Raw genomic sequence first — 56,220 nt, 5'->3', positions numbered from 1 at the left:
CACGTGCCGGATAACCCGGCTGTCCGCGCTGCAACGGTCGCGGCCCGGTGTCGCTTTTGGCATTGGAAGACGCAGGCGGCTGACTCACCGGTTTGGTCAGTGGCTGATTACTGGTCACCGGCGTCTGGACTGTCTGGGTCGGTCTTTCTACCGGACGTTCAACCGGCTTCACCTTCGGTTTCACCACCGGCTTTTTCACCGGTTTCGGCTTAGGCTTCGGCGGTTCCGGAATGACCACGGCTTCCGGCGGCGGTGGCGGCTCAGGCACCACTTCCGGCTCAGGCTCAGGTTGTGGCGGCGTCGGTTCAGGCTGAGGCGGCGGTGGGGGCGCAAAATCCGCCGGATTGACCATCGTCACACTCATCACTTTCTGATCCTGGCTCGGTAATTTTATTGACTCGCCGACCGTCATATACAACACGCCAGCGATAACAGCGACATGTAAACTGACAGCCAGCGCGACAGGCACCGTCACCTTGCGGATAAATCTAAACTTTTTTAGCGGCATAATGATTCATTTTCCCCGTGAAGCCGCAAGTTTAAATGTAAATAGCAATCATATTCAACACCGAGATGACAACTATTCTCAAATAACCTTTGCTTTGATCCCACGCAAAGCGCTTTCCCCCGGCTTCAGGTTTAGCTATGTTAATTCTGTAAAATCGTCAGGCGGCCACAGGCTGCCGCACAGGACTTCATAAACCCATTGATAGGTGACTCATGCTTTACGTGATTTATTCTGAAGATGTATCAGATTCACTGGAAAAACGCGCTGCTGCCCGCCCTGCTCATATCGAACGCCTGAAAAACCTGCACGAGCAAGGCCGCGTGCTGATTGCCGGGCCGACGCCCGCCATCGACAGCGAAGATCCGGGCGCGGCAGGAATGACAGGTTCCCTGCTGGTGGTTGAGTTTGAAACGCTGGAAGACGCCAAAATCTGGGCTGATGCGGATCCTTACGTCGCGGCAGGCGTGTACAAATCCGTCACCGTGAAGCCATTCAAACGCGTATTCTGATGTTTTGCGGGCAGTTTTCCGAACTGCCCGATGCCCTGCTTCCCCCGCCGTGCCACTCTTTAATCAACTTTACTTTTGCTTACGTCAGTTGATTGTCTAAATATCCGGTTACTCACACACTTACCTGCGCCCTATTTCTTTAACCGTTGAGCGGAGAACCTGATATGCAATGTCCGGTATGCAAAGAAAGTCAGCTGGTGATGTCCGAACGTCAGGGCATTGAAATCGATTATTGTCCTGACTGTCGCGGAGTGTGGCTGGATCGCGGTGAGCTGGATAAAATCATCGAGAAATCGGCTGCATCGCAGTCCGCAGAGCGGCCAGCAACGCCGCGCTACGAGGAACGCGACCGCCGGGACGATCACCGCCCGCAAGGCAATTACGACAATCGCGGGCATTATTCCTCGCAAAAACCCTATAAAAAGAAGAGTTTCCTTTCAGAGCTTTTCGACTGATTTCTGCCATCCCGCGCCATAGCATAATACCCATGGCGCGATTTCCCCGAATGCCGTCACATTGCTTTCATCGCTTGTGTGCTAGGATGCTTACCCCTGCCCATGAGGTAAGCAATATGTCATTCTTCGACGGATTGAAGTTTCTAACCAGTACGACCACCAAGGTCACCTGCCCGGAATGCGGTTATGTTGCCGAACAGATGAGTGCAAAAGTGCGCAAAAACTCAACGCTGGTCTGCAAAAAATGTGGCGCGCTGTTTCAGCCTAAATCCCGGTAATCAGGCATTCCATTCGTAGTTAACGGCATACAAAGACAGGCGCTGATGCTGCTGATGGTGGATCTGGCGAATACGATAGATGTGACGATAGCGTCTTGACTGACCTTCCAGCCAGCGGCTTCTCCGGCGCTGGGTCTGGCGTAACATCCGCCACCGGCCAACTTCATTTCTACTGCGTTTCATTCACTTATGTCCCGTGATGCCGTCGCTGCTTCTTTAACGGAAGAATGTCTTTAAGTGTCTTTTAGCGGAAAAAACTGCGGGGACATTATAGGCCGATGGCGGTGTGATCCAAGTCTTGTTTTTGTCCTTTCTCCCCGTTATCAGCTAACCTTGAAGTCAGGGCAGTGGCAATTTACTGAGCGGATAGCGATTTAAGAGGTAGCCGATTGATTGGCCGGATAAAGTTAGTTAAAAGGTTGCCCCTTTCACGTACACTCACGCCAATGGCTTGCGAACAGGACTTTTCGCCTTTATGACAACATTTTATACAGTAATCAGCGGACTTCTGGTTTTCGGTTACTGGTTACTGATTGCCGGCGTCACCCTGCGTATTCTGATGAAACGCCGGGCGGTCCCTTCCGCGATGGCATGGTTGCTGATCATCTACATCATTCCGCTGGTCGGTATTATTGCCTATCTGTCGTTTGGTGAACTGCACTTAGGCAAACGCCGTGCTGAACGGGCGAAAGCCATGTGGCCTTCAACCGCCCGCTGGCTGAATGATCTCAAAGACTGCAAGCGTATTTTTGCCACCGAAAACAGTGAAATTGCCGCCTCACTTTTCCAGCTGTGCGAACGCCGTCAGGGCATTGCTGGCGTAAAAGGTAATCAGTTGCAACTGCTGACCACCAGCGATGATGTGCTTCATGCCATGATGCGCGATATCGAACTGGCCCGCAGCAATATCGAGATGGTGTTCTATATCTGGCAGCCGGGCGGTCTGGTTGATCAGGTCGCCGAATCGCTGATGGCCGCCTCGCGCCGTGGTATTCATTGCCGCCTGATGCTGGATTCCGCAGGCAGCGTCGCCTTTTTCCGCAGCCCTTATCCGGCAATGATGCGCAACGCCGGTATTGAAGTGGTCGAAGCCTTGCAGGTTAATTTGTTCCGTGTGTTCCTGCGCCGCATGGATTTGCGTCAGCACCGTAAAGTGGTGCTGATCGACAACTATGTCGCCTATACCGGCAGCATGAACATGGTCGACCCGCGTTTCTTCAAGCAGGATGCTGGCGTCGGTCAGTGGATCGATCTGATGGCCCGTATGGAAGGCCCCGTCGCGACCACCATGGGCATTGTCTATTCCTGTGACTGGGAAATTGAAACCGGCGTGCGTATTCTGCCGCCGGAACCTGACAGCAATCAGATGCCCTTCGAACAGGAGAGCGGCCATACCATTCAGGTTATCGCCTCCGGTCCCGGCTTCCCGGAAGATATGATCCACCAGGCACTGCTGACCGCCACCTACTCGGCCCGCGAGCGACTGGTGATGACCACGCCGTATCTGGTCCCCAGCGATGATTTGTTACATGCGATTTGTACTGCGGCACAGCGCGGGGTTGATGTCAGTATCATCCTGCCGATGAAAAACGATTCGATGATGGTGGGCTGGGCCAGTAAATCATTCTTTGGCGAGTTGCTGGAAGCCGGGGTCAAAATTTACCAGTTTGAAGATGGCTTACTGCATACCAAAAGTATGCTGGTTGATGGTCAGCTCAGTCTGGTGGGCACCGTGAATCTGGATATGCGCAGCCTGTGGCTCAATTTTGAGATAACACTGGTGATTGACGATGCCGGTTTTGGGGATGATCTCGGGCGCGTGCAGGACGATTACATTGCCCGCTCACATCTGCTGGATGTTGAAGCCTGGATTAAACGCCCGTTCTGGCACCGCATCGTCGAACGTTTGTTCTACTTTTTCAGTCCGCTGCTGTAAATGCCGCGTCGGGCATGATGTAATACCCCCAGTACCGGCTTGCAAGAGCCAGAATACACTCATCTGTAAACGAGAATGATATGGACCTGAATAATCGCCTGACCGAAGACGAAACGCTTGAACAAGCCTATGACATCTTTCTGGAGTTGGCCGGAGATAACCTTGATCCGGCAGATATCCTGATCTTCAATCTGCAATTTGAAGAACGCGGCGGCGCTGAATTATATGACCCGGCAGAAGACTGGGTCGAGCATGTGGATTTCGACCTGAACCCGGACTTCTTTGCTGAAGTGGTGATCGGTCTGGCTGACGCGGAAGATCAGCCAATCAATGATATTTTCGCGCGTGTTCTTTTGTGTCGCGAGAAAGACCATAAGCTTTGCCATATCCTCTGGAAAGAATAACCGTCTCCGTCGTCCTTCAGACTGGCGCTGTGTTGGCGGCTTTCATTCACCCCGGTCACTGACATAAGTCAGCTTCCGGGGATTCATTCAATTGCAGCTTTAATCCCATCTGAATGACGTAGCAGAACGATACGTAAAGAAAACGAAGACGAAAAAAAACCTGCCACTGGCAGGTTTTTTTATGCATTGCGTCTGAGGAAAACAATCAGAGCGGATCGACTTTCAGGCAGGACACCGCGTGGCGGAAGCTGCCTTCCAGCAACGGACGGGTCACCGCACATTCAGGTCCGGCAATCGGGCAACGGGTACGGAACACGCAGCCTGATGGCGGGTTGATCGGCGAAGGTAACTCCCCTTCCAGTAACTGAATCACTTTATTGCGCTCTTTATCCGGATCCGGCACCGGCACCGCAGACATCAGCGCACGGGTATACGGATGCTGAGGATTGTTATACACCTCATCATACGTCCCCAGCTCGACGGCATGCCCGAGGTACATCACCAGAACGCGATCAGAAATGTGTTTAACCACCGCCAGATCGTGCGCGATGAAGATCAGGGATAATCCCATCTCGCGTTGCAGTTGTTGCAGCAGGTTGACGACCTGCGCCTGAATGGACACATCCAGCGCAGAAACCGGCTCATCACAGATAATCAGTTTCGGCTCAAGGATCAGGGCGCGCGCGATACCAATACGCTGACACTGACCGCCGGAAAATTCGTGCGGGTAACGGTTAATCAGGTTAGGCAGCAGCCCGACCTTTAACATCATTGCCTTCACTTTTTCCTTCACCTCAAGACGAGGCATTTTCGGATTATAGGTTTTCAGCGGCTCGGCAATGATTTCACCGATGGTCATACGCGGATTAAGGGACGCCAGCGGATCCTGGAAAATCATCTGGATATCGCTGCGCGTGTGGCGCCATTCGTTATCCGACATGTTCAGCAGATCTTTGCCCAGCCAGGCCACACGACCGTCGGTGGCTTTCACCAGCCCAATCAGCGCACGGGCAAAGGTGGATTTACCGCAACCGGATTCACCGACCACGCCCAGCGTTTCACCTTCATAAAGACGCAGGGTGACACCATCCACCGCTTTCAGGGTTTTCGAAGGCTGCCAGAACCATTGTTTTCCGTCTTTGATGTCGAAATGAACCTTCAGATCGGCCACTTCGAGCAGCACTTTTTTCTCAGGGGCGTGAGTGTTCATCGCCGCGCTGTTCATGATTGTGTTGTCTGTCATACCAGTTCCTCCAGCGGCTTGTAGCAGGCACGCAGGCGACCATCACCGAAACGCTCCAGCGGTGGCGCTGAGGCGCAAATATCCATCGCATACGGGCAGCGGGGCTGGAACGGACAGCCTTTTGGCAGACGCAGCAGGTTTGGCGGGTTGCCCGGAATGGTCAGCATCGCGCCGCCTTCAGCATCCAGACGAGGAACCGCATTGAGCAGACCGATAGAATACGGATGGCACGGCTCATAAAAAACATCGCGGGCACGGCCATATTCCATCGTACGCCCCGCGTACATCACCAGCACCTTGTCGCAGATCCCGGCGACGACACCCAGATCGTGGGTAATCATGATAATGGCGGTATTGAACTCAGACTTCAGTTCATTAAGCAAGGTCATGATCTGCGCCTGAACGGTCACGTCCAGGGCGGTCGTTGGCTCATCGGCAATAAGCAATTTTGGACGGCACAGCAATGCCATCGCAATCATCACACGCTGGCGCATACCACCGGAGAATTCATGCGGGAACATCTTCATACGCTTGCGGGCTTCCGGCATTTTCACCGCATCCAGCATGCGTACGGATTCCTCAAACGCTTCGCGTTTGCTCATCTTTTTGTGCAGGATCAGGACTTCCATCAGTTGCTCGCCGACCCGCATGTACGGGTTGAGAGAGGTCATCGGATCCTGGAAAATCATCGAAATCTGTTCTGCGCGCAGCTTGTTCAGCTCGTTTTGCGGCAGGTTGAGGATTTCACGACCATTAAATTTCGCCGAACCTCCGATGCGACCATTGCTGGCCAGCAGGCCCATCAGGGCAAACGCGGTCTGGGATTTACCGGAACCGGATTCGCCGACGATGCCTAAGGTTTCACCGGCACGCAGGTCGAAATTCAGATCGTTAACCGCCGTGACATCGCCGTCAGGCGTTTCAAAGGTGACACGTAAATCTTTGACATCCAGAAGCGTCTGGCTGCCCTTCGCATTCTGCAGTGCAGAAGCGGGCATATGTTCAATCGTGCTCATGGTTGCACTCCTTAACGATCTTTCGGGTCGAGGGCATCACGCAGGCCATCGCCGATAAAATTGAAACAGAACAGAGTTACAACCAGGAAGCCTGCCGGGAACAGCAGTAACCAAGGTGAAACTTCCATCGAGTTGGCACCATCGCTTAATAACGCGCCCCAGCTGCTCAGTGGCTCCTGTGTCCCTAATCCTAAGAAGCTCAGGAAGGATTCAAACAGGATCATGCTCGGTACCAGCAGTGAGGCATACACCACCACGACACCCAGCACGTTTGGCACAATGTGGCGCAACACGATATTTCGCGTGCTCACACCGCTGACCAGCGCCGCTTCGATGAATTCTTTACGTTTCAGGCTCAGGGTCTGACCGCGCACGATACGTGCCATGTCGAGCCAGGACACCATCCCGATCGCCACGAAAATCAGCAGGATATTTTGCCCGAAGAAGGTCACCAGCAGGATCACGAAGAACATGAACGGGAAGGAGTTGAGAATTTCCAGCAGACGCATCATCGCGGAGTCAATTTTACCGCCCAGATAGCCGGACAGGGATCCGTACAGTGTACCGAGGATCACCGCCACCAGCGCAGCCGCCACACCAACCATCAGGGAAATACGTCCACCAATCGCCACGCGTACCAGCAAATCACGGCCTGAGGAGTCAGTCCCGAAATAGTGGTGAGAGGCGAAATCCGGTGCCGCTGACATCATATTCCAGTCAGTATCGTCGTAGGCAAACTGCGATAACATCGGGGCAAATGCCACGAATAACGCAATAAACGCCAGTACGATCAGGCTGGTGACCGCAGCACGGTTGTGCATGAAACGGCGTCGGGCATCCTGCCACAAACTGCGGCCTTCAACTTCCAGTTTTTCGCTGAAGTTTTCCACGACGTCGCTATTTTTCTTACTTAACATCATTGACGTACTCCGGCATTAATAACGGATTTTCGGGTCGATGACGGCATACAGCACGTCGACGATCGCATTGAACAAAATGGTTAATGCGCCCACTAAAATGGTCAGGCTCAGTACCAGGGAGTAGTCACGGTTTAATGCCCCGTTAACAAACAACTGGCCGATACCTGGCAATCCGAAAATGCTCTCGATGACCATCGAACCGGTGATAATCCCTACGAAGGCCGGTCCCATGTATGACAATACCGGCAGCAAGGCAGGTTTCAGTGCGTGACGCAAAATAATGCGGCGCAGCGGCAACCCTTTGGCACGTGCTGTACGGATGAAGTTGGAGTGCAGGATTTCAATCATCGAACCCCGGGTGATACGCGCGATACTGGCGATATAAGCCAGTGAAAGTGCCACCATCGGCAGGATCATATATTTCGTGCCACCGCCGTTCCAGCCGCCACCAGGCAACCATTTAAGCGTAATGGCAAATATCAGCACCAGTAACGGCGCGACCACGAAACTGGGGATAACCACCCCGGTCATCGCAATGCCCATCACCGTGTAATCCCATTTGGTGTTTTGATTCAGTGCTGCAATCACCCCTGCACTCACACCAAACACAATCGCCATGATGAATGCCGCCAGACCCAGTTTTGCTGAAACCGGGAACGACGCCGCCACCAGGTCATTCACTGTGTAGTCTTTATATTTGAACGACGGGCCGAAATCGCCTTTTGCCAGTTGTTCTAAATAGTGGAAATACTGCTTATACATTGGGTCATTGAGGTGATATTTCGCCTCAATGTTCGCCATGACTTCTGGCGGAAGATTACGCTCACCCGTAAAAGGGCTGCCCGGTGCGAGACGCATCATAAAAAACGAAATGGTGATCAGAATGAATAGCGTCGGAATCGCTTCCAGACAGCGGCGTAAAATAAACTTTAACATTGCCCGTACCTGTTTCTAAGCCTGTCACTACAGCTTGATAGTTTTTGGCTTGGTCACGATGCCCCTGAACAAAGGACATCGTGGTGGCTCTTTGTTTCAGCGCCGAAAGCCGGTGCTGAAATCATTACCTTCATCAAAATAGAACGAGCAAGGCAGCTCGGGGATGCCTTGCCCGGACACTGATGGATTAGTGTTTGATGATATACAGATCTTTCACGTAGACGTTGTCCTGTGGATCTTTACCGGTGTAACCGCCGACGTAAGGTTTCACCAGACGCGCGTTCACGTAGTAATAGACAGGGACAATGGCAGAGTCTTTATCAAGCTGGGTTTCAGCTTTCTGATACAGCGCCGCGCGTTCGTCATCGGTTTTCACTGTCAGAGTGTCAGCGATGTCTTTATCAAACGCCGGGCTCTTATAGTGGGCAGTGTTGTTGCTGCTGTCAGACAGCATGGTGTTCAGGAAGGAAGAAGGCTCGTTATAGTCGGAGCACCAGCCTGCACGGGCGATATCGAAGTTACCCTGATGACGGCTGTCCAGGAAGGTTTTCCATTCCTGGTTAACCAGTTTCACGTCAACACCCAGGTTTTTCTTCCAGATAGCGGCAGCGGCGATAGCCAGTTTTTTGTGCAGATCAGAGGTGTTATACAGCAGTTCGAAAGTCAGAGGCTTGGCAGACGTGTAACCTGCTTCGGCCAGCAATTTTTTAGCCTGCTCGTTGCGTTGTGCCTGAGTTTCTTTGAACCAGGCCGGAGGCGTCAGTTTTGCACCGTCAGTGTAAGGCGGGGTATAGCCATACGCTGGCAGGTCGCCCTGTGCTTTCACTTTATTGACGATGATGTCGCGATCCAGACCCAGTTTCAGAGCTTCACGCACGCGTGAGTCAGTGAACGGGGCTTTCTGGTTGTTGATTTCGTAGTAGTAAGTACACAGATACGGGTCAACGTGAACTTCAGTTGGGATTTCTTTTTTCAGCTTCTGGAACAGTTCGATCGGCATGTTGTTGTAGGTCATGTCGATTTCGCCGCTGCGGTAGCGGTTAACGTCAGTCACTTCTGAAGAGATTGGCAGGTAAGTGACCTGGTTGATCACGGTTTTCGCGTTATCCCAGTAAGTCGGGCTGCGTTCAAGAACGATACGTTCGTTGACGGTCCAGGCTTTCAGTTTGTAAGCGCCGTTGCTCACGTAGTTTTCTGGTTGGGTCCATTTGTCGCCAAATTTCTCCACAACACTTTTGTTTACCGGTTTCATCGCGGTGTGAGACAGCATTTTTACGAAATAAGGAACAGGTTCGGTCAGGGTCACCTGCAGGGTATGGTCGTCAATCGCTTTCACACCCAGAGTATCAGGGCTTTTCTTACCGCTGATGATGTCATCGATGTTTTCGATGTGACCGTATTGCAGGTAGCTTTCATACGGAGAGGCTGTTTTTGGATCAGCCAGACGCTGCCAGCTGTACACGAAATCCGCCGCAGTGACAGGGTCGCCGTTTGACCATTTTGCATCCGGACGCAGGTGGAAGGTCCAGACTTTAAAATCTTTGTTGTCCCAGGTGGTAGCGACGCCCGGGATCACACTGCCGTCTTTGCTGTCGGTATTCACCAGACCTTCCAGCAGATCACGGATCACGTTGGATTCCGGTACGCCTTCGACTTTATGTGGGTCCAGGGACTGAACTTCAGAACCGTTGTTACGCACCAGCTCCTGTTTAGCCGCCAGTGTCACGCCTGCAGGCACATTCGCCGCGAATGCGTTATTGATGGAAACTGAGCTCACTGCAGCAAGAATGCAGGCAGCCAGCAGATTTTTTTTTGTGATGTTGGTCATTGTATTTCAACTCCAGTTTTTATTATGAACTTGCACGCCGGGGTGCAAGATAAACCCTTGCTGGGTCAATGGGTTTCAAAAGCAGGAACGAATTGCTCAAGAAAGGCCCCCCATGTTGTTGCCACCCGCAGATGGCTGTCCCCTATTACTGCATGTATTACCTGATAATGCGCTTGAAACGTCTGGCTGTTGTTCGCCATGCGGTTTCCGGGGTCGTTAAGGATGACCCCACTCCATTAGATCCACCCCGTGCGCAATAAAACTGCATTTCACCGCGCACCAGGTAATCACATACTGTTATTCCGAACCTTAACAATATTATTTTCTTATTCGCCCGACTTAGGGCAACAGAAAGTCCTTCGCGGTTAAGCGCCCGAAATCAATTAATCAGAAGATAAGCTGAAGAGTTGTTTTGCTGAACAGACAGAGTTAACAGCAGGCCGTGCAATGTCGTCAGCGCAATACCCGGCTTTCTTTTCGCAAAAAGCAGGTGAGGATAATTTTGTGGCAGGCAATGCGACACGACACTCTCCAAAAACAAATGAAATGGCTTCTATCTTTCTGTCTCTAGCAAGATTCATTCTCACTTAGAGCATTCCGCTTAACAAAATTCCATTTTTGAAGGCGATTTGAAAATTATCAGAAGCCTGATACCGGCGCCAATAAATTTTGCAAATTTGTTACGCAATTCTCTTTTACCGGTTACAGACCGTAAAGCACCCCGGTTGAGCAATACTCAAAACGCTATCCCAACCCGTTGTATTACATCATCTTTATGTCAGGTTTTGGCGCGAAATTCAGGTTGCGGGCTGCTCAGGAAGCATCCTGATACAATCAGTTAACATTCAGAGGTTTTCAAGGATAAACACCTGTTAACTGCTGTATTAACACTAATAACATCTCGATACGGCATGCACAAGCCTTACAGAATGATGTGGATAAATTAGCGCCAAAGCGGGCAATAAAGAGGGGGGTTTAGCGAAATATTCGCTAAGTTTATTAGAAGAAATGAAGACTTGGATTAAAAAGAAGAATGAGACAGGGCTTTACGCCACATTTGGGTGCAATCGCTCTTAATTACGTCATTAGCTGCACTATATTAATGCATTGCATTATAAGGAAGGGTAATAATTATCACGGAAATCCATAAGTGTTTCCGTGATAATTCGGGGACGAAGGGATTAAAGCAGGCCCGGGAAAATCGCTTTAATGCCTGTCACAATAAATTCAATGCCCAGAGACATCAGTAACAGTCCCATGATACGGGTAATAACGTTAATCCCGGTTTGACCCAACAGGCGAACCAGTAAAGGTGCCGCCCGGAACAACAGCCAGCAACAAAACGCAAAGAAAATAATGGCCAGCGTCAGCCCCAGCAGATTTGGCCAGCTGTGATAGCGCGAACTCCAGACAATCGTCGAGCTGATCGCACCGGGTCCGGCCATCAGCGGCAGCGCAAGAGGCACGACACCGACATTTTCACGGATCGCGGTTTCTGATTTTTCCTGCTTGTTCTGTTTATCTTCACCGAGTTTACCGCTGATCATCGACATCGCGATCGTCACCACCAGAATGCCGCCCGCAATGCGGAACGAATCAATGGAGATGCCGAACAGATGTAAAATCGCGTCGCCCAGGAAAAGTGCGGTCGACAATATAATGGCTACCGACAGGTTTGCCGTCATATTGGTTTTATTGCGCCCTGCTGCCGCCTGATAACTGGTCATGCTGATGAACACGGGCAAAATCCCCACAGGGTTGACCAACGCAAACAGCCCGACAAAGAATTTGATATACCCTGAAAAATCTAATAAAGATTGGCTCACGCAGAACTCCGCACAATTATGCCAGCAGATGAAGGTTTTGATGGGCGCTAATGTACTGGAATTGCAGTAAAGGCGCCACGCCGATTCACAACTTTTATCACCAGAATTTGATTAAAAAGCAGTGAATACCACTTTTGTTAAAACAGCGTAATTTTAACGACACAAATCACAGATAAATTGTATTCAATTTGAGCAAATTTGATAATCGATCGCACCTACCCCCTGCTGAAAGGTGTCAGCATTATGGTTTAGTGATCCAGATCAAATTAACCCTGCCCACAAATAGGTAATCTCAGTGCATAGTCACTCAGCGGTACTTGTAGAACAAATGTTCATTTATGTCGCCGGATGACAACTTTTTGACTACACAGGTGCTTCATTACTGAAAGCTCTTTGAGCAAATAAAGAGACAAAGACAACACATTGAGAAATCTAGCTTTAATTAGTTTCTCACGGTGACTGATAGCAGGTCTATACTAGTCTTTGGCAAGTTATTTACTAAAAGAGTTTAACTTTATCAGGAGAGCATTATGGCTGTAACAAATGTCGCTGAACTGAACGCACTCGTCGCTCGGGTCAAAAAAGCACAGCGCGAATATGCCAACTTCAGTCAAGAGCAAGTCGATAAGATTTTCGCTGCCGCCGCCCTGGCTGCTGCCGATTCTCGAATTCTGCTGGCGAAACTGGCTGTTGAAGAATCCGGAATGGGTATCGTCGAAGACAAAGTGATTAAAAACCACTTCGCCTCTGAATATATCTACAATGCCTACAAAGATGAAAAAACCTGTGGCATCCTGGGTCAGGATGACACTTTCGGTACCATCACCATTGCAGAGCCAATTGGTCTGATTTGCGGTATCGTTCCGACTACTAACCCAACTTCTACTGCGATTTTCAAAGCGCTTATCAGCCTGAAAACCCGTAACGGCATCATCTTCTCCCCACACCCACGTGCTAAAAATGCAACGAACAAAGCTGCGGATATTGTCCTGCAAGCTGCCATCGCTGCGGGTGCGCCAAAAGACATCATCGGCTGGATTGATGAACCAAGTGTAGAACTGTCTAACCAGTTAATGCATCACCCTGACCTGAACCTGATTCTGGCAACAGGCGGCCCGGGCATGGTGAAAGCAGCTTACAGCTCTGGTAAACCAGCCATCGGCGTTGGCGCGGGTAACACCCCGGTTGTCGTTGATGAAACTGCAGATATCAAACGTGTCGTGGCTTCCGTTCTGATGTCCAAAACCTTCGATAACGGCGTTATCTGTGCGTCTGAACAGTCCATTATCGTGGTTGAATCTGCTTACAACGCAGTTCGCGAACGTTTCGCTTCCCACGGTGGCTACATGCTGCAAGGGAAAGAACTGAAAGCGGTTTCAGACATCATCCTGAAAAACGGCGGCCTGAATGCGGCAATCGTGGGTCAGCCAGCGGTGAAAATTGCTGAAATGGCCGGCATCAAAGTGCCAGCAAATACCAAAGTGCTTATCGGTGAAGTCAGTGTTGTTGACGAATCTGAACCCTTCGCACATGAAAAACTGTCCCCTACCCTCGCGATGTACCGCGCGAAGAATTTTGAAGATGCGGTCTCTAAAGCAGAGAAACTGGTAGAAATGGGCGGTATCGGTCACACCTCTTGTCTGTACACTGACCAGGACAACCAACCAGAACGTGTTAACTATTTTGGCAACAAAATGAAGACAGCACGTATTCTGATTAACACCCCGGCTTCTCAGGGTGGTATCGGTGACCTGTACAACTTCAAACTTGCTCCTTCTCTGACGCTGGGTTGCGGTTCATGGGGTGGTAACTCCATCTCTGAAAACGTCGGTCCTAAACACTTGATCAACAAGAAAACTGTAGCGAAGCGAGCAGAAAACATGTTGTGGCATAAACTTCCGAAATCTATCTACTTCCGTCGTGGCTCTCTGCCAATCGCACTGGAAGAAGTGGCGACCGATGGAGCAAAACGCGCCTTCATCGTGACTGACCGCTACCTGTTCAATAACGGTTACGCTGACCAGATCACCAGTGTTCTGAAAGGCCACGGTATTGAAACTGAAGTCTTCTTCGAAGTGGAAGCGGATCCAACACTGAGCATTGTTCGTAAAGGTGCTGAGCAGATGAACTCCTTCAAACCAGACGTCATCATTGCGCTGGGTGGTGGTTCACCGATGGATGCGGCCAAAATCATGTGGGTTCTGTACGAACATCCGGACACTCAGTTTGAAGATCTGGCTCTGCGCTTTATGGATATCCGTAAACGTATCTACAAGTTCCCGAAAATGGGCGTGAAAGCGAAAATGATCGCTGTCACTACCACTTCAGGTACTGGTTCAGAAGTCACACCGTTCGCTGTGGTGACTGACGATGCGACAGGTCAGAAATACCCACTGGCTGACTATGCGCTGACCCCGGACATGGCTATCGTTGATGCCAACCTGGTCATGAACATGCCGAAATCACTTTGTGCTTTCGGTGGTCTGGATGCGGTGACTCACGCACTGGAAGCGTACGTTTCTGTACTGGCAAACGAATATTCAGATGGTCAGGCTCTGCAGGCGCTTAAACTGCTGAAAGAAAACCTGCCAGCCAGCTACAAAGATGGCGCTAAAAATCCGGTTGCCCGTGAACGTGTTCACAACGCGGCGACTATCGCAGGTATCGCGTTTGCTAACGCCTTCCTTGGGGTTTGTCACTCAATGGCCCACAAACTGGGTTCTGAGTTCCACATTCCACACGGCCTGGCTAACGCCATGTTGATTTCCAACGTTATCCGTTATAACGCCAACGATAACCCAACTAAACAGACTGCTTTCAGTCAGTATGACCGCCCTCAGGCGCGTCGTCGTTACGCAGAAGTTGCCGACCATTTAGGTCTGGGCGCACCTGGTGACCGTACTGCACAGAAAATCCAGAAACTGCTGGCATGGTTGGATGAAATCAAAGCGGAACTGGGTATCCCAACCTCAATCCGCGAAGCAGGCGTTCAGGAAGCTGACTTCCTGGCTAAAGTAGACAAACTGTCTGAAGATGCTTTCGATGACCAGTGTACCGGTGCTAACCCACGTTACCCACTGATTGCTGAGCTGAAACAGATCCTGATGGATACTTACTACGGCCGTGAATTCAGCGAAGATGTGGCAGAAGAAGTGGTTATTCCTGCGCCAAAAGCTGAAAAGAAAACCAGCAAAAAATAATCTGCTGAGATTCTGATAGTAAAAAACCCGCTGAAAAGGCGGGTTTTTTTATGCGTCATACTGACAATGCTGACAGGGGATTTTAAAAGCCTCAGAGAAGCGGGTCATTATCCTTTATGTCTAACGCGGCCATCGCTTCCTTGTAGTGTCTGCGACACACAGACACATAGCTTTCATCCCCCCCGATAACGACCTGTGCACCATCGTGCAGAGCATTGCCCTTTTCATCGAGTCTCAGGTTGCGGTTTGCCTTACGGCCACAATGGCAGATGGTTTTAAGCTCCACCAGCTTATCCGCCCACGCCAGCAAATATTCGCTGCCTTCGAAAAGCTCCCCACGAAAATCTGTGCGTAAGCCATAACAGAGCACCGGCACGTCTAAATCATCCACCACATCCGTGAGCTGTGAAACCTGAGTCTTAGTAAGGAACTGACACTCATCAATCAGGACGCAACTCAGACGCTGTGAACGGTTCTCCTGAGCGACCAGGTTAAAGAGTTCAGTCTCTTTATTGTAGAGTTCTGCAGGCGATGACAGGCCGATGCGTGAACTGACTTTGCCCACACCAAAGCGGTGGTCTAATTCGGCAGTGAGTACCAGCGTGCGCATACCACGTTCTTGATAATTATATGAAGATTGCAACAACGAGGTGGATTTACCGGCATTCATCGCCGAGTAATAGAAATAAAGCTGAGCCATGAAGGAGTGACCCCATAAAGTAATGGATGGCGTAAATTTTCGGTGTGCATTGTACCACATGCCCGGCAGTCGATAACAACGCGCGTCATCTGGGTAATCCGCAACGGATACAACCGTCTCATTTAAAAAAATCACAGAAACTTACAATCAAAAATTATAATGGCATGGAACAATATCTTGTTATCACCTCGCCTCAATACCCGTAAAGACCGCATTTCTTATATGCAAATACCGCAGGGTTATTGGTTTGTCTATACATTCATCCTGATGAATAGAATGCTTTATCACAGAGAGGCTTTTGTGGCAGCGCGGCCTTAGTGCCCTGTTTTTCCATATCCTTACATAACATAACTTCACTTTGCGTTTAAATTTGTGAACAATCGCAGGCTTATAAAACAGCATACGTAACGCAACAATTACCCCCGACTGAGTATTGAAAATAGGGTAATCCCCCTCAGATAAATAGCGTGAATGGACCTGGCTATATTTACCCTTCCGGAAACGTTATTTGCTTTAAATGCGTAAATTAAGGTCAGGTAAACAAATTGGCTATTGCAGAATACAGAAGAGCATTCTATTATTAGCCAAACGCCCCCCACCAATATAATTTGAGACTAGTATAATGAGCGAAGCATTAAAGATTCTGAACAACATCCGTACTCTGCGCGCGCAAGCGAGAGAATGCACTCTGGAAACTCTGGAAGAGATGCTGGAAAAATTAGAAGTTGTTGTGAACGAGCGTCGCGAAGAAGATTCTCAGGCAGCTGCTGAGATTGAAGAGCGTACCCGTAAACTGCAACAATACCGCGAAATGCTGATTGCTGACGGCATCGATCCAAATGAATTGCTGCAAACTATGGCAGCGACTAAAGCAACCGGTAAAGCTAAACGTGCTGCACGTCCGGCTAAATACAAATACGTTGATGAAAACGGCGAAAACAAAACCTGGACCGGCCAGGGCCGTACTCCAGCCGTGATCAAAAAAGCAATCGAAGAGCAAGGCAAATCACTGGACGATTTCCTGCTGTAATTGCCCGTATTAACCCTCGAGTTAATACTAAAAAGCCCATCTTTATGATGGGCTTTTTGTTTTTAATAGGCTGTCATATTCTTCTGACAAATACAAAAAATGCAGATAAAACACCCGCTACCGTCATGGAATAAATATCCATAAGATTTAACTGATTCCATAAAAAAAGGCCGCATCAGCGACCTTTCAGTAAGCAAAACATCCCGACTTACACCTGATAAAAGTCCCGATACCAGTCAACAAAACGCTGTACGCCCTGCTCTACCGGCGTCTCAGGCTTAAAGTTAATGGCTTTGGATAATGGCGCAGTATCCGCACTGGTTTCGTGTACATCGCCGGGTTGCATTGGCAGCATATTCTTCGCTGCTTCAATTCCTAACGCTTTTTCCAGCGCACTGATATACGTCATCAGCTTCACCGGATTGCTATTCCCAATGTTATACACGCAATACGGTGCTGAACTGCTGGCCGGGGAACCGTTCTCCACCGTCCAGTCAGGATCAGCCTGCGGAATAACGTTTTGCAAACGAACAATGGCTTCGGCGATATCGTCGATATAAGTGAAGTCGCGACGCATTTCACCGTGGTTATAAACATCAATGCTCTGACCCGCCAGTATTGCTTTGGTGAACTTAAACAAAGCCATATCAGGGCGTCCCCACGGACCGTATACGGTAAAGAAACGTAATCCGGTGGTAGGTAAGCTATAAAGATGTGAATAGGTGTGAGCCATTAATTCATTGGCTTTTTTGGTCGCCGCATACAACGAAACAGGATGGTCTACAGAATCATCCGTCGAAAAAGGCTGTTTTTTGTTCAGACCATAAACTGAACTGGATGAGGCATAAAGCAAATGCCCCACCTTATTATGGCGACAGCCCTCGAGAACGTTAACAAATCCTGTCAGGTTTGAATCAGCATAAGCCAGAGGATTTTCGATTGAATATCGGACACCCGCCTGCGCCGCTAAATGGATAACACGTTCAAAACGCTGTTCAGCAAACAATGCCGCCATACCCTCGCGATCAGCCAAATCCAGCTTAATAAACTCAAAGCCGTCTTTATTTTCCAGCTGCGCCAGGCGGGCAAGTTTCAGATTGACGTCATAATAGTCGTTCAGGTTATCAATGCCGATAACAGAATGACCGGCCGCCAACAAACGTTGTGACACATAGAAGCCAATAAAGCCCGCCGCGCCGGTGACCAGATATTTCATGAAAACTCCTTACAAAACGGGATTGATTGATGCGCCACGGCCGATGCCGTAGTAAGTAAATCCGCGTTTTTCCAAACGTTCAGGATCGAATAAATTGCGACCGTCGAAGATAACCGGTTCTTTTAAAGCTTTTTTGATCACATCGAAATCCGGGGCGCGGAAACTCTGCCACTCAGTACAAATAATCAGCGCATCAGCATTCTGTAACGCGGATTCTTTGGTGCCCATCAATTCCAGATCATCACGGTGACCGTAAATACGCTGGGTTTCATTCATGGCTTCCGGATCGTAAGCTTTTACTTTTGCGCCTGCAGCCCAGAGCTGTTCCATTAATACACGGCTGGATGCTTCACGCATGTCGTCGGTATTAGGTTTAAAGGAAAGGCCCCACAGAGCGAACGTTTTGCCTTTCAGATCCTCGCCAAAATGGCGCTGAATGAACGCGGGCAGTTTATATTTTTGCTGATAATTCACCTGCTCCACAGCCTGCAGCAGTTTTGGCTGATAGCCAATATGCTCAGCAGTGCGGATCAGCGCCTGCACATCTTTAGGGAAGCAGGAGCCGCCATAGCCACAGCCAGGGTAAATGAAGTGGTAGCCAATGCGGGAGTCTGAACCGATGCCCTGACGCACTTTCTCAATATCCGCGCCCAGCATCTCTGCCAGATTGGACATTTCGTTCATGAAGCTGATTTTGGTTGCCAGCATGCAGTTCGCCGCATATTTGGTCAGCTCAGCACTGCGGATATCCATCAGAATCATGCGATCGTGATTACGGTTAAAGGGTTCGTAGAGTTCACGGATCGGGTCGATGGCATCCGGGTTATCCGTACCGATGACGATACGCTCAGGTCGCATACAGTCAGCAACTGCGGCACCTTCTTTCAGGAATTCCGGGTTGGAGACCACATCGAAACTGATATCAACGCCGCGTTCTTTCAGTTTTTCTGCCATGACCGCGCGCACTTTATCCGCAGTACCGACAGGAACGGTTGACTTATCAATCACGACTTTAGGTTCAGTCATATGTTCAGCAATGGTACGCGCCACCGCAGTCACATATTTCAGGTCAGCAGAACCGTCTTCATCCGGCGGAGTTCCCACGGCGATAAACTGGACCGTTGCATGCGCCACGCCTTCAGCCGCATTGGTGCTGAACAGCAGACGCCCTGCTTCATAGTTGCGCTGAACCAGTGGAGTCAGGCCTGGTTCGAAAATTGGAATCTGCCCGTTTTTCAGGTTTTCTACTTTCTTTGCATCCACATCGATGCACAATACTTCATGCCCGACTTCTGCAAGAACCGCAGCCTGAACAAGTCCTACGTAACCGATACCAAAAACTGTTACTTTCATCAGCGAATTCCTATTTGTTTTGTCCAAACAACATAAATTACCGTTCTAGAATTTTCCGCACGCATTATACCAGTTTCACACAGGAGTGCGCCTGCAAAGGCATATTTTGCATTAAGATAGGTCTTAGAAGATTGAAATGGAAAATGCAGGCCTAATAACGTGCAGAAAAAATACTCAATATTATTAACGTATTATTATCAACAACAATAAATCCGCTCATTCTACAGACAGCATTAATCTCAGACGCCCACCCGATCCCCAGACCTGACACTGCCAGGCATCACATTTCTGACTGATTTGATTGGAGTATGTCGCGCCGGTCGTTCCCAGCGGGACACCGTTACTGAGCTGGATCATATTGCTGCCGGTAATGACGTTGGCATGTAAACCCGCAGAAACCAGAATGAGATTTTTGAAACCGGCGTGATAATAACCCAGCAGCAAAGGAAATTGCCCTTCCAGATTCGCCTGCTTGAATAAATGATTGACCTGTTTGAGCAGCGTAGACATCTGCGGCAATCGCTGATTCTGATTGCTTAAATGCTCACGTAATAAGCTGTTAAAGATTGCGCGTAACAATAAAGCGGCAAGCACACCATTTTCACTGGCGCGGGTGACGTCCAGACAATAGAAGCCCAGATCTTTGGAAGACAGCGCGGCAATATCCAGCACCAGCCCCGGATTTTCCGCACTGGTCAGCTGACGGTAATTAATGCGGCAATGCGCCAGCGTCTGCTGAACCGGCGGCTGCAATTCCTGTAACAGGCGTTGTGCTTCGTTGGGATTACGGCACAGCGCCTCCCAGTCCTGCACCAGCGAACTCTCCTCCATCGCCTGGGATGAAAACAGCTTTGGGTATAAAGAAGAAAGTAAGGCTTCACGCAACCGGTTGAGATCGTTAATCGGTTTAAGCAGGACATCTTCTACACCGAGACGTAGCATAGAGGCGACATCGGTCATTTTGTCGGTGGCGGAGATCACCAGAACAGGAATTTTAATCCCCTGCAAGCGCAGATTTTCGACGAACTCCATGCCCCCCATTTCAGGCATGGCTAAATCACAGAGGATCAGATCAGGCGGGTAGTCTTCGACCAGAGACAAAGCCTCAAGACCATTTTCAGCTTCGGTAAAGGTGGCACCCAGTGAACTTACATAGCCAGCAAGTATGGATCGGAAAACGGCTTCGTCTTCAACGATGAGAATATGCTTGCTTGTAAGTGGCTTGTCCATCAGGGTCCCCCAGAATTTCTTATTCTAATAGTGGCTCATAAAGCCCGTTTTTGCTTGGCAGAATTGTCAGATTCATCCAAACACATTTTAAGCCGTTCAGAACTGTCTATTTTTTATCAGGGGCAGCAATTGCTCTCTTTGTTTTTCAACGGCAAGACGCCCCGCTTCGATGGCTTCTTCTGCCCGGTGGAAATCCAGCGTAGAAATTTGCGGACAATAGGGCTGAAGCAGCACATCAGGCGGATCGCCTGCCATGCGGTTACGCTTGAGCCGGTTTTCCAGCACCTGAATGGAGGTCGACATGATTTCCATCGCTGACGGACTGACATTCGGCTTGCGGGCATTTGGCCGGGTCAGACGCTGGCGGATCCGGTCACGCCAGCTCACTTCTTTGTCAGTATTCAGTGCTTCGCCGGTCGGCTGCACGGTCAGCAAATCCTGCTGCATCAGATGCGCATCATGCTGGAGATCGACCGCAATCACGATATCCGCGCCTAATGCCCGGGTCAGCGAGACCGGCACCGGGTTCACCACCGCGCCGTCCACCAGCCAGTAACCGTTGTGCCACACCGGTGCCAGCAACCCCGGCATACTGCACGAGGCGCGGATAGCCTCATGCAAATCCCCTTTGGTCAGCCACAACTCGCGTCCTGTACTCAGGTTGGTGGCGACGGCACCAAACTTCTTCGAACACTTCTCGAATTCATCGATGCGGATCAACTGCCCGACGGCGTTAAACACGCGCTCGCCGCGCAACAATCCTCCACGTTTCCAGGAGAAATCCATCAGCCGCAACACATCCCAGTAGCTGAAAGACCGCACCCAGCTTTCAATGGCCGGTAACCTGTTGCTGACATACGCCGCGCCGACCAGTGCGCCGACCGAACAACCGGCCACCACATCTATCTCTATATCCATTTCTTTCAGGGCATTGATCACCCCGATGTGCGCCCACCCTTTCGCCGCTCCCGAACCGAGGGCAAGACCAATGGTGACTTTTCTGCTCATCTGATGACCTTATATTGCACATAGCGTTAGAATCAGCGGGGAAGCGCGTTGTCACCCGGCGAGGTTGTTAGGTAACATATCGCTTTGGTGCATTCAATAGCGCAACCTGCGCTATTGAATGTGTAAGCCCTGCGAATCAGGAGTTTCCGTGTCAGAACTTTGCCCATGTTGCAGCCATCTTCCTTACGAAGAATGTTGCCAGCCATACATTTCTGAGACCCGCGTGGCGCCGACACCGTCCGCGCTGATGCGATCACGCTACACTGCTTACGTCCTGAAAAATGCGAGTTATCTGATCGCCACCTGGCACCCGGATTGTCAACCCGAACAATGGCGTGACAGTTTACAGGAAGGCTTTGCCAGCACGCACTGGCAGGGTTTGCAGGTGATCAGCCAGTCGGAAGGACGCGATGCGAATGAAGGATTCGTTGAGTTTGCGGCGCGATTTACCGAAACCGGCAGCGACTCCCTTCATTTGATCCACGAGCGTTCGCGATTTCTTCGTTTGAAAGATCGCTGGTACTATATCGACGGAATTAAACCGCAGACAGGCCGCAACGACGCCTGCCCGTGCGGGTCGGGTAAAAAATATAAGAAGTGCTGCGGTAAATAATTCAACCGTATTATTTTAAGTCTTGGACAGGATCCACTCCCTCATGCCGCAACAGAACGTACAAACCAAGGTATTACGCACCATTTGCCCTGATGCAAAAGGTCTGATCGCCAAAATTACCAACATTTGCTACAAGCACGAACTGAACATCGTGCAGAACAACGAATTCGTGGATCACCGCACCGGACGTTTCTTTATGCGTACCGAGCTGGAAGGGATCTTCAACGACACCACCCTGCTCGCCGATCTCGACAGCGCGCTGCCTGCGGGTTCCGTGCGTGAACTGAACAGCACCGGTCGTCGCCGTATCGTGATCCTGGTGACCAAAGAAGCCCATTGTCTGGGTGATCTGCTGATGAAAGCTGCGTATGGCGGACTGGATGTGGAAATTGCGGCGGTGATCGGCAACCACGATACCCTGCAAACGTTGGTGGAACGCTTTGATATTCCGTTCCATCTGGTGAGCCACGACGGTCTGACCCGCGAACAGCACGACAGCGCGATGATTGCGCAAATCGACCAGTATCAGCCTGATTATGTGGTTCTCGCGAAATACATGCGTGTGCTGACACCGGGCTTTGTGCAGCATTATCCGCATCAGGTGATCAACATTCACCACTCGTTCCTGCCTGCCTTTATTGGCGCACGTCCGTACCATCAGGCGTATGAGCGGGGTGTGAAGCTGATTGGTGCCACGGCGCATTACGTTAATGACAATCTGGATGAAGGCCCGATCATCATGCAGGACGTGATTAACGTCGATCACACCTATACCGCCGAAGATATGATGCGTGCCGGGCGTGACGTTGAGAAAAACGTGCTCAGCCGCGCGTTATACCGTGTGCTGGCACAACGCGTGTTTGTTTACGGAAACCGTACCGTCATTCTGTAATCCGCGTCCTGACGGTGTTTTTCGCTCAGAGAAACACCGTTAAGGGCAAAAAAACCGCAAACAAACTTTATTATCGCTTTCAGCGCTTTACACCTTCGGCTTATTTGGTATTATGCGCCCCGTTCGCAGCTAACCGCTGCAGCGACAAAAATCATCCATGTAGCACATGATGATTTAGGCCAGAAGTAAGTAGTAAATGCCACAAAAGTTGTGGTGGGGTTCCCGAGCGGCCAAAGGGAGCAGACTGTAAATCTGCCGTCATCGACTTCGAAGGTTCGAATCCTTCCCCCACCACCATCTTCCAGATATTCCCGCCTCTTTCGAAAACTCCAAACCAAAATAAAAATACAAATCGGGAAGGATAGAGAACCTTCGACCCGAAGGTTTGAGCCGAGCGAAGCGAGACAGCGTTGCGCAGCAACGACCCGCAGGGCGAGGCCAAAGGCCGGGTCATCCTTCCCCCACCACCATCTTCCAGATTCATCCTCGAGTTTCTCTGTAGAAAAACCTTCCTGTTATATTAAATCTGAACAAAATGTCCTGCTGACACTTCCTGATACTGCCTTTGCGGTGGAATATAGCCGTTGTCGCGTACCGGACTTTTCAGTTCATCCACCTGCATTTGTCGTTTCAGCATTCTGCGCGACGGATCCGGCACCGGCACTGACGCCATCAGTTTGCGTGTGTACGGATGCTGCGGATTATCGAATATCGCCGCACGCGGGCCGATCTCCACAATCTCCCCGAGATACATCACCGCCACGCGATGACTCACCCTTTCGACCACCGCCATATCGTGCGAAATAAACAGATAAGACAGATTCATGCTTTCCTGCAAATCGAGCAGCAGATTCACCACCTGCGCTTTCACGGAGACATCCAGCGCAGAGACGGATTCATCGGCGACAATCACTTTCGGATCCAGTGTCAGGGCGCGCGCGATGCAAATCCGCTGGCGCTGACCGCCGGAAAACTCATGCGGAAAACGGCGCAGCATGTCCGGTGACAGCCCGACTTTTTGCAGCAGTGAAGCGGCTTTCTCTCTGGCATCACGGCGGTTGTGCAGTTTGTGTTGCAGCATCGGTTCGATCAGTGCGTCGCCAACGCGCATACGCGGGTTCAGGCTGGCAAACGGATCCTGAAAAATCATCTGGATACGCTGGCGCATCTGCAAAACGTCACGTTTTCCCAGATTCATCACATCAAAGCCATCAAAATCGATCGCCCCGCTGTGCGGTTTCAGCAGACGGGTTACCGCGCGGCCGGTGGTCGATTTCCCGCAACCTGATTCGCCGACCAGTGACAGCGTTTCGCCCTGAAATAAATCAAAGCTGATGTTTTCCACCGCATGCACCGCACCGACCTGGCGGCTGAAAATACCGCCATAAACCGGAAAACGGGCGCTGAGATTTTTCACCGACAGCAAAGGCGTCAGCCCTGTATCGACTGTTCCCGCCACTTCCTCCGGCACGCTCGCTTCACCGGTTTGCAGATTGATTTGCGGGAACCGTAACGGCCAGCCACGCCCCTGCATTGAGCCGAGTGTCGGTACGGCGGCCAGCAACGCGCGGGTATAAGGATGTTGCGGACGATGGAAAATATCCTCCGTCGCCCCGCTTTCCACGGCTTCACCGCGATACATCACCAGCGTGCGGTCAGCGATTTCCGCCACCACGCCCATATCGTGCGTGATAAACAGCACCGCCATGCCTTCTTCTTCCTGCAACGTTTTAATCAGATCCAGAATCTGTCCCTGAATGGTCACATCCAGCGCCGTGGTGGGTTCGTCGGCAATCAGTAATTTAGGTTTCAGCGCCAGCGCCATCGCAATCATCACGCGCTGGCGCATACCGCCGGAAAACTGATGGGGATATTCATCAAATCTTTTGGCCGCATTGGGAATGCGCACCTTTTCCAGCAACCGCAGTGTTTCCGCCCGCGCCTGCGCCGACGACATCCCGCGGTGCCGCTTCAGGCTCTCGGCAATCTGCCTGCCGATACTGAAAGTCGGGTTCAGCGAGGTCATTGGCTCCTGAAAAATCATCGCCATCTCGTTGCCGCGAATATCGCGCATCTGCTTATCCGAAAGGGTCAGCAAATTGCGCTGATTCAGCCAGACTTCGCCCTCAATCCGGCTGCTTTGCGCTTTCAGCAAACGCATCACTGACAGCGACGTCACGCTTTTCCCTGAGCCGGATTCCCCGACGATCGCCAGCGTTTCACCGGGATACACCTCAAAAGACACATCACGCACCACCGGCAGCCAGTCGTCATCGCCGCGAAACGAGGTGGTGAGATGCTTCACGCTCAGCACGGGCTGACGGTTTACAGGCTGTCCGGTGGTCTGGTTCATCTTATTTGCTCCTGGAGGAAAGTTGCACCTGCGGCACATAGCTGAAATCACGATCAAACGGGAAAGTTTTGCGCGGCTTGCGGTTGCGTGGCAGACGTTCGACAAACTGATCGACCACGCCGTTCGACAGCGCCATCAGGTTCGGGCTGGCAATCGGTGCCAGTTCCGGCGAAAGGTAACCGGATTTCACCACCACGATGTCTGCGTTATGCGGATCCAGTTCCAGCGCGGTGAAATCGCTGATGTTGTGATACGGACGGCGGCGCGCCGAGACCACCACATCAATTCCGCCGATGCGAAGCACGGCCTGACGGTCAGCCGGTGTCAGTGCGTCGAGCAGGAAAACCACGTCGAACTCGCCTTTCACCTGCGGGCTGGAATGATCAAGCGACGCGCCGAGTGTCAGCGTCAGTGTGGATCCCACACCGGCATTGAAGGCGGCATCCGTCGCCGGTGCATCGGCAATCCCGGCCACCAGGGTATTTTGTGCATACTGTTTGATCAGTTCCTGCAACACATCCGCGCGGTCACCTACGCCGCCACCGGTCGGATTATCGCCGGAATCCGCCAGCACCACCGGCCGCGTTTCACTGGCAATCGCCTTCTTCACACAGGCTTCCACCGTGTCAGTCTCACAACCAAACACAAAATCTTCCCGCGCGTCCCAGTAAGCCTGCGCGAGTTGAGTCGCCTGCTGTTCCAGCACAGCGCGGTCAGTGCCGGTCATGATCACCGCCGCCGTTGCCCGTGGCTCATCCGCCCAGACATAACCGACCATCAGCGAACTGTCCCACACGCCGTCAACTTCATCCATTTCAGGCAGACGGGCGTACAAACTTTTCGCCGGTTCATCTTCCGTGCTGGTGCGCTCGCCCGGTAACACCACCGGTACCGGCACCCACAGCAACGTCGGTTTCACGCCGGTTTGCAGATGCTTAACCAGCATGGCGACAGAACGACGCATGGTTTCTTCCACGTCGATATGCGGCGCGGTGCGGTAGGTCGAAAACATATCGATGGCATCAATAATGCGCTGCGAGACATTGCCGTGCAGATCGTAACTGACGCTGATCGGGCAATCCGGCCCGACGGCCTTACGGGCGGCGGCAATCCAGTCACCTTCGGCATCTTCCAGCCCTTCAACATACATCGCGCCGTGCATCGCCAGATACACGCCGTCAAACGGCTTTTGCGCCTCTAATCCTGCCAGCATTTCCGCTTTGAATTTATCGTAAGTCGCCCGCGCGACCGGGCCACCGGCAATGGCGCGGGCGTGGATTGTCGGTAAAAACGTCGCCGGATAATCCTGCAAAAAACGAAAACGCGGCGATGCCAGTAACTGCGCATCGCGCACGACGGTAAAATCCTTTTCCTCATTAAGCACCGGATTGTAAGTGCTGCATTCAATATGGATACCGCTGACCGCTATACGCATGTTGCTCATTCCTCAGACAGGCTTCAGACCGACCAGAAAGCGGTGTGCGGCAATACTCGCCGCCGCGCGCGCCCAGGTGTCGTCGTTTAGGGTAAAAGTGCGAACCGGCGTTTTACCGGCATTGCCCGGCAGCACGTTGGCCTCCACAGACTGATGGACAACCGTGCCAAACAGCCCGGAAAAATCGGCGTCCTGATGGGCAATCAGGATCAGGTCCGGGTCATTGATTTGAATCAGATGCGATATGGCTAAACCCAGCGCAGAACCCGCGCGGTGCAGAATGCGGATGGCCGCCGTCTGGCCCTGCATGGCCAGCTGTTCCAGCCCGCCGATCGTCGTGGCCTCCAGCCCCTCCGTTTTCGCCATTTCGGCAATCGCATTGAGTGACGCCAGCGTGTCGAGGCAGCCGCGCTTGCCGCAGCGACACGGCGAGCCGTTCAGCTCCAGCGTACAGTGGGCGATTTCCCCCGCACCGCCATGCAAACCGCGATGCAACTGCCCGGCAATAAAATGCGCACTGCCAATCCCCGCGCCGTGGCTGACCAGCGTAAAGCTGCTGAGATCCCGCGCCTGACCGAAACTTTTCTCGCTCACCGCCAGTGCCTTGGCATCATTTTCAATGGCCACTTCCATGCCGGTGGCCTGCGAAATCAGCTTCGCCAGCGGCACATCCCGCCAGCCCAGCAGCGCCGACTGCACGCAGGTCGACTGATGTTCATCGATAAGACCAGAGAGCGTCACGCCCAACCCGACCAGCTTTTTTGCCGCCTCGGGATGAGGCTCAAGTAATGCCGGTAAGGCGCTGGCGATATTCGCTGCCAGCTGTTGCGGATCGGCATCGGCCGCAAAAGACACCCGCGAAAGGATTTCGCCGTGCAAATTGATCAGCGCCATCTGCGCCGGATTTTGCAGCAAAGAAACGCCGGCAAACCACGCCCCGTCGGGATGCACCACCAGCCTGACCGACGGTCTGCCCTGCCCGCTGCCCGGCACCGTTTCCGCTTCATGCAGAAAACCGGCCTCAATCATCTCGCGCACCACACCGCCGATCGCCGCCTTGCTCATTCCTGAGATTTGCGCCAGTTCGGTGCGGCTCAAATGGCCGGAGGCATTCACTGCGCCTAAAATCTGACGTTGCAAAGTTGTTAGCATATTCGTTTTGGCGCTCTCAGTTTTCGCTCATCTGCATTGACATTAAACGGTAGAAATGGATATATCAATGCTAATTAGTTCACAAAATAAACTAAATGTTGCGATATAAGTATTTCATATGAACTATTAATGAAATCTCTTTGTTAAAACAAACTGTGATTAAAACCGGCGTTTTAGCGAACCGGCAGACTGAGCCAGAGCCACTTCATCCGATTTTTACCCAGAGGGCAGAACATGAAGATTACCCGTTACATCCGGCGTCCCGTGCAGTTATCGCTGCTGAGCAGCGCACTTCTCGCCGTCTTTTCGCTGCCGGTGTTTGCCGCCACGCTGAACGTGATGCAAAACGAAGCGCCGCGCAGCATGGATCCGGGCAACCAGACCGCGACTTTTACCGGCACGGTGCTGGATCCGATGTATGAAGGCCTGCTGCGCATGTCACCACAACTGAAGCCGGAAGCGGCGCTGGCGACCTCCTGGAGCAGCGATGAAAGTGGTCTGGTGTGGACATTCAAACTGCGCAGCGGCGTGACTTTTCACGACGGCACGCCGTTTAACGCCGACGCGGTGGTCGCCAACTTTGCCCGCCATCTCGACACCAAACGCGGTCTGGCCGCCAGCGGACGTCTGCGCACCTTCCTCGACAGCGTGACCAAAACCGACGAGTCCACCGTCGTGTTCAAACTGAAAAAACCGTATCCGGCCTTCCTGAATTTACTGACCACCGGCGCCTGTCTGATGGTCAGTCCGGCGGCAGATAAAACCGGCACGCTGGACAGCAAAGCTGTCGGCACCGGCCCGTACAAAATGGTGCAATACAAAACCGGCGAATTCGTGCTGGAAGAAAAATATCCGGGCTACTGGGGCGATAAAGCCGCCGGGCCGGACGACATCAAATGGACCTGGAGCGCCGAGCCGTCCGTCATGAACATGGCCCTGCAGGCCGGTGAAGCCGACGTCATCAACCCTGTCCCTCCGCAATTTGCCCGTGTACTGAAAAACAATCCGAAATTCAGTCTGCATGAAAGCCCGGGAGCGGCCGTGTTCTGGGTCGCGCTGAATACCGACCTCAAACCGCTGAGCGATGTCCGCGTGCGCCAGGCACTGAACTACGCCACGGACCGCGACGGACTGGTGCGCGCCATTATGTCGGGCTTCGCACAACCGGCGAATTCCCCGCTGGCACCGGTCACCGCCGGTTATGACAAAACCCTGAACCCGTATCCGCTGGATCTGGCGAAAGCCAAAGCGTTGCTGAAAGAAGCAGGCGTTGCCGACGGCTTTACGATGTCAATTGCCGTGCAGGGTCAGGACGCGCGTATCGGTCAGGTGCTGCAAAGCATGTGGGCGAAAATCGGGGTGAAACTGGACGTGAAAATCATGGAAAGCGGCGTGTGGACGAAAGCCGCGTTTGCCGATCAGGCGGGTAAAAAGGCCGATAACACCGGCGCGGTGCTGGCGTCATGGTCTTCCGGCGCGAATGGCGCCGATCTGCAACTTCGTCCGCTTTACTACAGCAAAAGCTTCGCACCGGGCGGCGCGAATCTGGGCTTCTTCAGTGATGCAAAACTCGATGAAATGTTAGACAACGCGGCCTCGACACTGGATGAAAATACCCGCAATGCCATTTACGTCGATGCGCAGAAGGAGATTAACCAGCAGGCGCCGCAGGTTCTGTTGTATTACCAGAACGATTTGTATGCCACCGGCACCGGGGTATCGGGCGTCACCATGATCCCCGGCGGACAAATTGTGGTGAAAGATGCACAGAAAAAATAACCGCAGCATTTACAGTGGAAAATAGCCATGAAAGCCTATCTTGCCAAAAAACTCATCGCCTTCCCGGTCATCCTGATCGGCGTGTCGATGCTGATTTTTGTGTCGATCCGCGCGCTTCCGGGGGATCCGGCGCGTCTGATGGCCGGGCCTGAAGCCACGCAGGAAGCCGTTGATGCCATGCGCGTTCGCCTCGGGTTAGATCAACCGCTGGTGACGCAATATCTGCATTTCGCCGGTAACGTGTTGCAGGGCAATCTCGGCGTCTCGTTGCAGTCGCAACAGCCGGTGACGCAGGAAATCGGCGAGCGGATGCCGTATACGCTGGCGCTGGCCATTCTGTCTTATTTTCTGGCGGTGGCGGTTGGCGTTCCGGCGGGCATGATAGGCGCGGTGTATCGCAACCGCTGGCCGGATTTTGGCGTGATGTTACTGGCGATTGCCGGGGCGTCGATCGCTAACTTCTGGCTGGGTCTGATGGCGATGAACACCTTCTCGGTAAATCTCGGCTGGCTGCCGTTACTCGGTGCGACATCGTGGAAAAGCTACATTCTGCCTTCCGTCACGCTGGCGGTTTTACCGATGGCGGTGATGGCGCGCATGACGCGATCGAGCATGCTCGACGTGCTGTCGGAAGATTATATCCGCACCGCGCGCGCCAAAGGGTTATCCGCCACCACCGTCTATTGCAGCCATGCGTTCCGCAATGCGCTGATCCCGATTGTCACCATTGTGGCGCTCAATTTCGGCAGCCTGATCGGTGGCGCGGTGGTCACCGAATCCGTCTTTAACTGGCCGGGTATCGGCCGCCTGCTGGTGGATTCCGTGCGCTATCGTGATTACCCGGTGATTCAGGGCGTGGCGCTGGTTGCCGTCTGCGGCGTGGTGGTAATGAACCTGCTCGGTGAATTACTGATTGCTTTCCTGAATCCAAAAATAAGGTTCGATTAATGTCTGCCATTATCACGCAATTACCCCGTCGCAAACCGCGCACGCTGCGGTTGTTCCGCTGGTTATGGCGTCATCCTGCCGTCACGACGGGCGGGTTTATCGTCAGCCTGATCGTGCTGTTGGGTTTGTTTGCACCGCTGATCGCCCGTCATGATCCCTACGCACAGGATCTGATTGATACCCTGCTTGCGCCGGGTGCCGACCACTGGTTTGGTACCGACGATTATGGCCGCGATATCTTTGCCCGCGTTATTTACGGTGCACGGATTTCGATTATCGAAGTGGTGCTGAGCGTCGGGCTGGCGATGATCATCGGCATTCCTTTGGGCATTATCGCCGGGATGGCGGGCCGTTATACCGACATGATCATCATGTGGTTTATGGACATGCTGTTTGCCTTTCCGGGCATCGTACTGGCCATTCTGGTGGTCAGTATTCTCGGCGGCGGACTGGTGAATTTACTGATCGCCATTTCACTGTTTGCCATACCGGTGTATGCCCGTCTGAGCCGTAACCTGACGCTGGGTTTAAAGCAGATGGAATACGTGGAAGCCGCGCAGGCGCTGGGCTTGTCGAATTACCGCATCATCGTGCATTACATTCTGCGCAATGCTATCGGGCCGATTATCGTGCAATCCACCCTGACCGCCGGCACGGTGATCCTCGCGGCGGCCAGCCTGTCATTTCTGGGGCTTGGCGTACAGCCGCCGATGCCGGAATGGGGTACCATGATGAGCGATGGCCGGAACTTCCTCGGCATAAATATTTACCTTTCGCTGTTCCCGGGTCTGGCCATTATGCTGACCGTGCTTGGTTTTAACGTACTGGGCGACGGGCTGCGAGATTTACTGGACACACGCTCATGAACTCTGCGGTTTTTTGCGCCGATATCGGCGGTTCTTTTATTAAATTTGGTGTTTCACGCCGTTCCGGCGAAGTGGAAGAATGCGGCAAAGTCCCGACACCCGTTGCCTCATGGCAGGAATTTGTCGGCGCAATGCAATATCTGATTGATACCTACGGCGCGGATTTACCGGCGGGGACTCCGCTGGCGATTTCCACCGCCGGTCTGGTGTCGCCGCAAACCGGTGAAATGCTGGCAACCAATATCCCCGCGTTTACCGGCCATTCGCTGGCGAATGATCTGAGCGTAGCCCTTGAGCGCCCGGTCACTGCCGCCAATGACGCTGACTGTTTCGCTCTCGCCGAAGCGCATGCGGGTAATGCGCAACATCATTCCGTGGTCGCGGCGATTATTTTAGGCACCGGCGTCGGCGGCGGTCTGGTGATCAACGGCCAGCTGGTGCGCGGCCACGGTGGCGTCACCGGTGAATGGGGACACGGTGCGATCACCCGCACGGAGCTGACCCTGGCCGGCAAACATTATGCCGTGCCACGCCTCAGATGCGGCTGCGGCCAGACCGGTTGCCTCGACATGCTCGGCGGCGCACGCGGCATGGAACGCCTGCATCAGCATTTCCACCATCAGGAAAATACCAGTCTGGACATTGTGACCGGCTGGCTGAAGGGGCATCCCGACTGTGCGCTGACCGTGAATGCCTGGCTGGAACTGGTCGCCGAACCGCTGGCGCTGCTGATCAACATCCTCGGCCCTTCGCGGATCGTGGCAGGTGGCGGTCTGGCCTCGGCGAAAGAACTTATCGCGGCGCTGGATGAGAAAGTACGCGGCGGTGTGCTGCACACTTATACAGAACCGTTGCTGATACCGGGGAAATTTCTGACCGACGGCGGATTAGTAGGGGCATCGGTACTGGGGAGGATGCAGAGTTAGTTGTTTGCTCCTCCCCTGCAATAGCCGTACGGTTTTGGTTTCAACTCCTCCCCTTCGCAGGGGAGGGAGTCAGACCCGTTTTAGCCGATACAAGCAATGTTCCCGTAACCCGTGCCCCTCCTCCAGCGCCGGATGCATGAAGTTCTCTTTTGGATCACATGCCATACCGAGTTTTTTCATCACCGCCTGAGAACGGACATTCGGCAGCGCGGTAAAGGCCACAATTTCGTTTAGCCCCAGTTGGTTAAACCCGGCATCCAGCGCGGCGCGGGCGGCTTCAGTGCAATAACCTTGCCCCCATGTATCCGCCCTCAGGCGCCAGCCGATTTCGATACATGGCGTAAACGGCAAATCGTAACCCGGCGTATGTAACCCAACGAAACCGATGAACTCACCGGTTTCACGCAGCTCAACCGCCCAGATACCCCATCCGCGTTCCGTGATCAAATCCCGACAGCGGATCGCCATTTCATCGCTTTTTTCACGGGTCAGAACTGACGGGAAAAATTCCATCACTTGCTGATCTGCATTCATTGCAGCAAAAGGCCCGAAATCACTGTTTTGCCACTGACGAAGTATCAGACGCGGCGTGATGATATTCAGCGGCGGAACGGCCAGTGGAACACTAAATATGTCCATCAATAAGTCCTTGTTAATGGCGGGCTATCACGAACATCAGCTAAGCAGTTCGCACAGATAATTTTGAATTTACGTGCCGCTATTGAAACAGGCAAGATTTCCTATTAAAGCTATTCACATCAATTATAAATATTTGGGAAATACCACTATGATTTTTCACCGCTATCATGGACTGGGTAATGATTATCTGGTCTGCCATCACAGCGTCGCCGCCCTGCTCAGCAATCAGCAAATTCAGCGCGTCTGCGACCGCCATTACGGCATCGGTTCCGACGGTCTGCTGATCGACGATGACGGTGCTGACATTCCCTCCCTGCGCATTATTAATCCCGACGGTTCAGAAGCCGAGAAAAGCGGCAACGGTCTGCGTATTTACGCCCGCTATCTGTTTGATATCGGACGCGTCACGCATGAACCCTTTCTGGTGAACACGGCGGGCGGACAGGTGCGCTGCGAAGTCACCGAAGGTGCGCATCAGGTGATTGTGGATATGGGGCAGGCAAAATTCTCGCCAGCCGCGTTACCCGCAACGGTTGAAGGCGATGAAGCCCTCGCGTTACCGCTGGTGGCTGGCGGGCACAATCTCAGCGCAACGCTGGTGTCGATGGGCAATCCGCACTGTGTGATCCGGGTGGAAAAGCTGGATCTGGATCTGGTCAGGCAGCTCGGTGCTGAAATTGAAACGCTGGCGATTTTCCCGAAACGTACCAACGTGCAGTTCGCGCAAGTCATTGATCGCAATACTATCCGCATCGGCATCTGGGAACGGGGCGCGGGGTATACGCTGGCTTCCGGCAGCAGCAGTTGTGCGGCGGCCAGCGCCATGCGCAAGCTCGGGCTGGTGGACGACACCGTTACCGTGCAGATGCCCGGCGGTGAACTCGCCATCCGTTTCAGCGGCGATTTTCAGGTCAACATGCGCGGGCCGGTGCAGAAAATCGCCACCCTTACCCTCGATAACGACTGTTTCCGGGATATGCCCGCGTAGTCATTTCATTGTTTTATCCCCGCGAACGGATCTCCTCCTGCTAAACCTCTTCCCTGCGGCAGTCCCGCTGCCGCACTTTTCGAACAGTCCGTCATAAATAAAACTCATACCCGCATAATGATTTTATGGCAGACAGCGCGCTTTACAGCCCCTAAGTTGGTTATCAGGAAGCACAACAATGATTAACCAACTCATTGTTTAATAAATAAAATAATCTTAATAAAAACCCATCACTGCCGTGTTTCGTGCTGCTCCGGTCAGTGAAATTTTCTTCAAAGTTTTAATCCGATCACATATTAATAAAAAAAACAGAGAGCGTACCCTATGAGCAACAACACCATCGTGGATGTCAAAACGTGGATAGACGAACGCCCGATATCGAAATATCAATGGGTGGTTCTGTCCCTGTGTTTCATCATCATCATGTTCGACGGATACGACGCCGCCGTCATGGGCTTTATCGCCCCGGCGCTGATCGAAGACTGGGGCATCAGCCGCGCGGAAATGGGGCCGATATTAGGCGCGGCGATGTTTGGTGTGGCGATCGGCGCACTGATTGCCGGGCCGAATGCGGACCGCTTTGGCCGTAAACGGGTGCTGATGTGGTCGATTTTGTGTTTCGCCCTGTTCAGCCTGCTGAGCACCTTTGCCCGCACGCCGATGGAAATGGCAATTCTGCGTTTTCTCACCGGCCTCGGCTTAGGCGCGGTGATGCCCAATACCGTCACGCTGGTGTCGGAATATATGCCCGAACGCCGCCGCAGCCTGATGATCACCGTGATGTACAGCGGCTTTAACGTGGGTTCCGGTGCGGGCGGTTTTGTCGCCGCCGGTCTGCTGCCGCATTTCGGCTGGAAAGCGGTGATTTTTGCCGGCGGGATTGTGCCGTTACTGATGTTGCCGTTGCTGCTGTGGATCCTGCCGGAGTCGGCGATGTACATGGTGGTGCGCGATGTGGCGAAAGAGAAAATCGCCAAAGTGCTGACGCGCGCCGGTGGCGTGTTCAGTGAAGGCACCAAATTCGTGCTCAAGGCACCGGTGATTCAGAAGAAAGCCAAAGTCTTCCAGTTATTCACCAACGGCTACGCCAAAGGCACGATTGTGCTGTGGGTCACTTACTTTATGGGGCTGTTCGTGATTTACCTGCTGAACGGCTGGCTGCCGACCATCATGCGCAACGGCGGTTTCTCGCTGGAGCGTGCGGCCATCGTCGCCGGTTTGTTCCAGTTAGGCGGCACGTTCGGCGGCCTGATGGTTGGCGGGCTGATGGACCGATTCACCGCCAAACGGGTGATTGCCGGTTTCTACATGATGGGCATGGTCAGCCTGCTGTCACAGGGCATCGGCAACTTCGGCCCGGATGTTCTTGCCCTGCTGGTGTTCATCAGCGGCGTCTGCATTAACGGCGCGCAAACCGGTTTGCAGGCATTTTCCCCGGCCTTTTACCCGACAGAAATGCGTGCCACCGGCGTGTGCTGGATGCACGGCATCGGGCGCAGCGGTGCCATCATCAGCTCGTCCATGGGCGGGATCCTGCTGGGCATTTTCTCCGGCGAAAACATGATCTTTATTATTCTGGCCCTGCCTGCGTTGCTGGCTGGCCTGAGCATCCTTTTACACCGTGCGGCACACCCGGCCGAGATGATCAAAGGCGTTGATATTACTGACATCCCGGAGTTGTCGCGCACCATGAATATCCGCTAATCTCCGGATTAGCCTCCTAATAATTAGAAACCTGTTCATCAACATAAAAATCATGACGCGGTGACAGCACCGCGATTACCCTACAAAAGTATTGAGGATTTAAGATGGCGAAAATCATTGGCGGTTTAGCGGTTTCACATACCCCGACTATCGGTTTTGCGGTTGACCATAACAAGCAGGAAGAAAGCGCCTGGGCACCGATTTTCGAGAGTTTCGCACCGATGCAAAAATGGCTCGAGGAAAAGAAACCCGACGCGCTGGTCTACATTTTTAACGACCATGTGACCTCGTTCTTTTTCGACCACTATTCGGCGTTTACCTTAGGGATCGACGAGCAGTATGAAGTGGCTGACGAAGGCGGTGGTCCGCGCGATCTGCCTGCGGTCAAAGGCCATGCGGCGCTGTCTCAGCATATCGGTGCCAGCCTGATGGCGGACGAATTCGATATGTCCTTCTTCCAGGATAAGCCGCTGGATCACGGTTTGTTCTCCCCGCTTTCCGCCCTGTTACCGCACGAAGGCGGCTGGCCGACGCAGATCGTCCCGCTGCAAATCGGCGTGTTGCAGTTCCCTATTCCGACCGCCCGTCGTTGCTACAAACTCGGGCAGGCATTGCGCCGGGCGATTGAAAGTTTTCCGGAAGATCTGAACGTGGCGATTGTCGCGACCGGCGGTGTGTCGCATCAGGTTCACGGCGAACGCTGCGGCTTTAACAACCCGGACTGGGATGAGCAGTTTGTCGATATGATCGTCAACGACCCGGAACGTCTCACAGAAATGACGCTGGCAGAATTTGCCACATCAGGCGGTATGGAAGGCGCGGAAGTGATCATGTGGCTGGTGATGCGCGGGGCGCTGTCGGCCAATGTGAAGAAACTGCATCAGGCGTATTACCTGCCGTCGATGACCGGCATTGCCACGCTGATCCTCGAGAACCAGTCACGCGAAGCGCCGTATGACGTGCAGCAGCGCCAGCGTGACAAAATCGCGCAACAGATGGCGGGCGTCGAAAAGCTGCCGGGCACCTATCCGTTCACGCAGGCACGCAGCCTGAAAGCACTGCGCATTAACCGTTTCCTGCACCGCCTGATCCAGCCTGCGTGGCGCGCGCGTTTCCTTACCGATCAGCACGCGTTGTTTGCCGAAAACAAGCTGACCGAAGAGGAACAACAACTTCTGCGCGAACTCGACTGGCGCGGCATGATCCATTACGGCGTCAGCTTCTTCCTGCTGGAAAAACTGGGCGCGGTGGTCGGTGTCTCCAACTTACATATTTATTCCGCGATGCGCGGCGAAACGCTGGAAGAATTCCAGAAAACCCGCAATCAACAAGTTCTCTATTCAGTAGCAGGTAAAGCGAAAGCATGACGATTTTTGAGCAACCCAAGATCGACACACATCATCACGTGTTTGATCCGGCGCGCTTCCCGTACCTTCCGGACACGCCTTATCGTCCGGAAGGGCACGAGATTGGCACCACCGATTATTACCGCGCCGTAATGCAGGCATACAACATCCGCCATTCGCTGATTGTCGGCCCGACGTCGGGTTATAACACCGACAGTTCGTGTCTGCTGGATGCGCTGGCACAAGGCAACGGACGTTTCAAAGGCATCGCCGTGGTGCCTTTTGATATCAGCACTGAACGGCTCGCCAGTCTGAAACAGGCCGGTGTGGTCGGCATTGCCATGAATGTGGCGATGTTGGGTACGACGCCCTTTCTGCATCTTGACAACCTGATGGGGAGACTGGCCGAACTCGATATGTTCGCCGCCATTCAGGTGCAGGACGATCAGCTGCTGGCGTTATTGCCGCTGATTAACCGCACCAAAACACGGCTGCTGATTGATCACTCCGGGCGTCCGGATGTCACACAGGGCCTGCATCAGCCTGCTTTTCAGGCGCTGCTCAACCTTGCCAGCCAGCAACGCACCTGGGTGAAACTCTCAGGCCTGGCGAAATTCAGCCGCCAGCCTTTCCCCTATCAGGACGGACACGCCTATCAGCATGCCCTGCTCGACGCCTTTGGTGCAGAGCATTGCCTGTGGGGATCCGACTGGCCGTTTCTGCGCGCAGAGCACCGGATGGATCTCGGCACGCTGCTGATGCTGGTTGAACAATTATTCCCTGACGAAAAAGTCCGCCAGCAGATTTTGTGGCAGACGCCGAAAGATTTGTTTGGATTTACGGATTATTAAAAAAGGATGGCACCGATGAACTACAACATTGCCGTATTTAACGGCCCGAACCTGAACCTGCTGGGCACCCGCGAACCGGAAACCTACGGCCACGACACGCTGGCAACCATTGAAAAGCTGTGCCGTCAGACCGGCGAAAGCTGCGGCGCAAAAATCGAGTTCTTTCAGACCAATCACGAAGGCGATCTGATTGACCGCATTCAGGCCTGCCGTGGAACGGTGGACGCGATCGTGCTGAACGCCGCGGCCTGGACGCACACCTCCGTCGCCCTCCGTGACGCGGTGACTGCCGTCAGCCTGCCGCTGTACGAAGTGCACATCACCAACGTGCACAAACGCGACGCCTTCCGCCACCACTCATTTCTTTCCGATGTTTCCGTCGGCGTGATCTGCGGCTTCGGCATTCAGGGCTATGAATACGCGATCAGGCAAGCTGTGGTGAATCTGAATAAGTGATTAACACCCTCAACTGCGCAGGGGATGGAGCAAAGGCACAAGCCCGAAGTGTGGCACAATCCGCTCCCTCCCCTGCGAAGGGGAGGGTTGGGGTGGGGTATTACAGCAAAATCATGAAGTTGATGTTTCCGCAGGCAGTGGTTTTGTCATTAAAACCCCCTCCCCGCCTCCCCCTTCGCAGGGGGAGGAGCTAAAGCAAAAGCCCGAAGTATGGCTCAATCGGCTCCCTCCCCAGTGAAGGAGAGGAGCAAAGGCAAAACCCGGCGAGGGTATTATTGAGCGCACACCTTCCGAATTTCAGCAACCAGCGCGTGTGCCGCCGGTGACAGCAAACTCCCGGCACGGAATGTCAGGCCGATGGCGCGATGCGTATCGGCCAGTTCCAGCGGCAGTTTCACCAGTTCACCGGATTCAAGTTCATGCTCGAGCTGACGCGCGGATACCGCCGCCAGCATGTCTGAACCGAGCAGCAAGCCGCGCACAATCCCCAAATCGCCGCTTTCCACCACCGGATCCGGCGGCGGCATATTCATCGCCGCAAAGCTGTTATCCAGCAGACGTCGGGCTGGCGTTTCCGCACGCGGCAGGACCCAGCGCGCTTCGCGCAGATGTTCCTGCGTGACGGTTTCTGCCAGCAGCGGATGGCCTTTTCGCGCCAGAATCACCATGCTTTCGGTAAACAACGTTTCGGTTGTCATGTCCGCCGCGTAATCGCTGGAACGCAGCGCGCCGAAAATAAAGTCCACTTCGCCGGATCGCAGTTCGGATGCCAGCGCACTGAAAGCACTTTCATTGGTCACCACTTTGACGCCGTTATACCGCTGCGTCAGGCCGATAATCGCCTGCGGCAGTAAGCGTGTGCGTCCGAGCGGCAACGCCCCGACCTGAACCGTACCTTCCAGCACGCCGCGACGGGCAGCAATATCCGCAGGAATATGACGCAGTTCGTTGAGCGCACGGCGCAGGTTCGGCACGATATCCTGCCCCGCCAGCGACGGCATCATGCCATGCGGTGTGCGCTCCAGCAGCGCGACACCGGCACCGTTTTCCAGCACCTTCAGCGCGGCACTGACCGCGGGCTGGCTAAGGCCCAGCAGCGTGGCGACGGTTTGCATATGCCGCGTTTTGCACAGGGAGATAAAAATTTGCAGCCGCCGGACGTTAAACAGATACAAGGGTTCGGTATCGAAGCGCCGTTGCCCGCTTTTGCCCTGTAATTTCGCCAGCTGCGACGGGATCTGCCGCAGCTCGGCAATCGCCCGCCGTGCGCGGGGCAGCACGCATTTACCGAAATCCGTCAGCAACATGCCGTTGGCATGGCGCTCAAACAGCGGGACATCCAGAAATTGCTCCAGATCGCGGATCGCCCGCGTCACCGCCGACTGCGTGCGATAGAGTTCATCTGCCGCGCGCGACACACTCCCCTGATCGACCACCTGACAAAAAGCCCGTATTTGCATCAGGTTACTCAGCATCTCATCCTGCGCCATCCCCTTCTCCCTTCTGGTTTTTTTGCGTGACGTCTCCCCGCAATATAAATAAAACGCATACCCCGTGCAATCAAATGAATTACCCGCCGCAGGCTGAGGCTGACAGCATGGAACTCAGACATTTTGAGAACAAAAACCAAGGACATCCTCATGACTCAGCCAAAAAAAGAGAACGCCAAAAGTGCATTAGTCGTCAGTGCCCACTCCGCCGATTTCGTCTGGCGCGCGGGCGGTGCCATCGCCAAACATACGCAGGCCGGTTATGCCGTGCACATCGTTTGCCTGTCATTTGGTGAACGCGGTGAATCCGCAAAATTGTGGCGCAAGGGCAACATGACCGAAGAGATTGTCAAAGCATCACGCCGTGAAGAAGCCATGGCCGCCGCCGAAATCCTGGGCGCCACTGTCGAGTTCTTCGATATGGGCGATTATCCGCTGCGTGCCGACAAAGACTCACTGTTCCGTCTGGCGGACGTTTACCGCCGCGTGCAGCCGCATTTCGTGCTGACCCATTCTTTGAAAGACCCGTACAACTACGATCACCCGATGGCGACCCATCTGGCGCAGGAAGCCCGCATCATTGCGCAGGCGGAAGGCTACCGGCCGGGCGAAACCATCGTCGGTGCGCCGCCGGTTTACTGTTTTGAGCCGCATCAGCCGGAACAATGTGAGTGGAAACCCGACGTGCTGCTCGATATCACCGACGTCTGGGACAAAAAATATCAGGCCATTCAGTGCATGGCCGGTCAGGAACATTTGTGGGAATACTACACCCGCGTCGCCCAGCAGCGCGGCGTGCAGGCCAAACGTAATGTCGGGATCACCAGCGCCAAAAATATCGTTTACGGCGAAGGCTATCAGAGCATCTTCCCGCGCGTAACGGAGGATTTAGCATGAGTCTGGTCGGCAAAAAAGGCGTCGTGGTTCGCCATATCCCACGGGCAGATAAAACTGACGTATCGGCGCTGGCGGCTTTCGGCGTGGCGACGGTGCATGAAGCGCAGGGCCGCAAAGGATTGCTGGATGCCGGTATCCGTCCGATCCAGCAGGATTGTGCGATTTCCGGCAGCGCCGTCACCGTGCTGACGGCACCGGGCGATAACTGGATGTTCCACGTCTCGGTGGAACAGTGTCAGCCGGGCGACATTCTGGTGGTCGCGCCGACTTCGCCGTGTTCCGACGGCTTCTTCGGTGATTTGCTGGCAACCTCGCTGAAATCGCGCGGCGTGGTCGGGCTGGTGGCCGATCTCGGCGTGCGTGATACCAAAACGCTGCGCGATATGGGTTTCCGCGTCTGGTCACGGGCGGTTCATGCGCAGGGCACCATCAAGGAAACGCTCGGCTCCGTGAACGTGCCGGTGGTCTGTGCCGGACAGCTGGTGTATCCGGGCGATGCCATCGTGGCCGATGATGACGGCGTGGTGGTGGTACGCCGCGAAGAGGTGGCGCAGGTGGTCCAGGCCAGCCGCGAGCGGGAAGCGCTGGAAGAAGGTAAGCGGGCCAGAATGGCCGACGGCGAACTGGGGCTGGATATCTACAACATGCGCCCGCGTCTGGCAGAAAAAGGTCTGACGTATTTCGATTCGACCGAAGAACTGGAACAGGCCGAAAAACGCTGAGGAGCTGATATGCCACAGACCCGAATTCCCTGCCTGCTGATGCGCGGCGGCACCTCAAAAGGCGCGTTCTTTCTGGCGGATGATTTACCGCAAGACGACAATCTGCGCGACCGCGTGCTGCTGGCGGTGATGGGATCGCCTGATCCGCGCCAGATTGACGGCCTCGGTGGTGCCGATCCGCTGACCAGCAAGGTGGCGATTATCCGCCCTTCCGCCCGTGCGGATGCCGACGTCGATTATCTTTTCGCGCAGGTTAACGTCGATAACGCGGGGGTGGATTACGGGCAAAACTGCGGCAATATTCTGGCGGCTGTCGGTCCGTTCGCCCTCGAACGGCAATTAATCCGCCCGCAGGAAGGCATCACGCCGGTACGGATTTTTATGGAAAACACCGGTCAGATGGCGACGGCTTATGTGCCGGTGCAGGACGGTGAGGTGTGCTATCAGGGCGATTTACGCATTGATGGCGTACCGGGCACCGCCGCCAAAATCAGCGTGGAATTTGCCGATATCGCCGGTTCCAGTTGCGGCGCATTGCTGCCGACCGGCAATCCGCGCGATACCTTCGACGGCATCGGGGTGACCTGCATCGACAACGGCATGCCGGTAGTGTTGCTGCGCGCCGCCGATGTGGGCCGCAGCGGTTATGAAACCCGTGAACAACTTGATGCCGATACGGAACTGAAAAAACGCCTCGAATCCATTCGCTTGCAGGCCGGGCCAAAAATGAATCTCGGCGATGTCACGCAGCGCACTGTGCCGAAAATGACGCTGATTGCCGAACCGCGAAACGGCGGTGCCATTTCCAGCCGGACATTCATTCCGCACCGCTGTCACGCCTCCATCGGCGTGCTGGGCGCGGTCAGTGTCGCCAGCGCCTGCCTGATCCCCGGCAGCATCACCGACGGGCTGGCACATACGCCTTCCGGCAATACGCCGTTACTCAGCGTCGAACATCCGACCGGCGAATTCAGCGTGGAATTACAACTCGATCCGACCCGGACCGGTGCAGAACGACTGGCAGGCTGCGCACTGTTACGCACCGCGCGGCTGATTTTTGATGGCCGTGTCGCCATCCCCGCCAGCGTCTGGAACGGACATCAGGACGATCAACAGGGATCTCATCATGAATAACATCACCCGCATTACCCTTATCGGCCTCGGCGAAGTGGGCACTATCCTCGCCACCGACCTTAAACAGCACCATCCGGCACTGGAGATTGTGGCGTTTGATAAGCAGACCGACAGCGACGTCATTCGCCAGCGCGCCCGCGCCGCCGGTGTCCGCTTTGCGGAGTCCGTGCAGGAAGCGACAGAGGGCAGTCTGATCATCTTTTCTGCTGTCACCGCCGCAGAATCCCTGAACGTCGCCACCGCCGTCGCGCAGCACATCGGCCCGCAGCAGTTGTTTCTCGATCTGAATTCGGTCTCGCCACACACCAAACGCGCCGCCATGGCAGAAATCGAACAGGCGGGCGGTAACTACATTGACGTCGCCGTGATGGCCCCCTATCCGCCTGCCCGACTGAAAACCCCGCTGTTGCTGGGTGGCATCCATGCCCGTGCCGTCAGCGAATGGCTTAACGAGCAGGGATTTAACAGCAAGGTTCACAGCAACGTCGTCGGCGAAGCGTCGGCGATCAAAATGTGTCGCAGCGTGATGATCAAAGGGCTGGAAGCGCTGACTGCCGAATGCCTGAGCGCGGCGCGTCAGTACGGCGTAGAGAATGAAGTGCTCGCCTCGCTGCACGCCAGCTTTCCGTCACTGGGCTGGGATGCGCAATTTCCGCATTACCTGATCAGCCGCATCGCCGAACACGGCAAACGCCGCGCCGAGGAAATGCGCGAAGTGGTGAAAACGCTGGAAGACGTCGGCGTCGCCCCGGATATGAGTTCCGGCACGGTGCTGGCCCAGCAAGGGCTGGTGGATGCGCTGGCCGCGAAGGGCCTCAGGTATTCGGATCTGGAGCCGTTTGACTGGGGGAAAACAGTGGATCTTTTACGAAAATAAGTTGTCCCTTTCTCACCTGAGCGGAGGAGAAAACCGGTCAACTCCCTCCCCTGCGAAGGGGAGGGCTGGGGTGGGGTATTAAAGAAAAATCAAAATGTTGACGTTTGCTTTGGCACGTTTTTACCTGGTGGATACTTCAATAATCGTTTCGCCATTAAAACCCCCTCCCCGCCTCCCCCTTCGCAGGGGGAGGAGCTAAAAACTATGCCCGCTCCGGCATAACCCGATGACATCTCGCGACCACCCCGCCTGCCCCGCAGACCAGTTCCTGCGGCATCTGGCAGCCGTCACCTGCCAGCGGGCAACGTTCGCGGAAATAACATCCCATCGGCAGGTTGCGGTTGCCGGGTAATTCACCTTTTTTATCCACGATCCCCTCATCAAGCTGACGTCCGGCGCGGGGCACAGAATCCAGCAGCAGACGGGTATAGGGATGTTGCGGTTCGGACAGGACTTTTTCCGCTGCGCCCAGCTCAACGATTTGCCCCAGATACATCACGGCCACGCGGTCACTCATGTGGCGCACAACAGACACGTTATGGGAAATCAGCACGAAGGTCAGGTTGCGCTGGCGTTGCAGTTCTACCAGTAAATTGAGGATTTGCGCCTGCACCGAGATATCCAGCGCCGAGGTCGGTTCATCGAGCACGATGATGTCCGGTTCGGAAGACAAGGCGCGGGCGATGGAAATACGCTGGCGCTGACCGCCGGAGAATTCATGTGGCAGACGGTCGAGGTATTCTTTGCGGATCCCCACCTGTTCCGCCAGTGTCGCAGCCAGTTCGCGGCGTTCGCGGCTGCTGTTGTGTTTCTGCACAAACACCGGTTCGGTGATGATTCGCCAGACCGGCAGACGTGGATCCAGCGACGACTGCGGATCCTGAAACACCATTTGCATGCCTGAACCGAACCAGGAATTGTCATGCCGCGCGCGGTGCACTTCTCCGCTGCTCGGCTTCTGTAAACCCATCAGCAACTGCGCCAGCGTACTTTTACCGCAACCGGATTCCCCGACAATGCCTAACGTTTCGCCGCGAATAATATTCAGATCCAGCCCGTTCAGCGCATGCACATAACTGGTCGGTTTACCGCGCCAGTTATAGCTTGCGGGGAAGCGGACGCGCACATCCTGCAGTTCAACCAGGGCTTCTGCCATCATCAGGAATGCTCCTCAATACGTTGAATGTGGATTTCACCGGCATGGCGTTGCGGATGCCAGCAGGCCACCGATTGCTGCGGGAAATGCGGCAGCGGGGCCAGCGCCGGTGTCTGTATGCACTGGTCATCGGCATGATGGCAACGCCCGCGAAACGCACAACCCTGCGGCAGTTTTGCCAGATTCGGCACCGTGCCGGGAATGGCTTTCAGCAGGCTGCGCGGCTCGCCGTTCTCCGGCGCGGCCTGTAATAATCCGATGGAATACGGATGCGACGGCGTGTCGATCACATCCGTCGTATTGCCGCTTTCAATCACATGCCCGGCGTACATCACGTACACCCGGTCGCACAGCTGGGACACCACCGCCATGTCATGGGTGATAAATAAAACGGCGGTGCCGCTGGCCCTGGCCTTGCGCTGGAGTAAACGCAGCACCTGACGCTGCACGGTGACATCCAGCGCCGTGGTCGGTTCGTCGGCGATAATCAGTTCCGGTTCACAGGAAAACGCCATGGCGATCAGGACGCGCTGACGCATACCGCCGGACAGTTCGAACGGATAGCGCGACATCACCTGCTCCGCATCGGCGATCTGCATGTCCTGCAACAGGCCGATGGCTTTTTGCCATGCCTGCGCCTTGTTCAGTTTCTGATGCAGACAGATGACTTCACACATCTGACGGCCAATTTTGCGCGTCGGATTCAGGGCATTCATCGGCTCCTGAAAAATCATCGCCACACGCGCGCCGCGCAGGCTACGCATCTGGTCTTCCGTGGCGTTAACCACGTCGGTGCCGAGCAGCCGTAACGCGCCGCCGGTCACGGTAAACCCGTCGGGCGGCAACAGACGCATCGCCATCATGGCCGTGACCGATTTGCCCGAGCCGGATTCGCCGACCACGCCGACGATTTCTCCGGCGCTGACGGTCAGCGACACCTGATTCAGCGCCTTCACTTCACCGCCGTACACCGGAAAGACCAGTTGCAGATGGTCGATTTCCAGTACCGGCGCAGGGGTTTGTTCCGTCATCTCAGCGCCCTCTGCTTTTCGGATCCAGCAGGTCGCGCAGACCGTCGCCGAACAGGTTAAAACCGGTGGCGGTGATCAGAATCGCCACGCCGGGAAAGGCGGAATACCACCATTGATCGAGAATGTAATTGCGGCCGTTGGACACCATCGCGCCCCACTCGGCGGTCGGTTGTTGCGCGCCAAGGCCGATAAAACCTAAGGTCGCGGCCATCAGAATCGACGTACCGATGTCCAGCGACGCCTGCACCACCAGCGGCGGCATCACATTACGCAGTACGTGCCAGGTGATGAGATGCCAGCGGGATGCGCCGAACGTCCGCGTGGCCTGCATATAAGCCTGATGGCGCAGCATCAGCGTCTGACCGCGCGCCAGCCGGACATAAAACGGAATGCGCACCACGGCAATGGCCAGCATGGCGTTAAACAGGCTCGGCCCGAGCGCGGCGGCCAGCGCCATCGTTAAGACCAGCGACGGCACCGACAGCATGATATCCATGCAGCGCATAATCAGGGCGTCGACCATCCCGCCGACCACGCCGGAAAAGCAGCCGAGCAGCGAACCTATCGTCCCCGCGATGATCACCACCGCCAGCCCGGCGGCCACGGATTGCTGGCTGCCAATCAGCACGCGGCTGAACAGGTCCCGTCCGACTTCATCGGTACCAAACCAGTGCAGTGCGGAAGGTGCCTGCAGGCGGTCGGTCAGGTTGATGGCGTTCGGATCGTGCGGCACCAGCCACGGCGAAAAGATCATGATGAAAAGCACGATCAGCATGATTGCCAGCCCCAGCAGGGTCAGCGGGCTGCGGCTCAGTAAATGGAAGGTGCGCCGCCCGTTGGCGAAACGCGGTTTGACGTCCGGGGCCACGATGTCGGCCCGATGATTATTGACGCCCGGTTCAATCACAGACATGCCTCACCCCTCACGGCCAATGCGCGGATCGATCCACACATACAGTAAATCCACACATAAATTAACGATGACGTAGGCGAACGACACCACCACCGCAAACCCCATCACCGCCGGAAAATCCAGCGCCTGAATGGAGTTCACCACGTACGCGCCCATGCCCGGCCAGGCAAAGACGGTTTCGGTCAGCACCGCGCCGTAAAGTAAGTCGCCCATCGCCAGCCCGAGCACGGTGACCGACGGGATCAGCGCATTCGGCAAGGCGTGACTCAGGATCACCCGCCAGCGCGACAACCCGTTAGCCCGCGCCGTACGGATATAGTCTTCATTCAGTTGCTCGAGCATTGCCGAGCGGATCTGTCGCGCCACAATGCCCATATGCACAAACGCCAGGGTCAGCGCAGGCATCGCCAGATGTTGCAGGCTGTTCCAGAAGGCCTCCCAATTACCGGTCAGCAGGGAATCGAGGACGTAAAAACCGGTGATATTGGCCGGCGGATCCATCCAGTCATCCAGTCTTCCGCCGCCCGGCAGCAGGTTCAGATGGCCGTAGAACAGAATGATGACGCCCAGCCCCAGCCAGAACGCCGGGGTGGAAATGCCCAGTACGGAAAGCAGACGCACCAGATGATCCGGGAATTTATTGCGATACACCGCCGACAGCACGCCCAGCGGAATGCCGAACACGATCGCCAGACACAGCGCGCTGACCGCAAGTTCTAATGTCGCCGGGAAGAAGGCTTTCAGGTCTTCCAGCACCGGACGCCCGGTACGGATTGACGTGCCCAAATCGCCGTGCAGCAAATCGCTGACATAACGGAAAAACTGCACGTACAGCGGCTGGTTCAGCCCCAGTTGTTCACGGATATGTTCGACCATTTCATTGCTTGCACGATCGCCCGCCAGCAACCGCGCCGGGTCGCCGGGGATCATATGCGAGATGATAAAAGTGATAACGCAAACGCCCGCCATCACCAGAATCAGCCCCCAGCAGCGTTGTCGGATCAAAGTCCAAAAAGTCATAGTGTTTTTCCCCGTAAACCCCTTTAATTTCGAAAAGGGGTTTCGTGAATGATGTTGCTGTTTTACTTATGCATTTGCCCCACGTTAAACACCTGCTCCAGCATCGGGTTAAAGACGAAACCTTTGACGTCTTTGTTCATCGCCACCTGATAGTTTTTCTGGAACAGATAGACATACGCCGCCTCGTCAATGACGATTTTCTGCGCCTGCTGGTAGTAATCAGTGCGCTGTTTCTGATCGGTGACTGACACGGCTTTTTTCAGCAACGCATCCACGTCCGGGTTGGAATAGAAGGAACGGTTACCCGGCAGCCCTTTCTTATCGGACTCAAACCAGTAGTTCATAAACATGTACGGGTCGGCGAAGTCCGGGCTCCAGTTACCGATGGAGATGTCGTAATCGCCCTGTCCGATACGGTCGCGCATGGTGGCGTTAGCCAGTTTTTCCAGCTTCACGTTGATCCCGGCCTGACCGAGACTGGCCTGCACGGAAAGCGCGATGGATTCCCAGTTCGGATCGTTATCGGAATAGAGGAAATCCAGCGTCTGTGGTTTGTCTTTGACCTTTTCCAGATCGGCTTTGGCTTGCGTCAGATCCAGACTGTATTGTTTCGCCGTCGGGTCGAAGCCCCACATGCCGTCCGGGATCGGCCCGCGCATCTGTTTGGCGTTACCGCCGAGAATGCCTTTCACCATGCCCTGATAATCCACGGCAGAGGAGATCGCGCGGCGTAAATCCACCTGATTCATCGGCGCTTTAGCATTGTTGAGATACAGATAGGTCACGCGCAGCGACGGGAATTCTTCCACCGCCACTTTGTCTTCTTTTTTCAGCGCGGCCAGCTGATCCATCGGCAGGGAATCGGCGATATCCAGATCCCCGCGCGACAGTTGCAGGCGGCGGCTGGCGCTCTCACCGATAATTTTCACCGTCACGCGTTTGAACGCAGGTTTCGCGCCGCTGTAATGCGGATTCGGCACCAGCACCAGTTGCTGCCCTTTCTGCCAGCGATCCAGCTTATACGGGCCGGAACCGGCGGTATGCCCTGCCAGCCACGCCTTGCCTTCATCGGCCGGATTGGCTTTGGCAATTGCCGGGTTGACGATGCCTGCGCCGTCATTCGCCAGCGTGTAAAGGAAAGGTGCGAACGGCGTTTTCAGCGTGAACGTCACGGTGATCGGATCCACCACCGTCACGGTCATGTCTTTTGGAAATGCTTCCGACGGCCCCTGACCGATTTTCATCAGGCGGTCAAATGACCATTTCACCGCATCGGCATTCACCTCCGTGCCGTCATCAAATTTCGCGCCCGGTTTGAGTTTGAACGTCCACACCAGCTGATCCGGCGAGGCTGTCCAGCTTGCCGCCAGGTCGCCTTCCACCTGCGTCGAGCCTTTGCCGTCTTCTGTTTTGTACTGCACCAGACGCTGGTACGCCGGATACGTGACCGTCCAGTCGTTGTTATCAATGGTCACTGCCGGATCCAGCGTTTGCGGATCCGCCGCTTTGCCGATCACCAGCATGTCTTTCGGCACGGCCGCCTGCGCCGCAACACTCAGGCCAGACAAGGCAAGTAAAAGGGCACCGGCGATCTGTGTTTTGGTATTTTTGCGGAACGTGTTAATTGCTGTGTTGCTCATCGGAGAACTCCTGGCTCTGTCAAAAAAGGGATAAGAGACGTGCAATGATTACGCGGCACTGACCGGCGGATAACAGCCGAACCGCTCTTCCAACAACGGATACGTTTTGGCATCCGGTAATTCGAAGTGCCACCACTCGCTGGTGATACCTTTAAAGCCGCCCGCCGCCATCACGGCATTGAGCAACAAGCGGTTACGCTGAATGTGTGGCGGTAAATCGGGATAAAACGGATGCGACACCTCGGTCATTTCATCAAAGCCCGCGCCCATATCCACCACCTCACCCTGTTCATCCAGCAGGGTGAGATCGACGGCCACGCCGCGGCTGTGATGGGATCCGAGTTTGATATCCACCACATAATCCGGATTCGGGAATGCCGCCCACAGACAGGCCTGCGCCGCCTGCGGCCGGTAAGCGTCATAAATTTTCAGCCCGAACCCGGCCAGTTTTGCCACCTCGTGACAGCGAGCCAGTGCCGACGCCGCATCGGGATGCAGCAGGCAGCGTGATTCGCGGTAAATAGGCTGACCGGTCAGGTTATCTGCCGTGGCGTATTTCAGGTCGATCACGGCATCCGGCAGAAGCTCAGCCAGATCCGTCAGCGCGATGTCAGGTGTTTTCGTATTGATGGTCATGATGGATATCTTTCCGTTCCTGTCTTTGCAGTGAAATTACGATTCAAATTGCCCAAGCTGTTTTTGCAGTACCCGGTTGTTGGCCAGCCGCTGTTCCACTTCGTTACCGCGCAGTTCGAGCACCGCCGAACAGAGCAGATTGAACAGGCAGCTGAGCGGCGCCATCGAGTCCCAGAACTGGCCGGTGTCGGTTTTTACCTGCAACAGATCCACCGGATAATCGCGCGCCCACGGACAATAAATGTCAGTGATCAGCGCCACGTTCAGGCCGCGCTCGCAGGCCGCTTCACAATAGGTTTGCGCCATTTTTGAATAGGCGCGGGTGTCAGTGACCACCAGATACGGCTGCGCAAATTCTGAGTTGAGGGATTCCACATAAGTGCCGGAAAGCCCGTCGGCGAAATACACTTTTGGCCGCAAGTATTCGAGATAACTGGAGAAATTATTGGCAATGCCGCGCACCGACTGTATGCCGAGGATAAACACCGCTTCCGCATCGGCCAGACGGCGGCTGACCTGCGCAAAGCTGTCAGTCTGTGCGAGCTGGTAAACGTGACTGATGGCTTCCAGTTCGAGCGCCAGCGACTGCTGTAGTTTTTCCTGCTGCGGCTGTTTGCTGCGTTCGCGGTAAGCGCCAAGACGATCGGTCACCACCCACGGCTGATAGGAGGTGCCGCTTTGCAGACGCAGCGTTTGCTTGAAGTGATCCAGATTGCGATAGCCCAGACTGCGCAGATAGCGGCCGACTGAAATCCCGCTGGTCGCGGCACTGCGCGCAATGCTGTCCGCCGTTTCAAACGGGATCTGCGCCAGATTCGCCAGCAGATAACCGGCGATGCGTTTGCCCGTTGGCGTCTGACCGGCAAACGAGGCTTCGATCTGTGAAATCACATCCTGAGCAGGCTGCATCGGTTAACCTCTTGTTGCTTCATTGTCAAAAAACTAGCTGCTGTTAGTAAAATAACAATGCACGGGGTGTGCCAATTCTGGGAAATGAGTGAAATTTGTGCAGCAGATCTGAGTTTGTGACGGATTTATGGCGCAGGAAGGTCAAAAGCCGGGCGTAATATTTCCCCGCGCGGGTTTTCCCGATAACCGCTGCACAACAATCAGGCAACTTATGTGTGCTTTTAGTGCAGCATCGGGAGATACCACGCCGGTGCGGAGAAGTAAAAGCCGAGGTTTTAATCACTTTGTCTTAATAGTCAACAGGTTGGATATTAAGGAAACAGTCAGACAACTTTTTTCCTTAACCCTTTGACATGCCACGGGGCAGTCGCTATTATTCGCCCCGTTCACACGATTCCTCTGTAGTTCAGTCGGTAGAACGGCGGACTGTTAATCCGTATGTCACTGGTTCGAGTCCAGTCAGAGGAGCCAAATTAGAAAAGCCCGCTTCAGGAAACTGAAGCGGGCTTTTTGCTTTTCTTGCATCGTGGCGATTATTTATAGGATTCAGGTTCAACGAATTAGCATGAAAAACCGTCCCGGTGTACGACACTTCACCGCCCCCCCCCTTAAATGAATACCCCAGCCGTTGAATCGCCCTGATGGCTATCATCAGGGAACGGAATTCACCCGGCTCGCTGTTTCTCTCACGTCAGGCTTATCATTTTCATTCTCTGCTCCAGATGAGGTCTATGAATTCTATTCATAGCGCCTATCTAAGCAGCGCAATTATCTTTCACTGCAACTTCGTTAATCTGGGTCTGTTGTGTGAATACGCTAGCGGAAAGTGGCTACAGCTAATGGACATACCCCGGCCTGCACGGCCGGGGCATCAGCGGGGGCTGATTAAATATTCTTATCGAAGAAGACGTCCAGCTTTTGCATTGCCTGGTCTACGTATTTAGGTACCCAATACGCCTCGATATGGGTAGCGCCCTCGATCAGGAAGAGTTCTTTGTCTTTCGTACCGGTGGCTTTCGCGAACGCATCTTCAGTCATATAGAGCGTATCCGCTTTTGTACCGGCAATCATCAGCAGCGGTTTATTGATGAGATTGATATGGTCCGTCACGTCAAAGTTCATCAAATCTAACAGGCTGCTGGTGGTGTATTTAAACGTGGAGTTCGGGTGCGCGTGGGTTTTCCAGTAGTACTCGTAGCCCTGGCGATACAAGGCAAAAGGTAATTTAGCAATCTGTTCATCCGTCAGGTTGGCATCGCCGGAGTAAAGCACTTCTCCTCCGGCGGCTTCCTGAGCACGTGCGTCAGAAGCCTGCTGAAGACGCTGCTGGAGAGTATCCCGCTGTGAATCCTGCATACCGTTGCGGCGCACAAGCCCGGAGTTAAACATGCTGATGGTTGCTATCGATTTGAACCGCTTGTCCGTCTCGGCGGCAACCAGTGAATACCCGCCGCCTCCGCAAATACCCAGCAGACCAAGGCGGGCGGTATCCACACCAGGATACTGGCTGATGTAGTCAGCCATGCCGTGAACATCCTCAATACGGTTAGCCGGTTTATCCACGCTGCGAGGCATACCACCGCTGGCACCCTGATAAGCCGCATCGGCGGTAATCGTGATGTAGCCCTGCTCTGCGAGACGCTGGGCATACAAACCTGCGACCTGCTCTTTTACGCCGCCATTCGGATGTGCAACCACCACCGCAGGGTATTTTTTGGCGGGATCGTAGTCAGCAGGGGTATAGACATTCGCCGCAATCTGGATGCCATGCAGATCGTATTTCACCGGATGAATGTTGACCTTGCCTTTGACGTTCTCAGTGATGGCACCGTCATAGACGAGTGTGAATGGATTTTTTTTGTAATCAGCCGCATTGACTGAGGTGGCTCCGGCCATTGCCGTGATTAGCATTGCACTGATAAGCGTAAATTTCATGGTCTTTCCCGATGAGTGTTGGCCTGGTTATGCAGGCTCGCGGAATCAAATTTGCAGGCTCAGAGTAGGCAGAGAGGGCTGTCAGCATCGTGACGGGGAAATAACATTTTCGTCAGGAAAGGGACTGCGATGGGTAAGTGTTTCTGACAACGCTGTCAGGTAACTGTCAGCTTTATGTTGGCAATCAGGAGGCAGAATGACCCAACAATGCCAGCACGACGCAAGCTGTTAGTCGCCGGGGCGGGTACCCGCTCACTGGATGCCATCACTATCCAGGGTCAACGTCTGCCGGATGCTGTGCAGGTTTATTCCGATGTTGAAGCACCGATGAAAAGTTAAGAGGAAGTCCCGTTATGCGCCTGTTGTTAGTCGAAGATGAAGAAAAAACGTCAACCTATCTCAACCGTGCGTTGAGTGAGTCCGGATTTACGGTAGATGTTTCTGCAGATGGCGCTGAAGGTCTTCATTACGCGCTGGAGTTCGACTACGACGCGATAATCCTGGATGTCATGCTGCCGGGGATGGATGGCTACCGGGTTCTCGAGGGGGTGCGGGCTGTCAAACAGACGCCGGTGCTGATGCTCTCTGCACGGGGGTCGGTCGATGAGCGCGTCAAAGGGCTGCGCCTTGGCGCGGATGATTATCTTCCCAAGCCCTTTTCGCTTATTGAACTGGTGGCGCGCATTCAGGCACTGGTGCGCCGCCGCGCTACGGATGGCGCGGACATCACCCAGTTGCAAATTCACGATCTGCACCTCGACTTACTGGCTCGCCGCGTTTTTCGCGCCGGAACGCGACTGGAACTTACCGCAAAAGAGTTTTCCCTGCTGAGTCTTATGTCCCGTCATCAGGGTGAGATTCTGTCAAAGATGATGATTGCTGAGCAGATATGGGACATGAATTTTGACAGCGATGCCAATGTGGTTGAAGTCGCCATTAAACGTCTGCGAGCCAAAGTGGATGCCCCGTTCGATATCAAACTACTGCATACCGTCCGTGGCATGGGTTATGTCCTCGAAGTCCGGTCCGAATAAATGAAGGGGATAAGCATGCCTGAGCGTTCCATCTCCGTTCATCTGGCGCTGATGTTTGCCTTATCCGCGCTGCTGATTGTATCCGTTATCGGCATCCTGCTCAGAAGCTCCTTACATGACTCTTTGCAAAAGCAGATGCATAACGAACTGCTGTTCCGGGAATCATTAATGAGTCCGTGGATCACCGCACGAACCTCGGCGGACGGCTGGTCACAGCTTGCCAATAAATTCACTGTGTTAACCAATTCTGAAGGTGAGCGCGTTCGCTACTGGATAGTGAGCGATAACCCGCGCTTTAGCATGGGGGGAACGCCACCCGTGGGTGTTCAGTGGTCTTCTTTGCAGGAAGGCTTTAATAAAGTGCCCGGCGCATCGGAAGGTGCATGCTCGCTATTCCTGTTAGTGAAAACCATCCCTGCCAATGCTGAAAGACCTGCGCTGCGCTATGTGGTTGCCATCGACTCCACGCCGTACATGGGCACACTGAATGCCTTCACCCGGACGCTGCTAATCATAGCCGCACTGGGCGTCGTGATTGTCGCCTTGCTGGGATACATCGTATCAAGGATCGGTCTTCGTCCCGTTGGAGCACTCAGTAAAGAGGCCGAACATCTCGCTCCCGGGGATCATGGTCAGCGCCTGAATACCCGCGCGTTGCCTGAAGAATTGCAGCAGTTAGCCTCATCATTTAACGGCGTATTGGAACGTCAGGAAATCGCCTGGCGTCAGCTCGAAAGCTTTAACGCCGATGTTGCGCATGAACTCCGTACTCCGCTGACAAACCTTATCGGTCAGACGCAACTGGGTCTCTCACGCCGGCGTTCGCATGAAGAACTGGAAGAGTTACTGGGTTCCAATCTCGAGGAGCTTGAGCGTATGACGTCAATCGTAAACGACATGCTGTTCCTGTCTCATGCTCATGCAGGTGAACATGCTTCCCAGCTTACGCAGGTTTCCCTGCGGGAAGAAACCCTGAAAACAGCGGAGTATGTGGAACCCTCTTTTGCGGAAAAACAGCTTTCTCTGGATGTGGAGGGGGATGTCACCGCGCACATCGACCGGCGGCTGTTCCACCGCTCACTGGCTAATTTACTGGAAAACAGCGCAAGACATTCACCCTCCGGCAGCAGGGTAACGGTGCGGTTAAGCGAAAAAGGTCATCAGGCCTGTGTTGAAGTTTCAAACCCTGGCGATCCGATATCACCAGAGCACTTACACCGGCTTTTCGAGCGGTTCTATCGCGTTGACACCTCCCGGGCCAGGAGTGATACCCATCATGGGCTGGGCCTGTCGATCGTGCGTGCCGTCGCCATTATGCACCGGGGAGATGTCTTTGCGCGTAGTGAAGGTGGCATCAATACATTTGGCCTCACCTTTGCAATACAAGCGGATAAAGCGGCGGGCAATGCTCAATCCGGCGCTGAGCCGGGACCCGGTTTAACTGACAGAATTGTCAGGGGGGCGTCAGCCTGACGTCATCACCCCCCCGATAAAATCATCGCAGGCAATCCCCTCTTCATTGATAAGGACGCTTTGCATGATCGGACATTTACGTTACCTCGGGCTGTTACTGCCCCTCTTCACCTTTTCATCACGGGCAGCGGAGCAAAATCCCGCTGTCCATATCGCCCCCGCCGGAAGTCAGAACGTGGTGTTCGGGCCAGCCGAGAACTTTACCGGTCGCGTCCGGGTTGATCCGCTCTTCAAGCCGGATAACGACATCAGTGTTTCCGGGGCTTATGTCACCTTTGAACCCGGTGCCCGCTCCGCCTGGCATACGCATCCGGCAGGTCAGCGGCTGATTGTGACCTCAGGTATCGGGCTGACCCAACAAGAAGGCCAGCCGGTGCAGGTTATCCGCGCGGGTGATGTTGTCTCTTGCCCGGCGGGCGTCAAACACTGGCACGGGGCGGCACCCGGCAGCGCGATGACGCATCTGGCGATAACCGGGATTGTGGATGGCAAAAGCGTTAACTGGATGGAGAAAGTGACAGATGAACAATACCACGCCCATTAAAGCATTAGCGGCAGCAGTGCTGCTGACCTTTGGTTCTGGTCTCGCGGCACATGCTGCACCCGTCAACAAAGGAGCCTCAGAAATGAACCACGAACAAACCGTTTCAGATACGCTGTCAGCCCGCCAACAGGCCATCCCGTTGATTGCGGCATCGATGGCCAGCAGTCAGATGGATAAGCTGAATGCAGCCCTGAATCAGGGTCTTGATGCAGGACTCACCATAAACGAAACCAAAGAGATTCTCGTCCAGCTTTATGCCTACACG

Annotated in this window: 54 protein-coding genes, 2 tRNA genes and 1 other RNA gene (1 of these 57 only partly in view); 30 read left to right on the top strand and 27 right to left on the bottom strand. The window is 54.1% G+C overall.

Features of this window, described 5'->3' with window-relative positions:
* Positions 1-508: the 5' portion of an energy transducer TonB gene (locus tag EYY67_RS08610; protein ID WP_131693317.1), read on the bottom strand. It extends 218 nt beyond the left edge of the window; the window shows 508 of its 726 coding nt (coding positions 1-508); it begins with the start codon at positions 506-508; its stop codon lies beyond the left edge, outside the window.
* 212 nt (positions 509-720) lie between these two features.
* Between EYY67_RS08610 and EYY67_RS08605 the strand changes: the two genes are divergently transcribed.
* From EYY67_RS08605 to EYY67_RS24485, 3 genes are all read left to right on the top strand, one after another.
* On the top strand, positions 721-1,017 hold the full coding sequence (locus tag EYY67_RS08605) for a YciI family protein (RefSeq protein WP_119827363.1): 297 nt from the start codon (positions 721-723) through the stop codon (positions 1,015-1,017).
* Positions 1,018-1,181: 164 nt separating this feature from the next.
* Positions 1,182-1,472 (top strand): TFIIB-type zinc ribbon-containing protein, encoded by a 291-nt coding sequence (locus EYY67_RS08600; protein WP_095921647.1) that lies wholly within the window; start codon positions 1,182-1,184, stop codon positions 1,470-1,472.
* Between the two features lie 116 nt (positions 1,473-1,588).
* Entirely contained in the window at positions 1,589-1,750 is a 162-nt protein-coding gene (locus EYY67_RS24485; protein WP_162928688.1) for a YnfU family zinc-binding protein, read from the top strand.
* Here EYY67_RS24485 and EYY67_RS08595 read toward each other — a convergent pair whose 3' ends face one another.
* Entirely contained in the window at positions 1,751-1,933 is a 183-nt protein-coding gene (locus tag EYY67_RS08595) for a YciY family protein (protein WP_095921646.1), read from the bottom strand.
* Positions 1,934-2,225: 292 nt separating this feature from the next.
* Between EYY67_RS08595 and cls the strand changes: the two genes are divergently transcribed.
* Together cls and EYY67_RS08585 are read left to right on the top strand one after the other, a co-directional pair.
* Positions 2,226-3,686, top strand: a complete 1,461-nt coding sequence (cls, locus tag EYY67_RS08590) for a cardiolipin synthase (protein WP_095921645.1) — start codon at positions 2,226-2,228, stop codon at positions 3,684-3,686.
* 80 nt (positions 3,687-3,766) lie between these two features.
* Complete coding sequence (locus tag EYY67_RS08585) at positions 3,767-4,090, top strand: HI1450 family dsDNA-mimic protein (protein WP_013575941.1); 324 nt, start codon at positions 3,767-3,769, stop codon at positions 4,088-4,090.
* A gap of 205 nt (positions 4,091-4,295) precedes the next feature.
* Here the strand turns inward: EYY67_RS08585 and oppF are convergent, their stop codons facing one another.
* From oppF to EYY67_RS08555, 7 genes are all read right to left on the bottom strand, one after another.
* Positions 4,296-5,300: a murein tripeptide/oligopeptide ABC transporter ATP binding protein OppF gene (gene oppF, locus EYY67_RS08580; protein ID WP_095925114.1), complete on the bottom strand. Its 1,005-nt coding sequence runs from the start codon at positions 5,298-5,300 to the stop codon at positions 4,296-4,298.
* Between the two features lie 29 nt (positions 5,301-5,329).
* A complete protein-coding gene (gene oppD, locus EYY67_RS08575; protein ID WP_195817028.1) occupies positions 5,330-6,331 on the bottom strand; it encodes an ABC transporter ATP-binding protein in 1,002 nt (333 codons plus the stop codon).
* 29 nt (positions 6,332-6,360) lie between these two features.
* Positions 6,361-7,269, bottom strand: a complete 909-nt coding sequence (gene oppC / locus EYY67_RS08570; RefSeq protein ID WP_095921643.1) for an oligopeptide ABC transporter permease OppC — start codon at positions 7,267-7,269, stop codon at positions 6,361-6,363.
* Positions 7,270-7,284: 15 nt separating this feature from the next.
* A complete protein-coding gene (gene oppB / locus EYY67_RS08565) occupies positions 7,285-8,205 on the bottom strand; it encodes an oligopeptide ABC transporter permease OppB (protein WP_095921642.1) in 921 nt (306 codons plus the stop codon).
* A 187-nt stretch (positions 8,206-8,392) separates the two neighbouring features.
* Positions 8,393-10,033 (bottom strand): oligopeptide ABC transporter substrate-binding protein OppA, encoded by a 1,641-nt coding sequence (oppA, locus tag EYY67_RS08560; RefSeq protein ID WP_095921641.1) that lies wholly within the window; start codon positions 10,031-10,033, stop codon positions 8,393-8,395.
* Between the two features lie 65 nt (positions 10,034-10,098).
* On the bottom strand, positions 10,099-10,233 hold the full coding sequence (locus EYY67_RS24825; RefSeq protein ID WP_268247531.1) for a hypothetical protein: 135 nt from the start codon (positions 10,231-10,233) through the stop codon (positions 10,099-10,101).
* A gap of 981 nt (positions 10,234-11,214) precedes the next feature.
* Positions 11,215-11,859, bottom strand: a complete 645-nt coding sequence (locus EYY67_RS08555; protein WP_013575947.1) for a YchE family NAAT transporter — start codon at positions 11,857-11,859, stop codon at positions 11,215-11,217.
* Between the two features lie 530 nt (positions 11,860-12,389).
* On the opposite strand from EYY67_RS08555, the gene adhE reads away from it, so the two are divergent.
* On the top strand, positions 12,390-15,059 hold the full coding sequence (adhE, locus tag EYY67_RS08550; RefSeq protein ID WP_119827368.1) for a bifunctional acetaldehyde-CoA/alcohol dehydrogenase: 2,670 nt from the start codon (positions 12,390-12,392) through the stop codon (positions 15,057-15,059).
* Positions 15,060-15,150: 91 nt separating this feature from the next.
* Here adhE and EYY67_RS08545 read toward each other — a convergent pair whose 3' ends face one another.
* The gene (locus tag EYY67_RS08545) at positions 15,151-15,759 is read right to left on the bottom strand and encodes a thymidine kinase (RefSeq protein WP_131693316.1); all 609 of its coding nucleotides are present in this window, start codon (positions 15,757-15,759) and stop codon (positions 15,151-15,153) included.
* 622 nt (positions 15,760-16,381) lie between these two features.
* On the opposite strand from EYY67_RS08545, the gene hns reads away from it, so the two are divergent.
* Positions 16,382-16,789 carry a histone-like nucleoid-structuring protein H-NS gene (gene hns, locus EYY67_RS08540; protein WP_013575950.1) on the top strand — a complete coding sequence of 136 codons (408 nt, stop codon included), beginning with the start codon at positions 16,382-16,384 and terminating at the stop codon, positions 16,787-16,789.
* Positions 16,790-16,997: 208 nt separating this feature from the next.
* Here the strand turns inward: hns and EYY67_RS08535 are convergent, their stop codons facing one another.
* The 4 genes from EYY67_RS08535 to rssA all read right to left on the bottom strand — a co-directional run bounded on the left by EYY67_RS08535 (position 16,998) and on the right by rssA (position 21,596).
* A complete protein-coding gene (locus EYY67_RS08535) occupies positions 16,998-18,005 on the bottom strand; it encodes an NAD-dependent epimerase (RefSeq protein WP_095921638.1) in 1,008 nt (335 codons plus the stop codon).
* Positions 18,006-18,014: 9 nt separating this feature from the next.
* Positions 18,015-19,358 (bottom strand): UDP-glucose dehydrogenase family protein, encoded by a 1,344-nt coding sequence (locus EYY67_RS08530; RefSeq protein WP_095921637.1) that lies wholly within the window; start codon positions 19,356-19,358, stop codon positions 18,015-18,017.
* 216 nt (positions 19,359-19,574) lie between these two features.
* Complete coding sequence (rssB, locus tag EYY67_RS08525; RefSeq protein ID WP_131693315.1) at positions 19,575-20,588, bottom strand: two-component system response regulator RssB; 1,014 nt, start codon at positions 20,586-20,588, stop codon at positions 19,575-19,577.
* Positions 20,589-20,684: 96 nt separating this feature from the next.
* Positions 20,685-21,596, bottom strand: coding sequence for a patatin-like phospholipase RssA (gene rssA, locus EYY67_RS08520; protein WP_095921635.1), 912 nt, complete (start codon positions 21,594-21,596; stop codon positions 20,685-20,687).
* 148 nt (positions 21,597-21,744) lie between these two features.
* On the opposite strand from rssA, the gene EYY67_RS08515 reads away from it, so the two are divergent.
* The 4 genes from EYY67_RS08515 (at position 21,745) to EYY67_RS08500 (ending at position 23,571) form a co-directional block, all read left to right on the top strand.
* The gene (locus tag EYY67_RS08515; RefSeq protein ID WP_131693314.1) at positions 21,745-22,209 is read left to right on the top strand and encodes a YchJ family protein; all 465 of its coding nucleotides are present in this window, start codon (positions 21,745-21,747) and stop codon (positions 22,207-22,209) included.
* A 43-nt stretch (positions 22,210-22,252) separates the two neighbouring features.
* Positions 22,253-23,101: a formyltetrahydrofolate deformylase gene (purU, locus tag EYY67_RS08510; RefSeq protein ID WP_013575956.1), complete on the top strand. Its 849-nt coding sequence runs from the start codon at positions 22,253-22,255 to the stop codon at positions 23,099-23,101.
* 212 nt (positions 23,102-23,313) lie between these two features.
* A tRNA-Tyr gene (locus EYY67_RS08505) sits at positions 23,314-23,398 on the top strand.
* Positions 23,399-23,441: 43 nt separating this feature from the next.
* Positions 23,442-23,571: non-coding RNA, RtT sRNA (locus tag EYY67_RS08500), on the top strand.
* A 50-nt stretch (positions 23,572-23,621) separates the two neighbouring features.
* Here the strand turns inward: EYY67_RS08500 and EYY67_RS08495 are convergent.
* From EYY67_RS08495 to EYY67_RS08485, 3 genes are read right to left on the bottom strand one after another with little or no spacing between them, the layout of a single operon-like run.
* Positions 23,622-25,454: an ABC transporter ATP-binding protein gene (locus EYY67_RS08495; RefSeq protein WP_131693313.1), complete on the bottom strand. Its 1,833-nt coding sequence runs from the start codon at positions 25,452-25,454 to the stop codon at positions 23,622-23,624.
* A 1-nt stretch (position 25,455) separates the two neighbouring features.
* A complete protein-coding gene (locus EYY67_RS08490; RefSeq protein ID WP_131693312.1) occupies positions 25,456-26,889 on the bottom strand; it encodes a M81 family metallopeptidase in 1,434 nt (477 codons plus the stop codon).
* Between the two features lie 12 nt (positions 26,890-26,901).
* Positions 26,902-28,041: an ROK family transcriptional regulator gene (locus EYY67_RS08485; RefSeq protein WP_095921631.1), complete on the bottom strand. Its 1,140-nt coding sequence runs from the start codon at positions 28,039-28,041 to the stop codon at positions 26,902-26,904.
* 234 nt (positions 28,042-28,275) lie between these two features.
* On the opposite strand from EYY67_RS08485, the gene EYY67_RS08480 reads away from it, so the two are divergent.
* The 4 genes from EYY67_RS08480 to EYY67_RS08465 are packed head-to-tail and all read left to right on the top strand — an operon-like array spanning position 28,276 to position 32,560.
* Positions 28,276-29,820 (top strand): ABC transporter substrate-binding protein, encoded by a 1,545-nt coding sequence (locus tag EYY67_RS08480; protein WP_131693311.1) that lies wholly within the window; start codon positions 28,276-28,278, stop codon positions 29,818-29,820.
* Between the two features lie 27 nt (positions 29,821-29,847).
* The gene (locus EYY67_RS08475) at positions 29,848-30,768 is read left to right on the top strand and encodes an ABC transporter permease (RefSeq protein ID WP_095921629.1); all 921 of its coding nucleotides are present in this window, start codon (positions 29,848-29,850) and stop codon (positions 30,766-30,768) included.
* Positions 30,768-31,634: an ABC transporter permease gene (locus tag EYY67_RS08470; protein WP_095921628.1), complete on the top strand. Its 867-nt coding sequence runs from the start codon at positions 30,768-30,770 to the stop codon at positions 31,632-31,634. Before EYY67_RS08475 ends, EYY67_RS08470 begins: the two co-directional genes overlap by 1 nt.
* Complete coding sequence (locus EYY67_RS08465) at positions 31,631-32,560, top strand: ROK family protein (protein WP_131693310.1); 930 nt, start codon at positions 31,631-31,633, stop codon at positions 32,558-32,560. The genes EYY67_RS08470 and EYY67_RS08465 overlap by 4 nt, the downstream gene beginning before the upstream one ends.
* A 69-nt stretch (positions 32,561-32,629) precedes the next feature.
* On the opposite strand, the gene EYY67_RS08460 is transcribed toward EYY67_RS08465, so the two are convergent.
* A complete protein-coding gene (locus tag EYY67_RS08460) occupies positions 32,630-33,199 on the bottom strand; it encodes a GNAT family N-acetyltransferase (protein ID WP_119827384.1) in 570 nt (189 codons plus the stop codon).
* Between the two features lie 148 nt (positions 33,200-33,347).
* Between EYY67_RS08460 and dapF the strand changes: the two genes are divergently transcribed.
* From dapF to aroQ, 5 genes are all read left to right on the top strand, one after another.
* Positions 33,348-34,187, top strand: a complete 840-nt coding sequence (dapF, locus tag EYY67_RS08455; RefSeq protein WP_131693309.1) for a diaminopimelate epimerase — start codon at positions 33,348-33,350, stop codon at positions 34,185-34,187.
* Positions 34,188-34,511: 324 nt separating this feature from the next.
* Positions 34,512-35,891: an MFS transporter gene (locus tag EYY67_RS08450; protein ID WP_095921623.1), complete on the top strand. Its 1,380-nt coding sequence runs from the start codon at positions 34,512-34,514 to the stop codon at positions 35,889-35,891.
* Between the two features lie 104 nt (positions 35,892-35,995).
* Positions 35,996-37,258 carry a gallate dioxygenase gene (locus tag EYY67_RS08445; RefSeq protein ID WP_095921622.1) on the top strand — a complete coding sequence of 421 codons (1,263 nt, stop codon included), beginning with the start codon at positions 35,996-35,998 and terminating at the stop codon, positions 37,256-37,258.
* Complete coding sequence (locus EYY67_RS08440; RefSeq protein WP_131693308.1) at positions 37,255-38,088, top strand: amidohydrolase family protein; 834 nt, start codon at positions 37,255-37,257, stop codon at positions 38,086-38,088. Before EYY67_RS08445 ends, EYY67_RS08440 begins: the two co-directional genes overlap by 4 nt.
* 15 nt (positions 38,089-38,103) lie before the next feature.
* Complete coding sequence (gene aroQ, locus EYY67_RS08435) at positions 38,104-38,544, top strand: type II 3-dehydroquinate dehydratase (protein WP_095921620.1); 441 nt, start codon at positions 38,104-38,106, stop codon at positions 38,542-38,544.
* A 272-nt stretch (positions 38,545-38,816) separates the two neighbouring features.
* Here the strand turns inward: aroQ and EYY67_RS08430 are convergent, their stop codons facing one another.
* Positions 38,817-40,034, bottom strand: a complete 1,218-nt coding sequence (locus tag EYY67_RS08430; protein ID WP_131693307.1) for a LysR family transcriptional regulator — start codon at positions 40,032-40,034, stop codon at positions 38,817-38,819.
* A gap of 150 nt (positions 40,035-40,184) precedes the next feature.
* Between EYY67_RS08430 and galB the strand changes: the two genes are divergently transcribed.
* Genes galB through EYY67_RS08410 form a run of 4 tightly spaced genes read left to right on the top strand, consistent with a single transcriptional unit; the run spans position 40,185 to position 43,664 of the window.
* Positions 40,185-40,931 (top strand): 4-oxalmesaconate hydratase, encoded by a 747-nt coding sequence (gene galB, locus EYY67_RS08425; RefSeq protein ID WP_131693306.1) that lies wholly within the window; start codon positions 40,185-40,187, stop codon positions 40,929-40,931.
* Positions 40,928-41,653: a 4-carboxy-4-hydroxy-2-oxoadipate aldolase/oxaloacetate decarboxylase gene (locus EYY67_RS08420; protein WP_095921617.1), complete on the top strand. Its 726-nt coding sequence runs from the start codon at positions 40,928-40,930 to the stop codon at positions 41,651-41,653. The genes galB and EYY67_RS08420 overlap by 4 nt, the downstream gene beginning before the upstream one ends.
* 9 nt (positions 41,654-41,662) lie before the next feature.
* Positions 41,663-42,787 carry a 4-oxalomesaconate tautomerase gene (locus tag EYY67_RS08415; RefSeq protein WP_119827392.1) on the top strand — a complete coding sequence of 375 codons (1,125 nt, stop codon included), beginning with the start codon at positions 41,663-41,665 and terminating at the stop codon, positions 42,785-42,787.
* A complete protein-coding gene (locus EYY67_RS08410; protein ID WP_119827394.1) occupies positions 42,780-43,664 on the top strand; it encodes a DUF1932 domain-containing protein in 885 nt (294 codons plus the stop codon). The genes EYY67_RS08415 and EYY67_RS08410 overlap by 8 nt, the downstream gene beginning before the upstream one ends.
* Positions 43,665-43,866: 202 nt before the next feature.
* Here EYY67_RS08410 and EYY67_RS08405 read toward each other — a convergent pair whose 3' ends face one another.
* The 7 genes from EYY67_RS08405 to EYY67_RS08375 form a co-directional block, all read right to left on the bottom strand.
* Entirely contained in the window at positions 43,867-44,823 is a 957-nt protein-coding gene (locus EYY67_RS08405) for an oligopeptide/dipeptide ABC transporter ATP-binding protein (protein ID WP_095921614.1), read from the bottom strand.
* Complete coding sequence (locus EYY67_RS08400) at positions 44,823-45,851, bottom strand: ABC transporter ATP-binding protein (protein WP_095921613.1); 1,029 nt, start codon at positions 45,849-45,851, stop codon at positions 44,823-44,825. Before EYY67_RS08400 ends, EYY67_RS08405 begins: the two co-directional genes overlap by 1 nt.
* A 1-nt stretch (position 45,852) precedes the next feature.
* Positions 45,853-46,764: a D,D-dipeptide ABC transporter permease gene (ddpC, locus tag EYY67_RS08395; protein WP_162928571.1), complete on the bottom strand. Its 912-nt coding sequence runs from the start codon at positions 46,762-46,764 to the stop codon at positions 45,853-45,855.
* Positions 46,765-46,767: 3 nt separating this feature from the next.
* A complete protein-coding gene (locus tag EYY67_RS08390) occupies positions 46,768-47,784 on the bottom strand; it encodes an ABC transporter permease (RefSeq protein WP_095921612.1) in 1,017 nt (338 codons plus the stop codon).
* A gap of 62 nt (positions 47,785-47,846) precedes the next feature.
* On the bottom strand, positions 47,847-49,424 hold the full coding sequence (locus EYY67_RS08385) for an ABC transporter substrate-binding protein (RefSeq protein ID WP_131693305.1): 1,578 nt from the start codon (positions 49,422-49,424) through the stop codon (positions 47,847-47,849).
* Between the two features lie 48 nt (positions 49,425-49,472).
* Positions 49,473-50,060 carry a D-alanyl-D-alanine dipeptidase gene (gene ddpX, locus EYY67_RS08380; protein ID WP_195816934.1) on the bottom strand — a complete coding sequence of 196 codons (588 nt, stop codon included), beginning with the start codon at positions 50,058-50,060 and terminating at the stop codon, positions 49,473-49,475.
* Between the two features lie 36 nt (positions 50,061-50,096).
* Entirely contained in the window at positions 50,097-50,969 is an 873-nt protein-coding gene (locus EYY67_RS08375; RefSeq protein ID WP_119823046.1) for a MurR/RpiR family transcriptional regulator, read from the bottom strand.
* Between the two features lie 395 nt (positions 50,970-51,364).
* On the opposite strand from EYY67_RS08375, the gene EYY67_RS08370 reads away from it, so the two are divergent.
* A tRNA-Asn gene (locus EYY67_RS08370) sits at positions 51,365-51,440 on the top strand.
* Positions 51,441-51,854: 414 nt separating this feature from the next.
* Here EYY67_RS08370 and EYY67_RS08365 read toward each other — a convergent pair.
* Positions 51,855-52,904 carry an alpha/beta hydrolase gene (locus tag EYY67_RS08365; RefSeq protein WP_131693304.1) on the bottom strand — a complete coding sequence of 350 codons (1,050 nt, stop codon included), beginning with the start codon at positions 52,902-52,904 and terminating at the stop codon, positions 51,855-51,857.
* Between the two features lie 207 nt (positions 52,905-53,111).
* Here EYY67_RS08365 and EYY67_RS24820 point away from each other — a divergent pair, with 207 nt between their 5' ends.
* From EYY67_RS24820 to EYY67_RS08345, 5 genes are all read left to right on the top strand, one after another.
* Positions 53,112-53,243 (top strand): hypothetical protein, encoded by a 132-nt coding sequence (locus tag EYY67_RS24820; protein ID WP_267890962.1) that lies wholly within the window; start codon positions 53,112-53,114, stop codon positions 53,241-53,243.
* Positions 53,244-53,257: 14 nt separating this feature from the next.
* Complete coding sequence (locus tag EYY67_RS08360; protein WP_095921607.1) at positions 53,258-53,938, top strand: heavy metal response regulator transcription factor; 681 nt, start codon at positions 53,258-53,260, stop codon at positions 53,936-53,938.
* Between the two features lie 15 nt (positions 53,939-53,953).
* Positions 53,954-55,411, top strand: coding sequence for a heavy metal sensor histidine kinase (locus EYY67_RS08355; protein WP_131693303.1), 1,458 nt, complete (start codon positions 53,954-53,956; stop codon positions 55,409-55,411).
* 64 nt (positions 55,412-55,475) lie between these two features.
* Positions 55,476-55,955: a (R)-mandelonitrile lyase gene (locus EYY67_RS08350; RefSeq protein WP_095921605.1), complete on the top strand. Its 480-nt coding sequence runs from the start codon at positions 55,476-55,478 to the stop codon at positions 55,953-55,955.
* Positions 55,933-56,220: carboxymuconolactone decarboxylase family protein (locus tag EYY67_RS08345; RefSeq protein ID WP_479725247.1), on the top strand; the 288-nt coding region annotated here is incomplete at its 3' end. The genes EYY67_RS08350 and EYY67_RS08345, both read left to right, overlap by 23 nt.

Origin of the sequence: Rahnella victoriana, from assembly GCF_004330295.1 — a bacterium.
GTDB classification, from domain to species: domain Bacteria; phylum Pseudomonadota; class Gammaproteobacteria; order Enterobacterales; family Enterobacteriaceae; genus Rahnella; species Rahnella victoriana.
This window is presented reverse-complemented; position numbering and strand designations above follow the sequence as displayed.

What these genes read in the sequence shown, in the direction of transcription:
- rssA (WP_095921635.1), bottom strand. Translation starts at nt 21,596, where the DNA reads ATGAGCAGAAAAGTCACCATTGGTCTTGCCCTCGGTTCGGGAGCGGCG.
- EYY67_RS08375 (WP_119823046.1), bottom strand. Translation starts at nt 50,969, where the DNA reads ATGCAGCCTGCTCAGGATGTGATTTCACAGATCGAAGCCTCGTTTGCC.
- purU (WP_013575956.1), top strand. Translation starts at nt 22,253, where the DNA reads ATGCCGCAACAGAACGTACAAACCAAGGTATTACGCACCATTTGCCCT.
- rssB (WP_131693315.1), bottom strand. Translation starts at nt 20,588, where the DNA reads ATGGACAAGCCACTTACAAGCAAGCATATTCTCATCGTTGAAGACGAA.
- EYY67_RS08445 (WP_095921622.1), top strand. Translation starts at nt 35,996, where the DNA reads ATGGCGAAAATCATTGGCGGTTTAGCGGTTTCACATACCCCGACTATC.
- aroQ (WP_095921620.1), top strand. Translation starts at nt 38,104, where the DNA reads ATGAACTACAACATTGCCGTATTTAACGGCCCGAACCTGAACCTGCTG.
- galB (WP_131693306.1), top strand. Translation starts at nt 40,185, where the DNA reads ATGACTCAGCCAAAAAAAGAGAACGCCAAAAGTGCATTAGTCGTCAGT.
- hns (WP_013575950.1), top strand. Translation starts at nt 16,382, where the DNA reads ATGAGCGAAGCATTAAAGATTCTGAACAACATCCGTACTCTGCGCGCG.
- EYY67_RS08385 (WP_131693305.1), bottom strand. Translation starts at nt 49,424, where the DNA reads ATGAGCAACACAGCAATTAACACGTTCCGCAAAAATACCAAAACACAG.
- EYY67_RS08430 (WP_131693307.1), bottom strand. Translation starts at nt 40,034, where the DNA reads ATGGCGCAGGATGAGATGCTGAGTAACCTGATGCAAATACGGGCTTTT.
- EYY67_RS08535 (WP_095921638.1), bottom strand. Translation starts at nt 18,005, where the DNA reads ATGAAATATCTGGTCACCGGCGCGGCGGGCTTTATTGGCTTCTATGTG.
- EYY67_RS08480 (WP_131693311.1), top strand. Translation starts at nt 28,276, where the DNA reads ATGAAGATTACCCGTTACATCCGGCGTCCCGTGCAGTTATCGCTGCTG.
- EYY67_RS08465 (WP_131693310.1), top strand. Translation starts at nt 31,631, where the DNA reads ATGAACTCTGCGGTTTTTTGCGCCGATATCGGCGGTTCTTTTATTAAA.
- EYY67_RS08360 (WP_095921607.1), top strand. Translation starts at nt 53,258, where the DNA reads ATGCGCCTGTTGTTAGTCGAAGATGAAGAAAAAACGTCAACCTATCTC.
- EYY67_RS08495 (WP_131693313.1), bottom strand. Translation starts at nt 25,454, where the DNA reads ATGAACCAGACCACCGGACAGCCTGTAAACCGTCAGCCCGTGCTGAGC.
- EYY67_RS08410 (WP_119827394.1), top strand. Translation starts at nt 42,780, where the DNA reads ATGAATAACATCACCCGCATTACCCTTATCGGCCTCGGCGAAGTGGGC.
- oppA (WP_095921641.1), bottom strand. Translation starts at nt 10,033, where the DNA reads ATGACCAACATCACAAAAAAAAATCTGCTGGCTGCCTGCATTCTTGCT.
- EYY67_RS08585 (WP_013575941.1), top strand. Translation starts at nt 3,767, where the DNA reads ATGGACCTGAATAATCGCCTGACCGAAGACGAAACGCTTGAACAAGCC.
- oppB (WP_095921642.1), bottom strand. Translation starts at nt 8,205, where the DNA reads ATGTTAAAGTTTATTTTACGCCGCTGTCTGGAAGCGATTCCGACGCTA.
- EYY67_RS08400 (WP_095921613.1), bottom strand. Translation starts at nt 45,851, where the DNA reads ATGACGGAACAAACCCCTGCGCCGGTACTGGAAATCGACCATCTGCAA.
- EYY67_RS08605 (WP_119827363.1), top strand. Translation starts at nt 721, where the DNA reads ATGCTTTACGTGATTTATTCTGAAGATGTATCAGATTCACTGGAAAAA.
- oppF (WP_095925114.1), bottom strand. Translation starts at nt 5,300, where the DNA reads ATGAACACTCACGCCCCTGAGAAAAAAGTGCTGCTCGAAGTGGCCGAT.
- EYY67_RS08595 (WP_095921646.1), bottom strand. Translation starts at nt 1,933, where the DNA reads ATGAAACGCAGTAGAAATGAAGTTGGCCGGTGGCGGATGTTACGCCAG.
- EYY67_RS08440 (WP_131693308.1), top strand. Translation starts at nt 37,255, where the DNA reads ATGACGATTTTTGAGCAACCCAAGATCGACACACATCATCACGTGTTT.
- EYY67_RS08545 (WP_131693316.1), bottom strand. Translation starts at nt 15,759, where the DNA reads ATGGCTCAGCTTTATTTCTATTACTCGGCGATGAATGCCGGTAAATCC.
- EYY67_RS08365 (WP_131693304.1), bottom strand. Translation starts at nt 52,904, where the DNA reads ATGAAATTTACGCTTATCAGTGCAATGCTAATCACGGCAATGGCCGGA.
- EYY67_RS08600 (WP_095921647.1), top strand. Translation starts at nt 1,182, where the DNA reads ATGCAATGTCCGGTATGCAAAGAAAGTCAGCTGGTGATGTCCGAACGT.
- EYY67_RS08475 (WP_095921629.1), top strand. Translation starts at nt 29,848, where the DNA reads ATGAAAGCCTATCTTGCCAAAAAACTCATCGCCTTCCCGGTCATCCTG.
- ddpX (WP_195816934.1), bottom strand. Translation starts at nt 50,060, where the DNA reads ATGACCATCAATACGAAAACACCTGACATCGCGCTGACGGATCTGGCT.
- EYY67_RS08415 (WP_119827392.1), top strand. Translation starts at nt 41,663, where the DNA reads ATGCCACAGACCCGAATTCCCTGCCTGCTGATGCGCGGCGGCACCTCA.
- EYY67_RS08390 (WP_095921612.1), bottom strand. Translation starts at nt 47,784, where the DNA reads ATGACTTTTTGGACTTTGATCCGACAACGCTGCTGGGGGCTGATTCTG.
- EYY67_RS08485 (WP_095921631.1), bottom strand. Translation starts at nt 28,041, where the DNA reads ATGCTAACAACTTTGCAACGTCAGATTTTAGGCGCAGTGAATGCCTCC.
- EYY67_RS08530 (WP_095921637.1), bottom strand. Translation starts at nt 19,358, where the DNA reads ATGAAAGTAACAGTTTTTGGTATCGGTTACGTAGGACTTGTTCAGGCT.
- oppD (WP_195817028.1), bottom strand. Translation starts at nt 6,331, where the DNA reads ATGCCCGCTTCTGCACTGCAGAATGCGAAGGGCAGCCAGACGCTTCTG.
- cls (WP_095921645.1), top strand. Translation starts at nt 2,226, where the DNA reads ATGACAACATTTTATACAGTAATCAGCGGACTTCTGGTTTTCGGTTAC.
- EYY67_RS08355 (WP_131693303.1), top strand. Translation starts at nt 53,954, where the DNA reads ATGCCTGAGCGTTCCATCTCCGTTCATCTGGCGCTGATGTTTGCCTTA.
- EYY67_RS08470 (WP_095921628.1), top strand. Translation starts at nt 30,768, where the DNA reads ATGTCTGCCATTATCACGCAATTACCCCGTCGCAAACCGCGCACGCTG.
- dapF (WP_131693309.1), top strand. Translation starts at nt 33,348, where the DNA reads ATGATTTTTCACCGCTATCATGGACTGGGTAATGATTATCTGGTCTGC.
- oppC (WP_095921643.1), bottom strand. Translation starts at nt 7,269, where the DNA reads ATGATGTTAAGTAAGAAAAATAGCGACGTCGTGGAAAACTTCAGCGAA.
- EYY67_RS08450 (WP_095921623.1), top strand. Translation starts at nt 34,512, where the DNA reads ATGAGCAACAACACCATCGTGGATGTCAAAACGTGGATAGACGAACGC.
- EYY67_RS08350 (WP_095921605.1), top strand. Translation starts at nt 55,476, where the DNA reads ATGATCGGACATTTACGTTACCTCGGGCTGTTACTGCCCCTCTTCACC.
- ddpC (WP_162928571.1), bottom strand. Translation starts at nt 46,764, where the DNA reads ATGTCTGTGATTGAACCGGGCGTCAATAATCATCGGGCCGACATCGTG.
- EYY67_RS24825 (WP_268247531.1), bottom strand. Translation starts at nt 10,233, where the DNA reads ATGGCGAACAACAGCCAGACGTTTCAAGCGCATTATCAGGTAATACAT.
- EYY67_RS24820 (WP_267890962.1), top strand. Translation starts at nt 53,112, where the DNA reads ATGCCAGCACGACGCAAGCTGTTAGTCGCCGGGGCGGGTACCCGCTCA.
- EYY67_RS08490 (WP_131693312.1), bottom strand. Translation starts at nt 26,889, where the DNA reads ATGCGTATAGCGGTCAGCGGTATCCATATTGAATGCAGCACTTACAAT.
- EYY67_RS24485 (WP_162928688.1), top strand. Translation starts at nt 1,589, where the DNA reads ATGTCATTCTTCGACGGATTGAAGTTTCTAACCAGTACGACCACCAAG.
- EYY67_RS08420 (WP_095921617.1), top strand. Translation starts at nt 40,928, where the DNA reads ATGAGTCTGGTCGGCAAAAAAGGCGTCGTGGTTCGCCATATCCCACGG.
- EYY67_RS08405 (WP_095921614.1), bottom strand. Translation starts at nt 44,823, where the DNA reads ATGATGGCAGAAGCCCTGGTTGAACTGCAGGATGTGCGCGTCCGCTTC.
- EYY67_RS08460 (WP_119827384.1), bottom strand. Translation starts at nt 33,199, where the DNA reads ATGGACATATTTAGTGTTCCACTGGCCGTTCCGCCGCTGAATATCATC.
- adhE (WP_119827368.1), top strand. Translation starts at nt 12,390, where the DNA reads ATGGCTGTAACAAATGTCGCTGAACTGAACGCACTCGTCGCTCGGGTC.